Source organism: Neochlamydia sp. AcF95, from assembly GCF_018342455.1.
Taxonomy (GTDB): domain Bacteria; phylum Chlamydiota; class Chlamydiia; order Chlamydiales; family Parachlamydiaceae; genus Neochlamydia.
Map to the genome: position 1 here is coordinate 1 of NZ_JAEMUC010000018.1, position 57,671 is coordinate 57,671.

Sequence of the window (57,671 nt, forward strand, 5' to 3'; positions counted from 1 at the left end):
TCCTTTGGGGAATGGTAAGACATTTGAGCTTATCCAAACTCCTGAACAGATGGCTCAATATATTGGTAAAGATGATGGAGGTCGGTGGTGGCATATAAGAGAGCCTCATCTTCCTATGGAGTTGCTAAACTTTACTCATCTGTTAGGTAACAAAGAGCTAACTGAGCAATATAGACAAAATGTTCAGTACCAGCTTACTACTCCTTATCAACAAAATCTTAATATATGCCAATACCTAGCTCAACATCATTTAGTTCAGGAAGATATGGAAAATTTTGATCCAGGGATAGGTAACCTAAGCAAACAAGGAATGTTATTTAAAGTTAAAAATGATTTTTATCGATTTCCTCATTTAGCTTTGGACCGGCTAGCCCTTCTTAAAAAAGTAGAAGCTTCTGACACTTTTGCTAGGATTGATAAACTAAGAGAGTTAGAAATTATAACGAAAAGAGCCAGTGAAAAGTTAAAAGATTGGATGAGCGTAGCATTATTCATGCGTCTTAAGACTTACTCACATTATCAAGCGCAACAAGAGATGATGAATCCTCTGCTTAAGCCTTTTGGGTTTGAGGATCCAGGTCTTATTCAACAGCAGTTTGCGCTGGATCATACAGCCTTAAAAAAGATAAAAAAAATTTACCGCATCTTCCTTCCTTTCTATCAATCTATCCATGAATTTTTAGTAGGCAATGAAGATTATCTTAAATCTTCTGAGTTGGAGGATAACTCACCAGAGATGCAAGGGGATATACATCGGAGGCTTTTCCAACATAAAAAAGCAGAAAAATGGTTTCTTTTAGCGAAAGAAGTAAATCCACAAAATACGAGGGTTTTAAATGCTCTTGCCATTATTTATCAAGAGCAAGGCAACTTACTGCAAGCGACAGAGCATACTAGCAAAGCACTCGCCATTGACCTTAAGCTTTTTGGTGAATATCATCACGAGGTGGCAAGAGATTACAATAACCTGGGAAAAATCTACCAAGAGCAAGGCAGGTTAGGCATGGCGGAAGAGTATATTAAAAAAGCCCTTGCCATTGTTCTTAAGCTTTTTGGGGAAAATCATCCCACGGTGGCAATCCTTTACCACAACCTGGGAGGAATCTATAAAGAGCAAGGCAATTTAGACAAAGCGGTAGAGTATAGCCGCAAAGCACTGGTCATTCACCTTAAGCTTTATGGTGAAAATCATCCTACGGTGGCAATCAGTTATAGCAGCCTAGGATTAATCTACAAGCAAGGCAATTTAGGCCAGGCGGAAGAGTATATCCACAAAGCGCTTGCCATTGATCTTAAGCTTTTTGGTGAATATCATCCCGAGGTAGCAAAAGATTACAATAACCTGGGAAGAATCTACCAAGAGCAAGGCAAGTTAGGCCAGGCGGAAGAGTATATTAAAAAAGCACTTGCCATTGACCTTAAGCTTTTTGGTGAAAATCATCCTACGGTGGCAACTTGTTACAATAATCTAGGACACATCTACCAAGCGCAAGGTAGTGTAGGCCAGGCGGAAGAGTATATTAAAAAAGCACTTGCCATTGACCTTAAGCTTTTTGGTGAAAATCATCCTACGGTGGCAACTCGTTACACTAATCTAGGACAAATCTACCACGGACAAGGCAGTTTAGACCAGGCGGAAGAGTACACTAACAAATCTCTCGCCATTAACCTTGAGCTTTTTGGTGAAAATCATCCCACGGTGGCAATTTATTACAATAACCTGGGAAAAATCTACCAAGAGCAAGGCAAGTTAGACCAGGCGGAAGAGTATATTAAAAAAGCACTTGCCATTGACCTTAAGCTTTTTGGTGAAAATCATCCCACGGTGGCAAGTTATTACAATAACCTGGGAAAAATTTACCAAGAGCAAGGCAAGTTAGGCCAAGCGGAAGAGTATACTAGCAAAGCGCTTGCCATCGACATTAAGCTTTTTGGAGAAAATCATCCCATGGTGGCAAGAAGTTACTGTAACATAGGACAAATCTACCAAGAGCAAGACAAGTTAGGCCAGGCGGAAGAGTATATTAAAAAAGCCCTTGCCATTGCTCTTAAGCTTTTTGGGGAAAATCATCCCACGGTGGCAATTTATTACAATGACCTAGGAGGAATCTACAAAGAGCAAGGCAAGTTAGGCCAGGCGGAAGAGTATAGCAACAAAGCCCTTGCCATTGACCTTAAGCTTTTTGGGGGAAATCATCCCGATGTGGCAAGGGATTACCATAACCTAGGGCAAATCTACAAAGACCGAGGCAATTTGGACAAAGCGGAAGAGTATAGCCGCAAAGCGCTAGTCATTCACTTTAAGCTTTATGGTGAAAATCATCCAAAGGTGGCAATCAGTTATAGCAATCTAGGACTAATCTACAAGCAAGGCAAATTAGGCCAGGCAGAAGAGTATACTAGCAAAGCGCTTGCCATTAGCCTTAACCTTTTTGGAGAAAATCATCCTGATGTGGCAAGGGATTACAATAATCTGGGGGCAATCTACCATAAGCAAGGCAAATTAGGCCAGGCGGAAGAGTATACTAGCAAAGCGCTTGCCATTAGCCTTAACCTTTTTGGAGAAAATCATCTCAGAGTGGCAAGTTTTTGCAATAACCTGGGAGCAATCTACCAAGACCTAAGTAATTTAGACAAAGCAGCAGAATATATTAACAAAGCGCTTGCCATTAGCCTTAACCTTTTTGGGGGAAATCATCCCGCTGTGGCAATTTATTACAATAACCTGGGAGGAATCTACCGAGAGCAAGGCAATCTAGACAAAGCAGCAGAATATATTAACAAAGCGCTTGTCATTAACCTTAGCCTTTTTGGTGAAAATCATCCTAAAGTGGCAATCTGTTACACCAACTTAGGAGCAATCTACCGAGAGCAAGGCAATTTAGGCGAAGCACCAGAGTATATTAACAAAGCGCTTGCCATTAACCTTAGCCTTTTTGGGGAAAATCATCCCGCTGTGGCAACTTGTTACAATAACCTGGAGGGAATCTACCGAGAACAAGGCAATCTAGACAAAGCAGCAGAGCATATTAACAAAACGCTTGCCATTAACCTTAGCCGTTTTGGGGAAAATCATCCTGATGTGGCAAATTGTTGCAATAAATTGGGAGCAATCTACCACGGACAAGGCAATTTAGGCAAAGCAGCAGAGTATATTAACAGAGTGCTTGCCATTAACCTTAAGCTTTTTGGGGAAAATCATTCCGAGGTGGCAACTTGCTACAACAACCTAGGGGGAATCTACCAAAGCCAAGGCAATTTAGACAAAGCGACAGAGTCTATTAACCAAGCGCTTGCTATTGGCCTTAAGCTTTTCGGTGAATATTCTCCCGAGGTGGCAAAAGATTACAATAACCTAGGGCAAATCTATCATGTGCAAGGCAATTTAGGTCAGGCGGAAGAGTCTATTAAAAAAGCGCTTGCCATTGACCTTGAGCTTTTTGGTAAATATTCTCCCGAGGTAGCAAAAGATTACAATAACCTAGGGCAAATCTACCAAGAGCAAGGCAATTTAGACAAAGCGAAAGATTATAGTAACAAAGCACTTGCCATTGCTTTTAAGCTTTTTGGTGAAAATCATCCCGAGGTGGCAAATTTTTACAGTAATCTGGGATCAATCTACAAAGAACAAGGCAACTTATGCAAAGCAGCACAATATACTAAAAAAGCGCTTGCCATCGACCTTAACCTTTTTGGTAAATATTCTCCCGAGGTAGCAAAAGATTACAATAACCTAGGGCAAATCTACCAAGAGCAAGGCAATTTAGACAAAGCGAAAGATTATAGTAACAAAGCACTTGCCATTGCTTTTAAGCTTTTTGGTGAAAATCATCCCGAGGTGGCAAATTTTTACAGTAATCTGGGATCAATCTACAAAGAACAAGGCAACTTATGCAAAGCAGCACAATATACTAAAAAAGCGCTTGCCATCGACCTTAACCTTTTTGGTAAATATCATCCCGAGGTGGCAATTTATTACAATAACCTAGGAAGAATCTGCCAAGACCAAGGCGATTTAGTCCAGGCCGAAGAGTATATTAACAAAGCGCTTGCCATTGGCATTAGGCTTTTTGGTGAAAATCATCCTGATGTAGCCATTCGTTATGATAACTTAGGACTAATCTACAAAGAGCAAGGCAATTTAGGCAAAGCGTTAGACTATAGCAACAAAGCGCTTACCATTAACCTTAAGCTTTTGGATGAAAATCATTCCGAGGCGGCAATTCATTACAATAACCTAGGAAGAATTTATCAAGGCCAAGGCAAGTTAGACCAGGCAATAGAGTTTATTAACAAAGCACTCACCCTCGACCTTAAGCATTATGGAGGAAATCATCCCAGGGTGGCCACTCGTTACAACAACCTAGGGCTCATTTACCAGGAAAAAGGCAATTTAAGCCAGGCAGAAGAGTTTATTAATAAGGCACTCACCATTGATCTTAAGCATTATGGAGAAAAACATCCCAGGGTGGCAATTCGTTACAACAACCTAGGAAAAATCTACCAAAATCAACGCAATTTAAGCCAGGCCGTAGAGTTTATTCAAAGAGCGCTCGCTATTAACCTTGAACTTTTTGGTAAATATCATCCCGAGGTGGCAAATTGTTACAACAACCTAGGATTGATCTACCAGCAAGAGGGCAACTTAGTCCAAGCGGAAGAGCTTATTAACAAAGCACTCGCTATCGACCTTAAACTTTTTGATGAAAATCATCCCAGGGTGGCAAGAGACTACAATAACTTAGCGACAATCTACCAAGGCCAACATAATTTAGACAAAGCGGCTGAATATATCAAGAAAGCACTTGCCATCGATCTTAAGCTTTATGGTGAAAATCATCCCAGGATGGCAATTTATTACAATAACCTAGGAGGAATCTGCCAAGAACAAGGAAATTTAGGCCAGGCGGAAGAGCATATTAACAAAGCACTTGCCATCGATCTTAACCATTTCGGCGAAAATCATCCCAGGGTGGTAATCTATTACAATAACCTAGGACAAATCTACCAAGCTTTGGGAGGAATCTACCAACAGCAAGGCAATTTAGGCCAAGCGAAAAAGTATACCAAGAAAGCGCTTGCTATTGCTCTTAAGCTTTTTAATGGAAACCACCCTATAGTAGCAATGCTAGTCAATAAGCTAAAAACGCTTTCATAAAGAGGTACTAAAACGTTTAACGATTAAAAATTTGTTTAGCCTAGGATAATATGAAGTTTAATTGATTATTCAAACCCCCTGCTAGAAGAATTTTAAGCAGCAAATAAGCATATGTAAAAAACTTAATTTTTTTAAAATTGCAAGCTTGCATAGGCCTGTAGCCACTCCTATCATTAAGCCCTTTTAACATCTACTAAAGTAGTTTTTAAATGCTAGCACTAACGGTTATTAAAGAAAGATAAACCTACTCAATTTCTAATTCTAGATAAGGAAAAGTTTTCCTAATTAACTCAATTCCATTTTTGCTAATGGGTGAATGCTTCAAAAGTACTTTTTTTAAGCTTGGGCATCTTTTAATCCCCTCTAAAACTCCCTTTTCAGAAAGAGAGTCACATCTAGAAATGTCTAGAAAATATAGATTTTTACAATGCATCATAATATCAATTAAAGCAGCGTCTATAACCAAGGAACGTGAAAGATTTAAAGCGGATAAATTGGGTAACAACCTACCTAGGTGAAAAAAAGCCTCACCACTGACTTTTTGACAATTGGCAAGGCTTAATTCTATAAGGGAAGGGCAGGCTTGAATAATCATTTTTAAATCATTATCGTTAATTTGTATGCAACGCGAGATGTCAAAAGTCTTTAGTTGTTTGAAATGTTGTAGATGAGGCCATATTCCATAGTTTAAATGTTCATTACTGCTTAAATCTAGTTTTAAAAGATGTGGGCAGGTATTTGCTAAGATATTTAAAGCCTCAGCATTAACCCAGGAGCAACGCGATAAACACAACTCTTGCAATGTGGGTGGAAAATCGGCTAGATGATCTAAGAAAATAGCTGACTCACTCAAATCTAATCCTATTAGCTGGGGGGTATGATTGGTCATCATTTTAAAATAAGGATCAGCAGCCATTTTACCTGAAAAAGTAAGGTGGGTAATAGATGAAGAGAGGGTATTGAATACTTCTAAGGCGATCGACTTGTAATGTAGAAATTCTATTGAAAGACGGTTTAGCGAAGTCACCAGAAAACGCACGCCCCAATCTAGCTGATTGATAAACTCTATGCAGCCACTTTTTAAAAGTGGTAAGGAATGATGATGAGCTTTAATCAATATCTCTAATACGTTATTCCTATCTATGTATCGATGTAAAACCCTTTCGCAGGCTTCCCCGAGGGGTGCAAAGCCTAAAATTTTTAGATCTTTGAGAAGGGCCCAAAGCTCCTCTGGCGACTTTTTCCATACATCTTCCGCTATATTTGTCAGGGCAAACTTTTCAATCACCTCCATCGTTTGAGGAAAAATACCATCAATCTTAAGAATACGTCTTTCTACATAAGAGCACTCTTTCATGATACGTCGTCTAAAATAGTAACTATGATGGCTTAATAGTAAGCTATTAAAAAAATATTCTTGCTCCCCGCTTTTAATCGTTAAATCTAAAGGAATAAAAGCTTTTAGAAATTCCATATGCTGATAAGTAGAAGGTATGACCTGATAAAAGAAATGATAAGGAAGATTGGTATGAATATGGGCATCCGTAAACCATTTAAAAAGGGCTTTCATCGGGCTAGGATAGGATTCAATCCAGTGCTCATCATTGCAAGCAGCGAGGAAAAAAGAGACTAAATCCGCAGAATGCCTAGATAGCTGTTCAATAAACTCTTCTTCTTTTTCGATCTTGCTATATTTCATCAAATGAAGCGGTGTCCCTAACGGCATACGCATATTATCGTCAGCTTTATTTTAAGTTTTGTTTTTCACCCATAACATAAAAAAATTTCTATCTCTACATAAAAATCAGCGTGAAATTAATAAAGACCTTTTTCTTTTAGCAAGCGATAAAAAGGCAAGAGAAAGAATAGACCATAAATCTGCATATTTCCATACCTAGTAATTAGCCGAGCTTGTTAAAATAATCGTTACTTTTGGATAAGGTGCTTATATGTCTAAAACATGGTCTATAGAATGCTTAAAAAAACATATTACCCCTATAAACTTGGCTCAAAAAATTGAAGAGCTACGTGAGCAAGGTCAAAAGATTGCCACGATTAATGGGTCCTTCGATTTGCTACATGCTGGGCATTTGCAAATTTTATTCGAAGCTTCTCAGCAAGCAGATATTCTTATTGCAGCCCTTAATAGTGATCAATCGATCAAGCAATATAAAAGCCCTTGGCGTCCTATCATTCCTTTAGAATTTCGCTTGCAAATGATAAGTGCTCTTAGCTTTATCGATTATGTGACCTGGTTTGAAGAAACTAATCCTATTGAACTGCTTAAAATTATTAAACCGGATGTACATGTCAATGGAGCAGAATATGGAGAAAATTGCCTAGAAGCAGAGATAGTTCGCGCGAGTGGCGGGCGTCTGCACCTCGTGAATTTGATTCCTGGCCTATCTACCTCACAAATATTAAAGAAAATTTCCTCGTTACCATCTTAGGAGATCCGATCATGCGTTTGATAGGAACATTTAAAAATCAAAAGCAAGCACAAAACCTTTCTGCTTTCCTTGAAGGCTACGGCATTAATCATCAACTGGAAATAGAGAAGAATACCGATTGGGGTAGCCAAAATTATGGCGATATGATTTATAAACTGTGGGTCATTGAAGAAGAAGACTTAGAAAAAGCCTTGGAAAAAGTGCAAGCTTTTTTAGATAATCCTCAAGCTGCTATGGCGGCTGCTCCTGCCTCAAAAAGTTGGCTAAAAGAGCCTTTGAAAGAAAAAATCAAAGAAGCTCACTTAAAAATGATAGGCCAAAAAAAACTGCAATATGCTAAAACCAGTGGCTGGGGTAAAATTACTACCACCTTATTAATTCTTTGCTCTCTTCTACTTTTCCTTTCTACCTTCACAGCACCTTCACTTAATCGCATCTCTAATAAACTACCCAGCAGCGTGCTATTAAACTCCCCTGTCCATAAAGCTTTGATGTATGATTATCCTTACGCTTACACCATAATGGATAAAATTATTAGTGCTTATGGGATCGAAAGCCTTCAAGATCCTACGGAAATGTCGTTTCAGGAGCAGATCCTCCTTAACACCTTTAATCATACCCCCTACTGGAAAGGACTGTATGCTAAACTGAGTAATCGTTTTTTCACTGCGAATGCTTCCGAAGAGTCTAATCCTCCTTTATTTGAAAAAATTCGTGAAGGGCAAATTTGGCGTTTATTAACCCCTATTTTGCTCCATGATGATATTTTTCATCTATTCTTTAACATGATATGGCTCCTTGTTTTAGGTAAACAAATGGAAGAGCGCCTGCGTCCTAGCCGTTACATTTTATTTATCGTTCTCGCTGGCATATTAACAAATACTCTACAATATTTGATGGGAGGGCCTAATTTTCTGGGATTTTCAGGGGTGCTCTGTGCCATGCTCACCTTTGTCTGGATGCGCCAGAAGAAGGCTGCCTGGGAAGGATATCAATTGCAGGCCTCAACTTTTACATTTATTATGGTATTTATCATTGCGATGTTTGGCATTCAACTGGTATCATTTTTGATGGAAATTTACACAAAATCAGCCTTTTCCCCCGGTATAGCGAATACAGCGCACTTATCAGGAGCTATTGTTGGCCTTCTGTTAGGTAGCCTGGACTTTTTTGCTTATAAAAACCGTTAATTTTTTTAGTTTATGACCGTACGAGATATCATCATTTTAGGCTGCTCAAGTCAGCAACCCACCCGCATGCGCAACCATGGTGCCTATTTAGTACGCTGGAATGATGAAGGGCTATTGTTTGATCCAGGGGAAGGCACACAGAGACAATTTATTTTCGCTAATGTAGCTCCTACAGTGGTGACACGTATCTTTGTCTCCCATTTTCATGGAGATCATTGCTTAGGGCTAGGTTCTGTTCTGATGCGTCTTAATCTCGATAAGGTTACTCATCCTATTCACTGTTATTACCCGGCAAGTGGCAAACGCTTTTTTGATCGTCTGCGCTATGGAACCATTTATCATGAGCTCATCCATGTGGTCGAACATCCCGTCTCTAAAGGGGGGCTAGTTCACGATGATGGTAAATTTCGCATTGAAGCCGTGGAATTGGATCATGGTGTAGAAAACTTAGGGTGGAGAATTACCGAACCTGACACCCGCAAATATGAGCGCAATAATCTGCAAACTTTGGGCGTTAAAGGACCTTTAGTGCGTGAACTGGAGCAGAAAGGTTTTCTGGTCTTAGATGGAAAAACGGTGACTTTAGATCAGGTCAGCCATATTAGGAAAGGCGACAGCCTTGCAGTAGTTATCGATACCCGTTACTGTCAAAACGCCATCGATATCGCTCGCCATGCTAAGGTTTTAATCTGTGAAAGCACCTACTTAGAAGAGCATCAGGAACTAGCACGTAAGCATTTTCACCTAACCGCCAAGCAAGCTGCTACTATTGCCAAAGAAGCCGGTGTAAAGCAACTTATACTCACTCATTTTTCCGCACGCTACCAAAACTTAAGGCCTTTTGAAGAAGAAGCTCGAGCCGTCTTCCCCCAAACTTATATTGCTGATGATTTATTAACATTTCCTTTTCCTAAAAACCTTTAAGAAAAAAATGTATGTTTATCTCTACGGCCCAAAAGTTTTTAAAGCATCTTAAAACCATCAAAAATGCTTCGGAACATACTGTCCGTAATTATGCCATCGATCTAAATGCCTTTAAAATTTATATTGAAACTCACCATTTACCTCCTAGAGCTTCTCAAGAAATAGCACCTAAAATTCATCATAACATGATAGATAAATATTCTACTGCCTATGATGCCCTTATTCCTCTGTCCATGATCGACCGCAAGACCATTCGGGGATTTTTAGCCACACTTACTCAAGGCGGTATCAATAAAAAGACAATTGTTAGACGGCTTTCCTCAATTCGTGCCTTCTTTAAATATGCGTTTGCCCATAAATTTATAAGCATTAATCCTACGGAAGAGCTAGATACGCCGAAAATAGAAAAAAAGCTTCCCACCTCTCTTTCCTACGACCAAGTTTTAAAAATCTTTGCAGCACCGGACCTCTCTACTTTCTTAGGTTTTCGCGATCGCGTAATTATGGAGCTATTTTACAGCTCTGGATTACGCGTCAGTGAGCTAGCTTCTCTTAATCGTCGCGATTTTGATCATCAAAACTTGCTTGTACGCCTTAAAGGTAAAGGAAAAAAAGAAAGAGTGATTCCCATTACCAAAAATGCTGCTCAATGGATTCAAAAATATCTCGAGCATCCTGAACGCCATACTTGTACGGATGGACATAGAGAACAAGTGGACTCCCAGGCAATCTTTTTGAATAAGTTAGGTACTCGACTTACCACGCGCTCAATCGATCGAACATTTGATAATTATATAAGAAATAGTGGCTTAGCCGGCAAAATTACGCCTCACACGATTCGTCACACAATTGCTACGCATTGGTTAGAGAATGGCATGGATCTAAAAACCATTCAAGTTTTGCTAGGCCATACCTCGTTATCTACAACCACTATTTATACTCAAGTATCACCTAAGCTTAAGAAAAAAGTTTATCATCAATCTCATCCCCGTGCAAAAGCTTCATAAGCTAGGGCACAAAAGCTAATTCTTTTTGCCGCTTTGATGGATAATTTTTCCAAAAAAATTTTTATGGTTAAATTTATTTAACTCTGCATCATGCAAAAAAATTTAGGTCATTATTTTGTAATAAGGCTTCAACATACTTCTAAAGCAGCGTAAGGGGTTTAAAAGGGGGTAAAGTTAATCCTGAATTTTAGTTGCGAGTTATCTGTATTCTAGGTAATATAATAAGGAAAAAATCTAAAATTTATTATCTTATGCTGACTTTAAATAAAATATCTAAAAGCTTTGGTAGCCGCGTCCTATTTGAAGAAGTTATTATGACTTTTAATGCGGGGAATCGCTATGGCTTAACAGGGCCTAACGGAGCAGGAAAAACTACTTTACTTAAAATCATTATGGGCGTGGAAGAGGCCACAAGTGGAAGCATTACTCTGCCTGACCGAGTAGGGATTCTAAAACAAAATATCGAAGCCTATAGCGATATTAAAGTGGTCGATGTCGTAATCATGGGTAATAAACGCTTGTGGGATGCCTTTAAAGAACGTGACGCTCTTTATGAAGTAGAAATGACAGATGATGTAGGCATGCGTCTGGGGGAAATAGAAGGAATTATCGCCGAAGAAGATGGCTATTCTGCTGAATCTAATGCGGAAATTTTATTAGCAGGTATGGGAATTGCGGAAGAATTTTTTTATCTTAAAATGCATGAGATTCCCTTAGACCATCAATTTAGAGTGCTACTATGTCAAGCTTTATTTGGAGATCCTCAAGCCTTGCTGCTGGATGAACCTACTAACCACCTCGATTTAGAGTCTATTGGGTGGCTGGAGAACTTTTTGCACGGTTATAAAGGCGTGCTTATTGTGATCAGCCATGATCGCCATTTCTTGAATTCGGTGACTACCCATATAGCGGATATCGATTATGAGACTATCATCCTTTATCCTGGCAACTATGATGATATGATTGCAGCTAAAAGTGCAGTACGCGATCGGGCGGAAGCAGATGCTAAATCTAAAGAAAAAAAGATTGCTCAACTGCGCGAATTTGTGTCTAAATTTGGCGCCGGAACACGTGCAAGCCAAGTGCAGTCACGCCAACGGGAAATTTCTCGTTTACAGCCTCAAGAGCTAAAGAAAACAAATATTCAACGTCCTTACATCCGTTTTATACCCACAGAAAAGCAGCCAGGTAAAATTGTATTGAAAGTAGACAATATACAAAAAGCTTATGATGGACCGGCGGTTGTTACCAATTTTTCTTTAGAAATTGCTAGGGAAGATAAAATTGGTATTATCGGTAATAATGGCCGCGGAAAGACGACTCTGATTAGAATGCTAGCACAAGCTTTATCTCCTGATAAAGGAAATATAGAACATGGCCATCAAGTACAGATCTGTTATTTTCCACAAAATCATATGGAAGCTGTAGACAAAAACGTTAAGCAAACAGCGTTTGAATGGCTTAAAGAAAGACGCCCTGGTATCTATGATCAAGATATCCGTAGTGTAATGGGCAAAATGCTATTTGGTGGAGACGATGCTTTTAAGCCGGTAGCTAGTCTTTCTGGTGGCGAGACAGCACGCCTGATTATCGCGGGTATGATGTTAGCCGAGCATAACGTTCTTTTGCTGGATGAGCCTAATAATCATCTCGACCTAGAGGCTGTCTCTGCGTTAGCATGGGGATTAAATGAGTATAAAGGCACAGTAGTAGTCGTCAGTCATGATCGTGATCTGATCTCTCAAGTAGCTAACAAAATTATTGCTTTTGAAGAAAATGGTATCCAAGTATTTGACGGAAATTTAGATGAATATTTAGCTGTCAAAGCAGAGAAACAAAAAGCTTAAGATTCCTCAAGGCCAAATGTTTATTAAAAGAAAGTTCTTATCATTTTCTATGGAAAAACAACATAAAAAATGTGCAGAGCTTTTATTAGCCATTTACAAAAGCAAAATTGCCTTCCAACCTATAGAGGAGATGTTAACTCATTATCATGAGCTACAAGGATGGATGCAGGCGGAAGATAAACTCTCCTCGGATGCTAAAGAGATCGCCAATCGTTATCATTACCATCTTAAGTTATCTAATCGAAAAGTTCGAGAGCATCATTTATTGCCATCTATCCGGCGAGGAGATCGAGCGCAAGGAGAGAAAATATGGCCCATCTCTATCTATTTAGACTCTTTAAGATCAGCTCATAACGTAGGGAGTATTATTCGAACCACCGAAGCTTTTGCTTTAGGAGCTATCTATTTCTCTGAGCATACTCCCTATATAAACAATCAACAGGTGCAAAATGCTTCTATGGGAACCTTTCAATGGATAGAGTGCCACCCTAGCTGTAAAGCAACTGATTTGCCTCGTCCCTTGATTGTGATGGAGACAAGCCCACAAGCTATATCTTTATATGACTTTGTTTTTCCTGAAACCTTTACCTTAGCCTTAGGCAATGAAGAATATGGTTGCTCAGATGAAGTTTTAAAGATAGCTGACCACCTTATTGAAATCCCCCTGAGAGGCCGTAAGAATTCATTAAATGTGGCAAATGCCTTTGCCATAACTGCTAGCGAAATTTATAGGCAAAAGAAGGAAGATCATGGCCAAAAAAGCACCTAAAAAACAACTTCCCCTACAAGCAAACGCACCCTTACACATCCGCACCTGCTATCCATCTCCTATTTTAGAAAGCATAAATGATAAGACGGATGAGGAAAAAATTAAACTGATCGCTGAAAAGTACACCGAGATTCTACAAATACTAGGGCTCGATTTATCTGATGATTCCCTGCAAGATACTCCAAGCCGTATTGCTCGTATGTATGTTAAGGAGATCTTTTCTGGGCTTAAAGATGATAACTTTCCTGAGGTGAGTTTTTTTGAGAACAAATATGAACCTTCTAAAAGGGAAGATGCTAATATTATCCTAGTAAAAGTTAATTTTACTAGCTTTTGTGAACACCACTTTGTTCCTATGCGCGGCTATGCGTATGTCGCTTACATCCCTCATAAAAAATTGATCGGCTTATCAAAAATCCCCCGTATCGTGCGTTTTTTTGCTAAGCGACCTCAAGTGCAAGAAAGATTAGCTGCGCAAATCGTAGATTCGCTTGCTCATCTACTTGATACTGAGAATGTAGCTATTTCGATTATTGCAGAACACTACTGTGTCATTGCTCGCGGCATTGAAAATGAACATAGCCACACGGTCACTAATATTCTGCGAGGTAACTTTCAAAATAATGAGGTAGTGCGCCGGGAATTTTTTGAAAGCATTAGGATGTATAATAATACGCCTGTGTAAGGCAGGGATAATAGCATTAACTATCTTGCTATTTTATCCAAAGGATAAACTTAAAAACCCATCCTAGCTAGAGGTAAAAAACTTTTCGATGGGCTTTTTTGCTCGCCATGCAAAAATTCATCCCACGCATGCACTAAAAAGTATTCACCCTATGCTTTTGATAGGCCTTTAGGTAAGAAAAGCAGCTCAGGAAAATCTAATTTGCTTTTTAAGCAACTCTTTATGTAATCGTATACCTAATAAAAAGCTTGTTTTAAGAAGAGAGCCAGCTTGAAAAAAGCTAATTTCTTGAATAGATAAGAAGAAAAATAAAAGTCTGGGAAGATTTTAAGCCGGATTCTGTCTCACGGCCTTGTGACCGTTGGGCAATCATTCATCTAGGCACATTATCACTAACATGCTCAAGCGACCCTTATAAAGCATAGCGGAGAACTATAAAGCTTTAATTCGGTCTTGCTTCGGATAGGGTTTGTCATCTCTTGAGTCTCCTCAAGTAGAGCTTCCTCTTAAAGTTAGCATTTCACCCTGTCTATTTAACTAGAAGTTAAACAGCGGCATATTTTCTGTTACACTTTCCGTAGCCTTACGGCCCCCAGCTTTTCGCTGGTATCCTCTCCTATGAAGTCCAGACTTTCCTCCCTTACTTAAAAAGTAAGAGCGATTGCCTCTCTTCCCAGACATGCTTTTATTCACTTGAAGTGATTATGGGTAGATATTTCCTAAAGGACAAATAAACTTAAAGGCTTAACTGTAGGGTTTACTGCTTTAATAGTAAGTAAACGCTTAGATTAAACTTAACTTTTTATTTTTGTAGAACGGCGACGACGCGTCTTTGTAGCCACACTTGTACCTTCAAGTGCTTCGCTTTCTTGCCAATAATGAATACGTGCGCAATGCTCACAGAAGACTAAACGCTCACCTTTTCGTACTAGGTTTTCATCTTGAGCTGTTAACATAATGTGGCATCCACTACAGCAACGGTTTTCAATAGGAACAACCACGCGGTCTTTTTTATTGCGCAGTAATCTCTCGTAGATGCGAAATGTTTCGGGATCAGCCTTAAGGACAAGCTCATCACGTTTTTGCTTGAGTTGTCTTCCCTCAGCATTAATTTCACGAATACTTTCCATAATTTCAGCTTCAAGAGCTTTACTACTTTCGCTAGTTGCTTCAAGGCTTTGAGTAAGATTTTTCAGATGGTCTTCTTCTATAGCTAGCTTGTCATAAAGGTCACTTAATCGCAATTCTTTAGCTATACGTTCTCGATCTACTGCCGACATCTCTTGGCTTAAAGCATTAAACTCTTCTACCTTTTTTACATGATTTTGTTGCGCTTCCAGCTTCTTTAGCTTAGCGACAATGTCATGATGCTCACCTTCCACAAGACGTATATGCTTTTTTAATTCTGCAATTTCCGATTCTTTTACAAGAGATTGGTGTTGCAAGTCCGATTTAACAGAATTAATATTATGCAATTCATCTTGGCGCTCTTTTTTGAGCCTCATTAATTGAATAAGCTGCATATCAAATTCTTGTATTTCTAAAATTATGTTAAGAGCTTCTTGCATGCTTTTTCCTACGCGTTGTAAAGGTGGCCTTAATCAGGTCTTTGCTATTTTGCTATAAAGCATAGTTCCTTCCAGGATAATTCTCAAGAAAAAAGTCTGAAAAAGTTTATTTCTGAATGAACCCATCTTGTAAAGAAAGCCAGCTAGAAGAAATGCAAAAGTTAAAAGAATTTTTATAGAAAAACAAAAAAAGCTTTACTTAATCGATATAAATTATTTTTTACACCCTCTCCTTCTCTCAATCAGCTTAAAATGACTCAAATGGCTTAATTTTTTAAAATTTTCTCAATTGTTTTTCTTTTCTTATTCCCTCTTAACTTTCAGCTTCCTTGATAAAAAAACCTCAATTCAAACTCAAAGGTTTTATATTTAGATATTTATCTATTATTAAATTTTGCTTTTTTTTTAATTTAGTCCATAAACTTGGTTATCTTCTTCAATCGATAAAAATCCTTCTTTTATATTTCTTAACCTTAAAAGTAATCTCATTTACAAATTTGCATATTTAAGATAAATTGGTTCCTCTTATGATCCTTAATGAGGAGCTTGCGTATGACATTATTAGACAATTATTTTGCAAAAAGTGCCCCCAGCGAACGTAATAAAGCTACTATCGCCTACTTAGCAGCTTTAGATTATATTGAAACAACAGCCCCTCAAATCAGTGCGAGCATCTTGCAAGAACTTAAAGATCAACGCTCATATCTTAAGCTTATTGCTTCAGAAAATTTTTCTTCCCTAGCTGTTCAACTAGCTATGGGAAATCTTCTGACAGATAAGTATGCCGAAGGATTTGCCCATCATCGTTTTTATGCAGGCTGCGAAAACGTCGATACAGTTGAAGAAATAGCCATCAAAGAGCTTAAGTCTATTTTTGGCTGCGAAGAAGCTTATGTCCAGCCTCACTCTGGAGCGGATGCTAATTTAGTTGCTTTTTGGTCTATTCTTGTGCAACGTGTGCAAAATCCTACCATTGAAAAGCTAGGTAAAAAAAATCTCGATGAATTAGCTCCCCACGAATATGAAAATATTCGTCAACTGATGCTTAATCAAAAAGTCATGGGAATGTCTTTAAACTCTGGAGGGCATTTAACACATGGCTACCGGCATAACATATCCAGTAAAATGATGAAAGCTGTTCTTTATGATGTGGATCCCTCTACTGAGCTTTTAGATTACTCACAGCTTGCAAACATGGCTAAACAAGAGAAACCTACTATTCTTTTAGCAGGTTATTCAGCTTATCCTCGCAGAATTAACTTTGCTAAAATGCGTGAAATAGCAGATAGCGTGGGGGCCGTGTTAATGGTCGATATGGCTCATTTTGCCGGATTAGTGGCGGGGAAAGTATTCACTGGTGAGTTTAATCCTATTCCTTATGCCCATATTGTCACTTCTACCACCCACAAGACCCTGCGCGGACCACGTGGTGGCATTATCCTATGCACTAAAGAATATATCGACATTGTCAATAAAGGATGCCCCCTTGTCCTGGGAGGTCCTTTGCCCCATGTGATAGCTGCAAAAGCTATTGCTTTCAAAGAGGCTAATAGCAAGGCATTCTGCGATTATGCACAAAAAATCGTGGATAACATGCAAGCCCTTGCTGCTCAATTTCGCAAAAGAGGGATTCGATTAGTGACAGGAGGAACAGAAAATCATTTGCTAATTTTAGACTTAACTCAATATGGGTTGACGGGCAGACATGCTGAGACGGCACTACGCCAAGCCATGTTGACTGTCAATCGTAATGCCATACCTTTTGACAAAAATGGACCCTGGTACACTTCTGGCGTCCGCATGGGAGCAGCAGCAGTCACAACGTTAGGATTAGGTGTTGAGGAAATGGCTGAAATCGCAGATATCTCTGCTGATATCCTTACTCATACTACCCCCATTATAAATAACAAAACCGGGCAACCCAGTAAAGCACAAGCAATCGTAGAGCCTGTAATTTTAGAAAGATCCCGAAGCCGTGTAGCAGAACTTTTGCAGCACTATCCTCTTTATCCTGAAATCATTGTAAATGATGCTTGATTTTGCAAGCTAAAATAAGGATAATAAGGCTTAATTTAATCTTCGGAGAAGACATCCATGGCTAAAGCAGATAAAGAAAAAGATAACTATAGCAGCATACCTTTTATTAGGCTCGAAGATCGTATAGATAGCGTAATCCTTGAATCCCGCCGCATTTTTTTAAGTGATGCGGTTGACAGCAATTCAGCCGAAAGCATTATTCGTAAGCTTTGGTATTTGGAACTTACGGCTCCAGGAAAACCTATTTTATTTGTAATCAATAGCCCCGGTGGTTCTGTCGACTCAGGATTTGCTATTTGGGATCAAATTCAACTTATGAAATCTCCTGTTACAACTTTAGTGTGCGGCTTAGCAGCCTCTATGGGCTCTGTATTAAGCCTTTCAGCCGCTCCGAAACGACGCTTTGCTACCCCTCAGTCAAGGATTATGATTCACCAACCTCTGATTGGAGGGGTGATTAAAGGCCAAGCGACTGATTTAGAGATTCAGGCAAAAGAAATGCTTAAGACGCATGAAGCTCTGATAAGACTTTACATGCATCAGACAGGTAAAGACTATGAAACCATTCAAAAAGCGATGGATCGCGATAACTGGTTAAGCCCCCAAGAAGCCCTAGAATTTGGCTTGCTAGATGGCATTGTTCATTCTATAGACGATTTAGAGATGTAAAAATAAAAGAAACTTCCTGATAAGCATTAAGAACGATTACTTTTTTAATTTCTTTTTTTTCTTATCGGTGATCTTCTTTTAATTTTTATTAAATTTATTCATGCTATTTAATTTTTCAAAATATTCAGGATGTGGAAATGATTTCATCCTTTTTGATAATCGAACTTCTAAGCTTCCTGCTTTAACCCCTACCCTTATCCAAAAATTGTGCGCTCGTCAAAAAGGGATTGGAGCAGATGGGGTTATTCTTTTAGAAGCATCGCAAAAGGCTCATTACAAAATGCGCATTTTCAATGCCGATGGTAGTGAAGCCGAAATGTGCGGAAATGGTATCCGCTGCCTATTCAAGTTTATTCAAGAATGTGGCATTCAGGAAGAGTGGCTAAACATTGAAACTTTATTTAGTACTTTGAAGGTTAGCTCTGAGGATGAGGATGTAGCAGTACAAATGGGCAACCCTTCTGAAATACGATGGTCGCTTGATCTTTTTCCTTGGACAATTCATTATTTGGATACGGGCGTGCCTCACGCGGTAATCTTTACGGACAAACTCGAGCTCTTAAATCTTAATGAATGTGGGCGCACCATACGCTTTCATCCTCTCTTTGCTCCGCGCGGAGTTAATGTAAACTTTGTACAAATAGGTGACCAGGGCATCCTTCATGTTAGAACCTATGAACGCGGGGTGGAGCAAGAAACACTTGCCTGTGGAACAGGAGCTACTGCAGCGGCGTTAGCAGCTGCCAAGCTTCATCAATTAGAAGGCCCCTTAACTGTGAAAGTCCGCTCGGAAGATTTTCTGAAAATTGATTTTGAATATAATAAGGGCTGCTTTACCAAGGTGCGTATGATAGGGCCTGCAAAGCTAGTTTTTAAGGGGACAGTAATTCTTGAACATGCGCTGGAATGACTTCTTTTAAAACTTCTAAGTTATAGCCACCTTCCAATGCCGATACTAAGCGACCTTTACAATACTTTTCTGCTAAATCTTTAACAATTTGTGTCAAATCTACAAAATCTGGTGTAGTCAAATTAAAGCCTCCTAAAGGATCCTGTGCATGTGCATCAAAACCTGCCGAAATAAAAATAAACTCGGGTTGAAAGCTTTTTGTACTTTCCATAAGCTGGTAACTAAAAATTTCTTTAATTTTCTGTCGAGGATTCTCGTGGGGCTCGATAGGAAAGTTAAGATTAAACCCTTTGCCAGCCCCTCTTCCCCCTTCCTGGCTTAAACCTGTACCCGGATAGATTCTTTTATTATGGGTGCTAAAGTAAAAAACTGTAGGATCTTCATAAAAAATATCTTGTATACCGTTGCCATGATGAACGTCCCAATCTATAATTAAAACTTTTCGCAATCCGTATCTTTGGCAAGCATAGCGCGCACCGATGGCTACATTGTTATATAGGCAAAAGCCCATGCCCTTATCCATACAGGCATGATGCCCTGGTGGACGCACTAGACAAAAAGCATTGCGTGCTTGGGCAAGCATAACGCTATCTACAGCATTTAATACAGCACCAACAGCATGGCGTGCAATTTTTTCAGATGCAGGACATATCTGTACATCTCCGGTAGAAAGTTGAAAAGAGCCATCTTTAGAGCCACTATAAATACATTGCTGAATATTATCTTGCACTTCCTGTAGATAGCCAGGAGTATGACACAACAAAAGCTCATTTTCTTCTGCTAGGCGAGGCCGAAGAACACCTCCTCTTTTTAATAGCCCTTGAGTTTGTAAAGCTTGCCTACTTACTTTAAACCTATAAGGAGATTCAGGGTGGCTAGACCCTGTGAGGTGATGAGTAAAGAGAAAGTCTTCTACAATGAGGGTAGATAGCATATAGGCCTGCAAGTTATTAAAAAAGTAAAAGATAAAAAGTAGAACAGTGATGGTACTTTTTTTAGGATACCATCACCATGCTAGACCTTCTTTCCGATAAGCAAACCAAGCTTAGCCATATGATATACAAATGGCTAAGATGCTTGATGGACGAGGGCAGCTTGAAGCCCATTCCTCCCTTTACCTTTGTAAAGCTCATTAAACAGTTTGTTTTAAATAGAGGGGTCCATCGTTTTTAGCCAATTAAAGCAGCATCGTTTCTAAAAGCTCCTTTAATATCGGCTATCAAAGTGTCTCTTATCATTTCTGCTTCCCTAAGGGCAGGGATTGGAAGCTTGGTTAGCCCTTTACCTCCTACTTGATTATACAAGTCAATAGAGCCTGTATTAGCTTTAAAAGCTTTATCCAAACGGCCTTTTTCCCAATAAAGCTTAGTAAGATAGTAGCTAGATTTAGCACAAATTCTTAAGTCCGTTTCAGATACCTCTACGGCTTTTTTAAAACAGTTTTTTGCTTTTTCTAAATCTTTAAAAGGGCAATTTTTATCTAAGTAAAGCTCCCCTAATACTAGGTAAGCTTCCCCAGCCTTTCTGTGCCCTGATTCCCTCATTTGAATGGCTCCTTGAAAAGAGGCGCCCTGTTCAAGCCCACCTTTTTCAAGCCTTCCTAAAGCTTTTTGATAATACATTACGGCTTCATCTTCTTTAGAAGCCGCCTGGGCTAGCTTAAGATAAACTCTACCTAATTGAAGATTGCAATACCTTTGGTTAGTTACATCTTGCTCTTTTCCTGGCGGTGCAAACCTTTTTTCTTGAAATAAATCTAAATAAAGCTTTTCTGCTTTTAACAAATCATCTTTATCCCCTTCTATAAGAAGCCAGCCTGGCCCTTGCCTTTGGAAAATTAGAAGGTCTACAGGATTTGGATTTTTATAGACATCAGCATTTTTTGCTATCTCTTTTTGAATGTCAACGGCTTTATTAAAATATCTTTCAGCTTGCTCCCATTCTCGTGCATGAAAATGGATAATACCTAGATAATGGAGCGTTTGAGAGTAAAGCGCGGGAAGCTCTTGATGATCTTTTAAAATCCTGCAGATTTCTTCAGCTTCTTTATCTTCAAGCTTTAACCCTGCAAGCTCTAAACTTCTCTCAAAGGCCTGACGGGCTTCAAAAAAATTATTAGATTGCAGATAATAATTGCCTAGCACATTATAAACATGCACAAAGCAATGCTTTAATTCATGAGCTAGTTGATGTTCTGTGGCATATTTTGAAAGAAATCTCCATTGGTTTTCAATAGCTTTTGCTTGGTGGTGGCTATCTTTGGAGACCATATTCAAGCTGTAATTATCCTTAAGCATGCCTAGAAAGTTTTTTAAGACCTGTTCGGTCTTCTTTCCTTCTTTACTCATTTTCTCAAGAAGCAACTCTTGCAAGGAAGAATGAATTTCCCATGCTTCAGCTCCCTTTCTAGCAATCAACCCATAACCCTCTAGCTCATCCAATAAAGAGGTTAGCGACTTAGGACTCTTTAGATGGCTTTTACCCCAAAGCTTTAAAAGAGACTCCTCAATAAAATAAGGATTTAAGAAAGGTATAATAGTAAAGAGCTCTTTCGCTTCACTTCTTTGTTTTTCACATGCTTCTATGCTTAAAAGTAGCACAGCTTTTAATATCTGGCTAGTCTCAGCTAAATGCATAGAAGTTTCTTTGGATACTCCCATCAAGCTCCTTAGTTTATCAGTATAAGTACTTACTATAGAATCAAACGAAGCAGATGGCTTAGCGGCTTTTAAGTAAAGCGCCGCTTGCTTTAAAGCGAGAGGCAAATAAGAAAGCTGCAAGGCAAGATCACGTTTTGAGTTGCTGGCTTGATTAAGAGCCCAATGATCACTACCGAGATTGAGGTGGAAAATCTCTAGCGCTTCATCTTCACTGATATGATTTACTTGCATATCAAAAGTTTTCACTTTATTTAGCTTTTCGCGGCTCACCATTAAAATCCTACCCTTAGAATCCTGAGGAAGGAAAGCTTGCAGCTCCTCGTAATTCTTCGGATCTACGTTATCAATCACAAAAAGCCAATCAGGCCTTTGGGCAAGCTTCTTATTGACTTCACTAATAATCACCTCTTTTTGAGCTTTCAATGGCACATGAACGCCTAGCTCTACGGCAAATTTCCTATAAGATTCAAAAAAGCTTTCCATGTCTTGCATATCTCCAAAGAATGGAGTACTTATCTTATCCTGCTGGCCTTTCATTTTTTGTTCATAATGCTCTATATATTGCTTAGCTAAAACAGTTTTTCCTGAGCCACCAATTCCTGTAATCGCCAGCTTTTGAGGAATAGCTTGTTGAGAGCTAAAACTTCCATCTAACTTATCAATATTTTTTGTCTGCACCCATACCTCTTTGTGAGATAAAGTTTCCTCTGGCACGCTAATATGATTAATTTCTACTTTTAATGATTTTTTTACCTGATCAGTGAAATGTGAGCGAAGCAAATGATAAGCTAGGCCACTAACAGGTATCCACAACCACTTCCTAGACATCTCAAAAGGAGTCATATTCTTAACATCTTGACATTTTTTGCTTACAAACGTTTGAAAAGTTTCTCCTGGCCCATTTTTATCACTTTTACCTTTTATTTCCCTATGCAACTTCTTTAATTCTCTAAAAACTTTAGAAGAACTTGGCTGAGGCTTAACATTTAGCTTTCTACTATAAAAGCGTTTGCCTCTAGGCCAAGGAAAACAGCTCTTCTGGTTAGAATGACTTCGTGAAATGGCATATTTGGACATTCTACCATTGCTAACTGCTGGTACCAATGGATGACTTACCTGAAGACTTTTTAAAGCCACAGGAATCGAGGTAGAGTGAAAAAGAGCAGAGGAAATAGGTTTATTGGCTGCCCGTGCAGTTATCCCTATTTTAGGATAAAGGCTCTTACTTAGCGAAGAAGCTGATTTAGAAGAAGAAATTGACATATTATTAAACCCCTTTAGATTAAATGTTCATTATTCGCAAAGCAATGCTTAAAAAATTAACTTCACAAATAAGCATTTATTTTAACTTTTATTAATTTAAACATCAATTAAATTAAAGTTTAAAACTCTTAATTATTTAAACTCTAATTAAGATATACCTAATTAAAGATAGTTCTTTAAATAATAGAGAGTTTAGGTTGCGTAGCACAAACTGTAGGTATATAGTAAGCGGCCATGGAGTTTATCAATTATTTTCTGATGAGTAGAACTAATTCTAGAGTTTATATTTACTTAATCATATATTGAGTAGCATGCAATCTTCATACGAACAGCTATTTAAAGAGAATGCAGAACTAAGGGTTGAAAATGTTCAGCTTCGAGCGGAAAATGGGGAGTTAAAAGCCGTGATAAATAGATTGGAAAAGATAATCACTAAGCTTGAAGCGCGCATTGCCCAGCTTGAGGCTTAAGCTTAATCAAAATTCCAAGAATAGCTCCAAGCAGCCATCCATTGATCATAAAGCTAATCGTCCAATTACTCCAAAAGTAGAAAATCGACCTTATCATCCTGGTGCTAATCGTCAACTGCTACCTGCTAGTGCGGTTACCTTGCATGAGGTGCGTTGCCTAAAAGTTTGCCCACATTGCCACTCTGCTATGCATGCCACTGATAAGATTTTTTCCATGGCAGCAGATCGAGCTTCCTGAAATTAAACCTTTAATGCATCAAATCGATTTAGTAACGAGCAGATGCCCTTGCTGCCATCTAGAAACACGGCCTGAACTTAAAGAAAATGAGTAATTCTTGCTTGGTTTTAAGACTGGAAGGCTTTATTAATCTGCTGATGGGGCCAACACGCCCAAGGCCTCCAGGCCGTGCGCCCCATGATTAGGGCCTTACTGCCTAGCGTGGCTTTAAGCCAAGGTTTTATTTTTAAAGTTAAAGCTCGCACGCTGCCTTACTTTTTTCGTCTTATGAAACACTCGTTAAAGCAGCTACTACCACTCAGTAGCCTTTGCATATAGATCCAACGAGCTGGCGTCATGCTGCCACTAACGAACATTTGCTAGTACTACGTGTAGGAAATGTGATTGCTTATGGATGAAGAGCTTATCAAAATGGCGTTACTCTAAAAGTGCTAGTCGATCAGAAGATTTATTGCTTAGTAAATGATCGAGGCTAAAGCTATTTATCAAATTGAGGTAAAGATCAAACAGTATTGCTTAAGCTCATTGGCTCCTTAATAGACAAGGGTGAGCAAAACAGCCCCACACCCCTTTGAGGGGTGCACAGCGCCTAGGAACCCTATATGCTAACTTGCAAGTTGCTTATTAAAGATAAACATCCTCTAGAAAAAGGCCAGATCAGCCAGTCTACTTGGCAGCAGTATGGGTATCTTAACTGGCGTTATATACAAGAAGAATTGCAAGGACTGGGGGCTGGAGTAGCACCAAGAAATTGCGGAAGTTTTGCCAAAAGCTTTTAAAACAGATCAAATATTTCCAGGCTTACTTGAAAGATCCTGCTATCCCTATGATCAATAATGCTGCCGAAGAATCTTTAAGAAATCTAGCCATTGTACGTAAGTTATGCCTAGATAACCAGTCTACCTATAGCAAAAGGTGGAAGGGAGCGCTGCATAGCTGTATCGGAACTCTTTATCGACAAGGAAAATCTATTCTAGATTTTCTAGCAGACGCTATCTATGCAGCTTGTATCAAGCAACCTATCCCTATTGCTCAAAAGTCCTATCCTCCTCAGAAAAGGCTTTATATTTTTTTGAAAAAATTTATTTTAATTTTTCAAATAAGTGAATTCTTGCGTGTATAATTCTAGGCTTGGAATAAGAATGTGGAGGCTATGGTATAAAGCTTTTAAGCTGGGATGATATCTCCCATAAATAGTGACAAATATTCTTAGTGATTGGTTAGCAAATTCTGCCGCCTTGAACGAATTTCCTTGTACTTGATAGAGCATAGCCAGATTACTGTAAATAACGGCCACATTAAGATGATTTTTCCCAAGCAATTTAATGTCAATGTCAAGCGCTTGATGGATACACTCAGTAGCTTTCTCCCAATTCCCTTGATCTTGGTAGATTGTTCCAAAGGTAGTGTAAATATCTGCAATGCTAGGAAGATTTTTATCATATAGCTTAAGATTAATAGCAAGCGCTTGATGGACACACTCAGCAGCTTTCTCTAAATTCCCTTGATCTTGGTAGAGTATTCCCAGATTCTTGTAGGTCTTTGCTACATTAGGATGATTTTCCCCCAAAAGCTTAACGCTGATATCGAGCGCTTTCTCAATATATTCTGCCGCCTTTTTTAAATCCCCTTTCTCGTAATAGATTGTTCCTAGATTGTTATAGCGGATTACCACACTAGGATGATTCTCTCCAAAAAGCTTAAGATCAATAGCAAACGCTTGATGGGCATACTTAGCGGCTTTTTCTAACTTTCCTCGAGTTTGGTATATCGCTCCTAGGTTACCATAACATAATGCCAGATCATGGTGGTTTTCCCCAAATAGATTAAAGTTAATAGAGACGGCTTGCTTGGCATGCTCAGTGGCTGCCGCTACCTTTCGGAGTTCTAAGTAGACTGCTGCAAGGTTATTATGATAAATTGCCAGCATAGGATGATTTTCTCCAAAAAGCTTAAGATTAATAGAGATGGCTTGATGGAAATATTTAGAGGCTTTTTCCAGTTTCCCTTGTGCTTGGCAGAGCCTCCCTCGATTGTTATAGCACCTTGCCACTTGAAAATGATTTTCCCCATAAAGTTCAAGATTAATATCGAGCGCTCTCTTGAAATACTTAGCGGCCTTTTCTAGCCTTCCTTGTTCTTGGTAGATTAGTCCCAAATTAGTATAAGTACTTGCTATCCTAGTATGATTTTCTCCATACATTTCACGAAAAGGGGCCAGTGCTTGTCTAATAAGCTCAGCTGCTTTTTTCAATTTCCCTTGTTCTTGGTAGATCCACCCGAGGGTATTATAGCCAATTGCCACCCAAGGATGATTTGCTTTCAAAAGTTTACGGTTAATATCAAGCGCTTTTTTGGCACACTTAGCGGCCTCATCTAATTTCCCCTGCTCCTGATAGATCGTCGCTAAATTGTTAAGGTCTCTTCCTATAATGAGAGGAGTTTCCTCACAGAACAAAAGATCAATTTTAAATGCTTGCATGGCAAGTTCTGCCGCCATGTTTAAGTTGCCTTGAGCTTTGTAAATTAGCGCCAAAGCATTTAAGGCTTCTGAATTTGCTGGATTTAGTCGTATGGCCTCGTGATACCAGCTTTTTGCTTCTTCGTGTTGAAAAAGCCGTAAGGCTATATCTCCTTGTGTCTGCGGTGAGTTATCCTCTAAATTTGAATGTTTAAGAGTGTCTTCATTTCCTGATAAAAAATTTTGAACAGCCTGATAAAAAGGAACAAAGATACGATAAATTGTCTTTATTTTTTCTAATGTCTGAGGATTTAAAGCAAACTGCTTTTGAATAAAGCTAGGATCCTCAAATCCAAATATTTTAAGGATTGGATTCATGATTTCTTGTTGCGCTTGATAATGAGAATATGTCTTAAGCCGCATAAATAGCACTATACTCATCCACCCTCTTAGCTTTGCAGCCGCGCTGTCGTTTATAATCTTTTGCTCGTTTAGTTGATCAATCCTAGTAAACGTATCGGAGGCTTTTACTTTTGCGAGAAGTGCTAGCCGATCCAAAGCCAGATGAGGGAATCGATACAAGTCATTTTTGACTTTAAAAAGCATTCCTTGCCTTTCACCCTCATCAATTTTCGGATTAAAAGCTACCATATCCGTTTCAACCAAATGATGCTTAGCTAAATATTGGCGTAGATTAAGATTGCGTGGATAAGGAGCATTAAGCCCTTCTTGAACTTTTTGCCTATATTGCTCAGTTAGTTCCTCGTTACCTAGCAAATGAGTAAAGTTTAGTAATTCCATGGGAAGGTGAGGCTCTTTTTCATGCCACCACTGGCCTTTTTCATCTTTACCAATATACTGAGCCATTTTTCCAGGAGTTTGTATAAGATCAAATGTCTTACCATTACCTACAGGAATTTTGCAGCCTTTCCCTTCTACCCCTGCCCCATCAAAAGCAAAGCCCCGTGGTGTGATGCCATCAAAAAATTTGATGACTTTTAAGCAAGGAATGTTTAAAGCAGGAAGAATGGTTTCTCCTAAGTTGATAACCTTTAAGTGAAGTAAATTGGTTAGATTTCTAAAATATTTCTTATTTATAGGAGTGTCCTCTTGAATAAGAATCCCAAACTCTAAATCAGAATAAGGCGTCATCTCTTCTCTTGCTAGGGAACCGAAGCCTATCAAGGCATACTCACAAGGAATAGGCCCTAAGTTATCAATTGCTTGCATTGCAAGATGCTCGAAGAAAATTTTCATACGTTTAGAAATATGCCGATAAAGCTTTTTAACATTCTGGGGAGGCGGTGTTTCTGCCAGCGCACAAATCTTCTCTTCTATTTCTTTTCGGAAATTTTTTAATTTTTGGCGATTATATACAAATTGCTTCTCGACTGTCCATGGATCTATAAGTTTGCAGTGATACAATTTGCTAAATGCCTCTTGAATTTTAGTAAGCTTTTCTTTAAGAAGCTCCTGCTTTGCGGCTTGAGAAAGATGCATAGCATAATTATAGAGACCCGCAGCTTGAAGAAAGGTTCTTGCCTTTTCTTTTCTTAGATAAATGTCGCCTAGTTTTTCTATGTAAGCATTTTCTTGAGCAGAATTTTTTTCTTTAATAGCAAACTTTAAAGCTTGCGTATAGCTTTCTTCCGCTTTTCTTATATCTTCATTCGATAAAAGCTCATTACTTTTCAAGCTTTCTAAAGGAATCCCTTTCCATTCATCACTTCGTTCAATTAAGTGCTTCCATTCTTTACATACAAGGATTGCTCGGCATAAGTCTTGGCAACCCAGTTTTTTGAAAATCCCTAAGCTAATCTCTGCATACGGACCTAATTTCAGATAAGGCTGTTTTCTCCCTTCTATTTCCTCAAACTCATTGAATATAAAAGGGTTAATAATAGCTGAATTTTCTAAACTCATTGACTCACCACCTTTTTTCTTAAGTTCAGTTTTATTTCCTTTTAAGCCTATATGCAATCTTATCTCTTTTTCCTTATCTTTTTATCTAGCTTTTCATTAGGTATAGAAGAAAAGAGCCATACTATTTCTTCTGTAGCCAAGTCTACTTAAAAATGAGTTACTTTAAAGATCGGGTTAAGGGATTCTCTCAAGAAAAGACCTCATTCCTCCTCTACCCTTCTTGAAAAGTTTTATAGCTTTACAAAACAAAGAGGATTTACTGGGACAGGGTACGCACGCTAAATAAGCTCCTGATAAAACAGCAAAGCTTCCTACCATTTTCTATATCATTAACTTCTAAAGGTTTCCTTTCTATTATCTTTAACTTTGAGATTGCTAAAAACTCTAATAATACATCTAATTATTGTAAGAGCATGTAAAGGAAAAATAACTTTGCTAAGAGTGTGCTCACATAAAGAGATGAAGGTAGCTTCTTTATTAAGCTGTAGGAAAAACATTAAAGAATGTGTAGGGCGGATTGTTTATAGCTTACTACCCTTAAAAACTGTTTAAAGTTAGGAGGACAATATGGGTCCAATTAAAAAAACATATATAGCCTATCCGCTAGCTAACCTTTATCAGCTAAAAATTTAGCAAATCAATTGTAAAAAAAAGCAGAAGACTCATGAGCATTAAGTTTCCAAGGATTAAATTTTCACTCCCCCCATGCAATCTTATAAAGACTAAATATTCGAAACTATCAATTATTTTTTATAAATTAAGAATTATTTAGAAAATTTAAACGAAAGGGAGGCAAAAAAATTTAGATTAAAAACACACCCTACATACATCCTTAAAAGCTTCTTGTCTATCTATTAAGCTAGACTTTTGGAAGAAAATAAAAAAATTGCTATGTATAATCGTAAAACTTTGATAAATATATTTTTATTAGTAAGAAAAAAATGAAGGAGGCCTTTTATGCCCTTAAAAAAAGGTACAAGCCGTAAAACAATCAGTGAAAACATCCGCACAGAAGTACATCATGGCAAGCCACAAAAACAAGCGGTGGCAATTGCTTTAAATGAGGCCAGAAGATCTGGCGCAAAAATTCCTAAAAAAGGAAAAAATACCAAATAACTGTCAAATATAAGGAGAACAATAGATGGCAGCAATAAAAAAACCAGCCGCTAATAAAACGACGGCTAAAAAAGCAGCAGAGAAAAAGCCTGCTGCAAAAAAGCCAGTGGCTAAACAAGCGGTGGCTAAGAAAACGTTAACTGTAAAGAAAACGGCACCTAAAATTGTTGCTAAGGCATCAGTTAAAAAACCTGCTGCAAAAAAGCCTATAGTAAAAAAAGCTATAGTGAAGAAAACGACGACTGCGGCTAGAAAAAAAGCTGTAAGCCGATAAATTTGCATGACTAACTTTGGTAAGGGTGGTTTTATTGCTTCTTTACCAAAGTTTCTTCTCCCTTATTGCATGTTGTTTTAGTATCATAAAGCTTACCTAGCCCCTTAGCTTTAAAAGAATGCTCTTTCCGCGCCTTCTAAAGTCATGCCTAGAAAAACAGCTGGGATAAAAGCTAACTAAAGAGATGTGGGAAGTTAACACAGACTTAGTGGCTACAGAGTAGGCGAGATGATGAAAAGAAGCTAAAGGAGGAAAACTGGAAATTGATTTGAATATAAAAAAATGCTCGGAGTCGGACTCGAACCGACACAGGATTGCTCCCGAGGGATTTTAAGTCCCTTGTGTCTACCATTTCACCATCCGAGCAAAAGGTAAGCGCTAAGATAACGACATTTGACTTTAATAGCAAGCCAAATGTCGCAATTATTTATTCTTTTTCTTTCTCGGGGTTAGAAAGCCCCTCTTCTAGAGGCTCTTTTATTTCATTTGTTTCGTCCAAAGGTAGAGGAGAAGAAGCAGATTCAGCAAGGTCGTCCCAAAAAGAATGAAAAGAACTATTTTGTTCCTCAGAAGACAAAGGTTTAAATTCTGGAGCAGGCTCTACAATAGGAGGCAACTCACTTTGCTCCTCTTTAAAAAACTCTTCAACTTCTTCGCTGTCTCCTTCAAAATCTTCGGTGAGGCTATGAAGAATTTGAACTTCATCATCTTCTTTAGCTTCTTCTCGGGTATAGAAAGCATTTTTAAAAAGTATGTTTTCTTTGTACCTTCCAATGGTCTCTGAGATTAATGTCGGAGGGGGAGGCAATAATCCACTCATAAAAGGAGCAGGAGGCTGTGCTAGCGGCTGACCTTCTCCTGTTACTTTTCCCTCTGATGAAGAAGCTACATCTAGTTGCCCTACATCTTCAAATGATGATATAGCCTCAGTACCACCTATATCTTCTTTAATTTGCTCTTCTCGGCCCCGGCGACGCCTTTGCTGCCGTCTACGATCACGCTTTTTTTCTGCTCGATTGTCAGTAGCAGTAGTTTGCTCTTCTGCAATCACGTTAGATTCCTCCATGGCCGCTGGGTCCATTTTATCTATAGGCATTTCCTTCACAGCCTTAGTCTCACGTCCTCCTCCTATCTTGATCGAACGCTCCAAGCCCACATTTTTAAGGACCATGCGAGCTTCCCGGACTTCTAGAATCTCATAGTCGTTTACGGGAACAAGAAAAGATTTAGGTTTTTCTAAAGAGCGAAAAAAAATAGCAGTTCCAAAAGAAACGACTTCTAAAGCATCTACAAAATATTCTTCTTGCCCTACATTTTTGCTATTGCGAACAACAATTTTGCACCCTTCCTTAGGCGTAATAACGGTTTCAATAATAGGTTCTCGAGTAAAATCCACAATTAATTCAATCCTGTTTAAATTTGCATATATATTAGACTTTTAAAAAAGTCTATTTAAGAAGCAACCACTTACCTATATGTTAGTATTACTCTTTTGAAGCCATATAGGCTAAAAGCTCAACACATCTACAAGCATACCCCATCTCATTATCATACCAAGCCACAATTTTATAGAAGGTATCGTTAAGAGCTATGCCTGCATCTTTGTCAAATATCGAAGAGTATCTGCTTCCAATAAAATCACTTGACACAACCGGTTCATCACAATAGCCTAGGATACCTTTCATGCGCCCTTCTGAGGCTTTTTGCATCTCTTGGCATATTGATTCATAGCTGGTTGGTTTGCTCAGTCTCACGGTTAAATCGACAATAGAGACATCCACAACCGGGACTCTCAATGCCATACCCGTAAGTTTTCCTTTCACTTGAGGAAGGCATAAAGCTACAGCTTTTGCAGCACCAGTCGAAGAAGGTATAATATTCTGACTAGCAGCCCTGCCTCCTCTTAAATTTTTAGGAGAAGGCCCATCAACGGTAGGCTGGGTAGCTGTCATAGCATGCACAGTCGTCATTAGACCTTCTTCAATTCCAAAACTCTCTAGCAACACTTTAGTAATAGGTGCTAAACAATTAGTCGTACAAGAAGCATTTGACACAATTTTGTCATTTGCTGGATTATATTTTTCCTCATTAACACCTAAAACGATAGTAGCAATTCCTTCCTCTTTCGCAGGTGCTGATATTAGAACTCTCTTAGCTCCCGATTTTAAATGCTTGCCTGCCTCATCGAAAGAGGTAAATAGGCCGGTTGATTCTAAAACATAATCTACTTGAAGATCTTTCCAAGGAAGCTTTTGAGGATCTTTTTCAGCGATAACTTGTATCTTTTTTCCCTCAAAGAGAAGGTATTCTCCTTCGGCTTTAATTTCCCCTTCAAATTTGCCATGTACTGTATCATATTTTAGTAAATAAGCCAAATTGCTGGGAGAAACCACATCGTTAATAGCTACCACTTGTATATCATTTCTTTCGTTAATTAAGCGAAAAACCAAGCGACCAATGCGGCCAAACCCATTAATGGCAATTTTTAGGGGCATAGCTAGATTCCTTAAAAAGTCATAATTATCCTTTTTATCATAGATGAGACTTAAGGAGAAAGTAAAGGAAATAATCTTAGCAAAAATTCACGCGCGTTTATATAAATTAATTTTTTTTATTACCGATTTTATTATACTTATAATAAGTTTACTTCAAAAATAATATATATTTATATATTATTTATTTATAAGTTAATAATAAAAACTAAAAAACACATAATTTGCTAACAAATGGATAAGATTATGCATCAGCTTTCATTAGAGCCTCTTGGCATTCACCCTTTAATTTTTCCTGCCTTTGAGAAACAAGAAGAACAATCTATAGATTCTAGAAGGGATACTACAGTTTATGCAGAAATCGCTTTAAAAATATTCAAAGAACTAGGACTGCAGGATCTATGCCAAACACAATTGGTTTGTAAAGAGTGGAAACAACTAATTGGAAGCAGTTTTTTAGCTAAAGAAGAGACCTATACCTTAGCTTTAAAACATGCTATTCGGAAGAAAGACCTTATTCAAGAAGCCTTTTATATAGAAAAACTCGGGGATATTTATGGGGATAAAGGAACCTCCGAAACTCTTCTGCAAGCGGCAGGACTTTATAATTATGCTTTGCACAGGCATTTTCTATCTCATTCCTTAGAAGGCAAACGAAAGGTTCTTGAAGAAAAGTTATCAAAAGTTCAAGATTTACTTGTTAGAAAATGTAAAGGCAGAAGTGTAGCTTTAGCCACAATAGAGGATCAGTTTGAAAGCAACCGTAAGATATTAAAAGAATTTAGGAAGGAAATAGAGGCAAAAATTCAAGCCTTGTCCGAAACTCCTTCTTTTCAAGAAGTAAGGGAGCTCTATCGTAAAATAGCTCAAGGAATAAAAATCTTTTTTGAACATATAGTGGCACAAAGCCTAGATACCCTAGGGCCTCCCCCTTGTGAATATTCTATGATAGGCTTTGGTTCACTTGCTAGAGAAGAGATGACGCCTTACTCCGATCTAGAGTTTGGCATTCTTATCCAAGAAGATAATGCTATTAATAGAGATTATTTCAGACGTCTAACCACTCTTCTTCACTTAAAAGTGATCAACTTAGGCGAAACGATCCTACCTGCTTTAAATATTCCTTGCTTAAAAGCCATCAGTTTTTTCGATGACATTACGCCACGGGGCTTTGCCTTTGATGGAGCAGGAGTTGAAGGAAAAGGCTGTAAAACTCCTTCGGGCAATGGTAAGACGTTTGAGCTTATCCAAACGCCTGAAAAAATGGCTCAATATATTGGTAAAGATAATGAAAATCAGTGGTGGCATGAAAGAGAGCCACATCTTCCCATGGAACTTTTAAATTTTGCTCACCTTCAAGGTAGCCGCGAATTAACTGAGCAATATAAGGAGAATGTTCAAAAAAAACTTAATGCTCCTTGCCGAAAAGGTCTTACTCTGCGTAAGTACTTAGCTAAATTTCATTTGTTTTTAGCAGATATGAATATTTTCGATCCAGGAATGGGCGATTTAAGCAAGGAGGGTATGCTTTTTAAAGTCAAAGATGATTTTTATCGCTTTCCCCAGTTGGCTTTGGACCGGTTAGCCCTTCTCAAAAAAGTAATGGCTTCCGATACTTTCACTAGGATTGATCAGCTAAACCAGCTAGGAATTATAACGGCTGACGCCGTTAATAAATTAAAAGAGTGGATGAGTATAGCGCTATTTATGCGCCTTAAAACCTATTCTCATTATCAAGCCCAGCGAGAGATGATGAACCCATTGATCAGGCCCTTTAAGTTTGAGGAGCCTACCCTTATCCAAAAGCAGTTTGCTTTAGATCATAAGGCATTAGAAAAAATTAAAAAGATTTATCATATTTTCATTCCATTCCGCCAGGCTATTCAAAAGTTTTTCTTAGGCCATGAAGAGAGACTTACCTCTTCCTCTTTAGATGATGACTCGCCCCAGATCCAGGGAGACATAGCCAGCAGAATATTTCAACATGAAGAGGCAAAAAAGTATTACCTTAAAGCCATACAAGAAAATCAAGAAAACATTTCTGCCCTGATAGCTCTTGGGCTTATCTACGAGAACCAAGGAAATTTAAAAAAGGCCACTGAATACACCCAAAAAGCACTTGCTATTGCTATTAGGCGCGGCGGTGAAATCTGCCCCAGCGTGGCAACAGTTTATAATAACTTGCTAATGATCTACTATGCCCAAGGAAATTTAGAGGAAGCAGCTAAGTATGGTAATCAAGCACTCCAAATTAATATTAATCTGTATGGAAAAAATCATTCCCATGTAGCAAATAGTTATAATAGTCTTGGTTTAGTCTACAAAAAACAAGGGAATTTAGTAAAAGCAAGTGAATCTCTTAATCAAGCCCTTGCAATAGACCAAGCGCTTTGGGGTGAAAATCATTCAATGGTGGCAACAGATTACAATAATTTAGGAATGCTGTACAAAGATAAAGGCAATTTAAAAAAAGCAATTGAATTTATCCGTCATGCTCTTGCCATCAATTTTAAGCTTTATGGTAAAAATCATCCGCATGTAGCTACCTGTTATAACAATTTGAGCCTCATTTATGAGGACCAAGGAAACTTAAAAAAAGCCCGTAAGTATGCTGATAAAACACTTACAATTCAACTTAAGCTCTATGATAAAAATCATCCCCGGGTGGCCATAATTTATAATAATCTAGGGCTTATTTGCGCGAGCCAAGGAAATTTAAAAGAGGCTTTTAATTATATCAATGAAGCTCTCCAGATTAGCCGTAGGCTTCTAGGTAAAAATAATCCGACTGTTGCAGGGCTTTATAACCACATAGGGCAAATCTATCAAAAACAAGGAGATTTAGAAAAAGCCATTCAGTTTATTAACAAAGCCCTCGCAATTAACCTCAAGCTAGGAGGTGAAAATCAACCTTCTGTAGCAATAGATTACCAAAACTTGGGAAGCGTCTACTTAGACCAAGGCTATTTAGAGAAAGCCTTTGAGTATATTAATAAAGCACTCGATATTAATCTTAAGCTTTTCGGGGAAAATCATCCGACAGTAGCAATAAATTACAATACTCTAGGAAGAATCTATCAGGAGCAAGGTAATTTAGAAAAAGCTTTTAAGTATGCCAATAAGGCACTCGATATTAATCTTAAGCTACTCGGGAAAACTCATCCGACAGTAGCAATAGATTACAATAATCTAGGAGGAATCTATCAGGAGCAAGGTAATTTAGAAAAAGCTTTTGAATATATCAATAAAGCACTCGATATTGATCTTAAGCTTTTTGGGGAAAATCATCCTACAGTGGCAATAGATTACAACAATCTAGGAAGAATCTATCAGGAGCAAGGTAATTTAGAAAAAGCCATTGAGTGTGCCAATCAAGCACTCGTCATCAACCTTAAGTTTTTTGGCAAAGACCATCCTACTTTGGCAGGCAATTATAATAATTTAGGAGTCCTCTCCTCTATGAAAAACAAGGACTTTCAGTAAAAGCTATTGAGTGTATTAATCAAGCACTCGACATTCATCTTAAGTTTTTTGGTGAAAATCATCCTACACTAGCATTATGTTATGCTAATCTGGGGAGGATCTATCAAGCCCAAGGAAATTTAGATCTAGCATTTAAGTATGCCCATACGGCATTTAATATTAACCTTAAGCTTTATGGAGAAAATCATCCCGAGACATTGGAAAGCTACAACAGTCTAGAGAGTATCTACCAAGAGCAAAAAAATTTAGCTGTACAGAGCAAAAAATAATTTTTCATAGATAAACCTTCTTAGAAGCACTTGAGAGCAAAAGAGGAATAGAATTAGTTGACATTCATGGCTAGGCAGCAGGCAAATAACAAGTACCTAAGAAGGTGTCCTTGAACCTTTGCTTTTGATCAATGAAAACCAATTCAATAGAAGGAGGAGTATAATGCTTAGGAAGCTATCCTGCTGAGCTGAGCAATAAAGAAAAAGAACAGGAAAAAATAAACTCTTTATTCTGTTTCCTATAAAAAAAGAGGGCGGCCCTATATAAACATTTTAAAAGAGACCCACTAGATGCTATCTTTATCTAAACTTTGCAGGAGGCCAATGAAGACATCTTCTTATGATTTTTCTCCTTAGAAGACAGTCTTTAATTATTTCTCTAGCAGCACTATACTACCCTCTGGCAGCAGAGCGAAGGCTATCTAAATCTTATGGCACGCTGCTAACTGGTATGCAAGAAGAGGTGAAGAATGTAGAGAAGAAAAATATAAATGTATAAAAAACGGATAGGCAATCATAGGAAAATGTTGCCTAAACTAACTCTAAACCTAGTAAAATCGGATCCCTGAAACATTCGCTCCTTTGCTAAAGGCTATTCATACCGTGCAAGCGCTAGCTATGAGCAAGGTTATTTCGGAGGCTTATTGGCTTTAATTTTTTGTTTAGGTTTACCTTTAGCTGTTTTAGAATCCATTAATTTAATCTTACTACTCTTAGCTAAGGGTTTAGGTTTATTCTCCTTAGGAGAAACTTTTACAGCTTTAGATTTGCGTGAGGAAGAATTATCTTTAGACTTCTGAGTAGGCTTTTTAGCTGGCTTAGAAGATGTCGAGGATGCCCCGTTTACATAGATAGCTTTGCTAATTGCTGGATTGTTATCAGCTGTGAAGGCAAAATCTTCTTTTTCTTCTTCATCTTCTCCATCAAAATGATTGATAGTCGTCTTATCAGCTATGTCTAAAAACCTTCTAGACTCTGGCTTGCTTTTATCCTGATCTAACCATTTGGAAGATAAATTGCGTAAAGCTGCCAGCTTTTGATTAATACTCTGAAGATTTTGATCCATGCCATCATGGAGTTGACGCCTACTTGCTAAAAGCTGTCCCTCATTTTCAAATTTAGAAGAGAAGGTTACTGCGGAAGCAGTTAAATCAGGTGTAAACAAAAACAAACGCATAGAAGCTGGCACAGTTGTATAGACATCGGTGGCAATCTGCGGCTCAAACTCTTGCTTAACAGCTTGCTTAGGAGGCCTTCCACGTTTAGGACGAGGATTTAGAGCTTCATTAGAGTAGTAGGTCTTAGCTTTCGCTAGCAAGGCTTTTCTAGCTTGTAAGATATCTTTACCTACTTTTGTATCGAATAGGTGGCGTTTGACCTTTTCTAAAAGCGATTTGGGTAAATCTAAATCCTCTTCGAACACAAAATGAAACTGGTTATTTCTTAACCACTCAATAATACGAATGCGAGACCTTTCTTGGTAAAATTGCTGCCATTTTTCTAATTCAGAAAGATGGTCGTAGATAAACTCAAGAAAGTTTTCCCTAGCTTCTTTGGATTGAATGATTTCTAGTAATTTTTCCTTCGTATCAATATCATACACTTTTTCATTAACGAAACCTTCCATAATCTTTTTAGTTTCATAAAAAGTTAATTTAGGAATAAGAAAGTAACGCTCACTATGCTGGCGCAATTCCTGTTCTAATGCCTCTATCTCTTCCTGAGGTTTATCCAGGTCGACATAAACTATAAAGCCCTCTTGGCGGTCAAGATAAAAATCGCGTTCGTCATCAGACTTTGTAAAAGCTTCGATCAGTCGATGACAACGCAAGATAAGAGGGTTTTGAGCTTCTTTTAGTGTCTTACTCCTCATGGGCAACGATCCTTTAAAAATGTGTATAGATACAAAAAGATCGCATAATTATGCGATCTTTTATACTAGAACTCTATAATAACTAGATTAGGCTCTTAGTTGTCAAGATATTCGATAATACACATTTGAGTATTATCGCCCACACGACGTTGAGCTTTTACAATTCGTGTATATCCACCCGCTCTGCTTGCAAAGCGTGGCCCTAATACACCAAATAGTTTATCAATCACCTGCCTATCTGTATTATAGGCACTTGTGTCCCCTTTACGAGCAGCACGTGCTTCTTTGTCAGTCAACGCATTGAAACGAACCATCATTTCACTAATTGCACGACGCCTGGTAGCTAAAGTGTTTTTCTTTGCTAAAGTGATCATTTTATCGGCATAACGACGTAGCGCTTTTGCTTTCGGCACCGTTGTTTCGATGCGCTCATTTTCGATCAATGATTTTAACATATTGGCAAACATACACCGTCTATGTGAACTGGTACGGCTTAGTTTACATGTATCTTTTCTGTGTCTCATATCTTATTACCTAGCTGCTAATCTTCAACTTTTGCTAATTCTTTTCTACCTTTTTTGTCTTCATTGTAATGCTTGATCTTATCTTTCACATTATCATGTGTAATACCATAGCGAGAAAGATCCATGCCAAGAGATAAGTTCATTTCATGAAGTTTAGCTTTAATTTCATTTAAAGATTTCTTGCCAAAATTTCTAAACTCAAGCATTTTTCTCTCAGGAATGGATACAAGTTCAGCAATTGTATCAATGTTTGCTCCACTCAAGCAATTGGTTGACCTAACGGATAACTCAATCTCATCGATACGAAGGCAAAGTTTTTCCATCATTTCATCTGCATCGCTATCTCCATCACCTAATCCTTCGTCAAATACCAGTGAGTGGGATTTGGCTTTTGTAAATACGTCGAAATGCTTAACACCGATTTGAGAAGCAAATGAAACTGCCTCTACAGGAGTCACACGCCCATCTGTCACGACTTCAAAAATTAAGCGATCAAAATCTGTATCCTGACCTACGCGCGTATTTTCTACAAAATAGTTAACTATACGTACAGGTGAAAAGGAGGCATCTAAAAGGATTTCATCAGCGGTTTTATCATAAATAATATGCCGTTCTGAAGGTACATAGCCACGTCCTATGGCCACACGTAGATCTAATTGGCGTTTCATAGGTTTAGTAACCGTGAATAGATGAAGACCCGAATTAACAACCTCATATGAACCGTCTTTTACAATATCACCTAGAGTAACTTTATACTGGCCATTATTCTTGTCAAGCTCCTCTTGAGTAATATCTAAAACACATGTCAAAATGCGCGTATCACGGCTATAAGAACTTTCATCCGTAGGCAACTTTCTTAAAAGAGCACCTTTAAAATTGAGCACGATATTGGTCATATCTTCGATAACACCTTCAATGGCCATATATTCATGGGGCACACCTTCAATACGCAAGGCAATAATAGCAGGAGCTTCTAAAGAAGAGAGCATCATACGTCGCATGGAGTTTCCAATTGTATGACCAAATCCGCGCTCAAAAGGTTCTGCAATGATTCGAGCCACATTGGAATTGTCTTTATCCTCTTCTACTAAAATTTTTTGGGGCATTTCGAACTTGCCGTATTTAACAGACATTAAGCGACTCCTAAATAATTTAAAATTTCTGAGTGTTTATTACACCCGTCTACGTTTACGAGGACGGCACCCGTTATGTGGTACTGGTGTGGTATCACGAATAGCAGTTATTAACAAACCAGTGCTTTGCAAACCGCGTACAGCAGATTCACGACCTGCTCCTGGCCCTTTTAGGTTAACTTCAATTTCTTTCATTCCTAATGACATAGCAGCTTTGCCTGCATCTTGTGCAGCTACAGTCGCTGCGAACGCTGAAGACTTACGAGAACCAGAAAAGTTTACTTTTCCGGCTGAAGACCAGGAAATAACGCGACCCGAAGGGTCAGTAATAGCAATAATTGTATTATTAAAAGTCGCCTTCACAAAGGCAATTCCAGATGGAACGTTCTGATGGCTTCTTTTTTTTGCTTTAACAGGCTTTTTTGTTGTTGTTGTGGCTGACTGCTTAGACAAAGTAGAGCACTCCTCTTAAAATTATTTCTTCTTATTAGCAACAGTTTTACGTTTACCTTTACGTGTACGAGAATTAGTTCTTGTACGTTGTCCTCGAACAGGTAAACCAGAACGATGTCTAGTTCCACGGTAAGAGTGAATAGATATTAATCGTTTGATGTTATTTTGAACTTGCCGGCGTAGATCACCTTCTACCATATATTCAGATTGCAGCAAGTTGTTAATACGTGCTATATCATCTTGTGTTAGCTTGTGAGCACGCATATTGTGATCAAACCCAAGCTTCTCAATAATCTCGTTTGACAAGCTACGACCTATTCCGTAGATATAGGTTAGTGCTATTTCTAATCTCTTATTATCCGGTATATCTATACCGATAACTCTAGGCATTGAATCTCTCCTAAAATTTCAAAAATGGAATTCGAAAATTTATCATACTTTCACTTTATTAGCAAAAGCTTTATTTATGAAAACGCTTGACTTGCTATGAATGTAACTATTTGAACTGTTCAGATGATTACATGTAAAGCTCACTTGCAAATATTATTTTTATCCTCTTCCTCTTATCCTACCTTTCTTCATAAAGCCTTCATATCTCTTCATCAATAAATGGGATTCAATTTGCTTCATTGTATCTAAAACAACTCCTACAAGAATCAACAAAGCTGTACCTCCAAAGAAGTAGCTAATCGTTGCTGGCACTCCTAATAGGCGGCCTATAATGGTAGGTAATACAGCAATCATAGCAAGAGAAATAGCCCCTATGAGAGTAATTTTATTCATAGTAGATTCTAAATAATCTTGGGTGGGCTTACCTTGTCTTATGCCAGGTATAAATGCTCCATTTTTCTTCATATCCGATGCTATCTGATCAGGTCTAAACTGAGTAGCAGTCCAAAAGTAGGTAAAAAATATAATTAAAACTACAAACAATAAGATATAGAGCGTACTTCCTGGAGATAGCCACTGAGCGATCTCACTTAATCGGTTACCTGCTCCTGCAAAGGTCGCAATTATAGCAGGAAACATAAGCAAAGAGGAAGCAAAAATTACTGGTATTACTCCTGCATAATTAACTTTTAAAGGAATATAGGAATTTCCCCCTTGTACTTCTTTTCTACCTACTACACGCCTAGCATATTGTAAGGGTATGCGTCTATGTCCTTGTATGACCAATATAGTTCCTAATGCGACTACAACAAATATCGCTATAAGCACTAGGACCGTCGTAAAATTCATCGCCCCAGGTTCTTGAGAGTTTAAGTTCAGCTGTTGAATAATCAACCCAATCGCTGTAGGCAATTGCGAAACAATACCTACGGTGATAATTAAACTCATTCCATTGCCAATCCCTCTTTCTGTAATCTGCTCTCCTATCCACATCAAGAGAACTGTTCCTGCAGTCATAGTGAAAATGAAAAGCAAATAAAATAGGATAGGCATGCCCCAGATCTGAGCATCTAACAATTCGCCTGTAATTATACCTGGACGGCTATAATTCATTTGAATGGCATATTTAGCAAACATCGCCGATTGGAGGATAGACAAAATGATTGTCAGGCCACGTGTATACTTGTTAATTTTTCTACGGCCCTGCTCGGCATTTTCTTTAATTTCACGCTGCAAAGAAGGCCACAAAGCCACCACAAGCTGCATAATAATAGAGGCAGAAATATAGGGCATAACACCTAAGGCAATCACTGTCATCTGGGAGAATGCGCCTCCTGAAAATATATCAACGAGTTGAAAAAGGTTCTGTCCCCCGCCTGTTGCGTGCCTAAAAAAACTTACTGCCACTTCTCCATTGATTCCAGGGACGGGTATAAATCCTCCCACACGGTAGACTGCTAGCATTAAAATTGTAAATAGAATCTTTGCTCTTAGCTCTGGGATCTGAAAAACTTTCTGTAGCTCTTTGAACATCTTCTACCTCGATTTAGTAAGCGCTCTTAATCTCTAAACAATTTCAATAGCAATTTTTGCTTTTTGTAGCTTTTCTTGCGCTGCTGAAGAGACGGCTTTTACTTCAATTTTAACTTTTTTATTCAATTCCCCATCCCCTAAAATTTTTATTCCACGGCTTTTGCCACGAAAGAAACCCTTTTCAGCGAGTGTTTGAGCATTTACAGTTTCACCGTCACTATACATTTCATTAAGTTGACCTAGATTGACAGTTTCATATTTATTGCTGAATCGTGCGTTACTAAAGCCTCGAATAGGTAGCTTCATAAACAGACGAAACTGGCCACCTTCGTAGCCTAGGCGCCTTTTATACCCAGAACGAGAGCCTGCTCCTTTTTCACCCCGGCCGCAAGTTTTGCCTAGTCCAGAGCCAATTCCTCTACCCACACGTCTACGTTTTTTTCTTTCTCGCGATACATCTTGTAATTTATTGAGTGATGTCATCCTTGGCCTCTCATCTGTTTAATTTGCTCACGTTTTTTCAAGTGGGACAAAGCTTTGAAGGTTGCACGTACCTGATTGATTGGGTTATTAGAACCAACACTTTTTGCCATCACATCTTTAAGACCTGCTAATTCAAGTACAGCTCGTACTTTAGATCCAGCAATAACTCCTGAACCAGCCGGCGCAGGCTTAAGTAAAATAGCAGCGCCATCCCAGTTGACCAAAACCTCGTGAGGCACTGAAGTCCCTTCACTAGCAAAGGTTATCATGTTCTTGCGAGCAGACTCTCCACCTTTACGAATAGCATCAGTTAACTCATTGGCTTTAGCAAAGCCATAACCAATGCGGCCTTTTCCATCGCCCACTAGAATTAAAGCTGAGAAGCTAAACTTGCGTCCACCTTTTACTACTTTGGAGCAGCGGTTAATATAAAGAACTTTCTCGTTAAATTCAGAATTAGTTCTTTCTTTTTTGGGATTGTCATTACTTTTTGCCATTAGGTCTATCCTAAATTTTTTCCAAATAGTTTTTAGAATTGAAGCCCAGCTGATCTTGCTGCTTCAGCAAGGGCGGCTAAAATTCCGTGATACTTGAATGGTCCTCTATCGAAGACGATTTCTTTTATATTATTTTTTTGTGCAATTTGCGCAATTTTCTCACCAAGTTTAGCAGCTGAAAGTTTATTTTTCCTAGCGAATTCAGTATTCTTAAATTCATTTGAAAAAGTTGCAGCACTACCGATGGTAACATGATTATCATCATCAATAAGTTGCACTTGAATATGCTTATTTGTTTTCACTACACATAAGCGTGGCTTCTCACTTGTGCCATGAATCTTTTTACGTACTCTTAAAGCGCGCTTAATGCGTAATTTATGTCTTTTTTTGGTTATATTAATCATACGATCCTCATTGAGCCTTTCTACCTAGCAATTATTTTTTCGCAGAAGCCGACTTACCAGCTTTTTTACGGACATACTCGCCTGCATAACGAATACCTTTACCTTGATAGGGTTCCGGAGGCCTGATCGCACGAACCTGTGCAGCAAACTGTCCAATTTGTTGAGGGTCAGAACCTGAAATTACAATCGTCGTATTTTTCTCTACTGCTACTTGCAAACCCTCAGGTATTGTCAACTTAGTAGGATGTGAATAACCAACTTGTAAATCTAATAATTGACCTTGCACTACCGCTCGGTAACCTACGCCGATCATTTCTAACTTTTTAGTAAAACCTTGCGATAAGCCTACCACCATGTTATTGATAAGGGATCGATAGAGCCCATGGTAATTACTCATTTTTTCATACCCCGAGGCCAAATTAACTTGAAGATGATCGTTTTCAATGACCAGCTCAATGCCAGAGATGATTTCGCGGGTCAGAGTTCCTTTAGGGCCTTTAACAGTTAGGGTAGAATCTTCAAGCTTAACTTCTATACCTTTTATCAAGGGAATGGGTGCTTTTCCTTTACGAGACATTTATAAACTCCTTCTAATGGGCAAACTATACCTAAATATTACCATACCAGGCAGAGCAATTCGCCACCGATATGTCTTTTACGAGCTTCGTTACCTGCCATTAATCCTTGCGAAGTAGACACAATAGAAAGACCTAACCCACCATAAAAGTGTGGAATATCTTCATGTCCAACATATTTTCGTAGACCTGGCTTTGATACTCTTTTTAGTCCTTGGATAACAGGCTGTCGACCTTCAACATATTTGAGGAAGAGTCTGATAGTTCCACGGTGATTTTGGTCTTTATTTACTAAATAATTTTCGATAAAGCCATATAATTTTAGAATCTCCGCAAGGTTTTCTTTAAGCTTGCTCCAGCTAACATCAACATAACGATGTTCTGCTTTGGCAGCATTTCGAATCCTTGTGAGGAAATCGGCTACGGGATCACTAGGTATTGCCATGATTTCATCTCCTATCTTAAGCTATTACCGAGACCGGCAGGTTATTAAAAGGGAGTCCAAGCAGACGGAGGAGCTCTACACACTCAGCATCTGTTTCGGCGCTTGTAACAAAGGTGATGTGCATCCCTTGTGTACGTTTAACTTCGTCAAGATTAATTTCAGGAAAAACCTGCTGATCATCAAGTCCTAATGTATAGTTGCCTTGCCCATCACATTTGGTAGGAAAGCCCCTAAAGTCACGTATACGTGGGCTGACGATGTTGGATAAACGATCAAGAAAATCATACATTCTTTCTCCACGTAATGTGACCTTAATACCTATTGGTTGGCCTTCACGCAGTTTAAAGTTTGAAATAGCTTTTTTCGCTTTAGTAATTACCGGCTTTTGTCCAGACAACAGGGTCAACTCATTAACACAAGCTTGAATAGCATTTTTATCTTTTGAAGGTTCAGCGATACCCATATTGACCACGATTTTTTTCAAACCAGGGATGTTCATCGGGTTTGTATACCCGAACTTCTCTTGTAGCGCAGGCTTAACCTTTTCTAGATAATTTTTCTTTAACCTAGACATTATAACTTTCAACTCTTTTTAGATTTTGTTTTTTTAACAACACGATGAACAACATGCTTGTCATCTTGCTTGTAAACCCATTCCTTATGGCCTTCATCACTTTTTTGAGCCTTAAGTTTAACAGGGTTATCTTCAGTATTTAACACTTTTAAATTAGAGATATGAATACCTTTCTCTAGTTCAATGATACCACCATGGGGATGAGCTTCACTTTTTTTAACGTGCTTTTTGCGCAGATTAAGCCCTTGCACCACGAGTTTATCACCCAAACGTGCAATCACTTCACCCTTTTGTCCTTTAAAGTTGCCCGCGATAGCGATCACTTTATCGCCTTTACGGATTGCTTTATGTGTTTTAACTTTAGTCATGTACTAGCCCTTTTATTAAATCACTTCTGGTGCCAGTGAGGCAATTTTGAGAAAATCTCTATCGCGTACTTCACGAGCTACGGGTCCAAAAATACGTGTACCACGTGGATTGTTTTTGTCATCGATCAATACACAAGCATTCGTGTCGAATTTCAAAACTGTTCCATCATCTCTTTTAATAGGTGCAGCTGTTCTGACAATCACTGCTTTGACCACATCGCCTTTTTTGGCTCCGCCTTCTGGTTCAGCTTCTTGTACTGAGCAAACGATAATGTCACCTACATGCGCATAACGGCGTTTAGAACCACCCAATACTTTAAAGCATTTGACGCGCTTTGCACCTGAATTGTCGGCTACTTTGAGCTGCGTTTCTTGTTGAATCATACGTTGCTAACTCCAAATATATTATGCAATTTGCTAGGCGACAACACGCCATCTTTTTAATTTTGATAGTGGCCTTGTCTCCACAATAGTAACCTGTTCGCCTATTTCATAAGGCCGTCCTTCATTATGGGCAAAGACTTTCTTATTTCTTTTAGTCACTTTGCCATATACAGGATCTCGCAGCCTTCTTTCAATCTTGACTACTAAAGTCTTAGCCATTTTATTAGAGACTACAATACCTTTTTTTTCTTTACGATTTCCTCTTTCGTCCATCTTCTAACCTCAAAGTTGGTATATTATTTATGCTAACCGCTTTTTTTCGTTGATGACAGTCAGCAAGAGGGCAATTTCCCTTTTCTTATGGCGTACTAAATGAGGCTTTTCTACTTTGTTAGATTGCTTCATTTCATTTATAAGGTTAAAAAGATCTCTACGTGCATCCTTACAATTGGCTTCTAAATCTTCTAACGATTGGTCTCTAAAATCTTTAGCTTTTTTCATTCTACTACCTTATACTTGTTCAACACGTTCGACAAATCGTGTCTTTAGTCCAATTTTAGCTGCAGCACGTCTCAATGCATGTTGAGCTTCTTCTTTTGAAACGTTACCCACTTCAAACAGTATTCTACCTGGTTTGATAACCGCTACCCAATGGTCAAGTCCCCCTTTACCTTTACCCATACGCACTTCTTGGGGCTTTTTAGTAACAGGCTTATCCGGAAAAATTCTTATCCAAACTTTTCCTTTACGCTGGAAATAGCGGTTAATAGCCACACGGCATGCTTCAATTTGCTGATTAGTGAGCCAACCGCGCTCAAGAGCTTGTATACCAAACTCACCAAAGTGAACGAAAGTCGCTCCTTTACTCAAACCTGAGCAGGAACCTTTCATTGTTTTGCGGTGTTTTGTTTTCTTAGGCATTAAAGGCATTACTGTTGGCCCTCCTTCACTTGATTATCTTCACCACGGTAAATCCAGACTTTCACTCCAATACTACCATAAGTTGTTTCTGCACGTCCCATGGCATAATCAATATCAGCCCGGAGTGTATGTAAAGGAGTACTCCCCTCTTTATACCATTCTGTCCGTGCAATTTCTGCTCCCCCTATACGGCCAGAACATTGCACTTTAATTCCTAGAGCACCAGCTTCAATGCTAGATTGCATCGCTTTTTTCATTGCACGCCTAAAGGGAATTCGTCTTTCTAATTGCTTTGCAATAGCATCGGCTACAATTTTTGCATCAAGATCAGGTCTTTTAATTTCTTCTACTTCAATCCAGACTTCTTTACCTGTAAGTTTAAAGAGTTCTCCGCGTAATCCTTCAATTTCAGAACCTTTTTTACCAATAACCATCCCTGGACGGGCTGTGCAAATAGTCACTTCGATTTTTTCGCTCATGCGTCGAATTTTTATTTGCGAAGTACCTTGACACTGAGGTTTTTTCATTAAATACTCTCGAATTTTCTTATCTTCGACGAGTAAAGTACCAAATTCTTGCTTATTCGCATACCACTTTGAACGCCATTTTTTATTCCGAATAAGGCGGAATCCTATTGGATTAGTTTTTTGTCCCATTCCTTACTCCTTTCCTGAACTGACTATAATAGTAAAGTGACTTGTTCTTTTTAAAATCGGATGGCGGCCACCCTTATTTTTGGGCTTTGCACGTTTAAGTCTTGGCCCTTCATCAATACGTACTTCTAATACTTTAAGATCTTCGCGGCGTAGATCTAGCTGCGTTTCAGCATTAGCAACAGCGCTATCTAAGGTTTTTTTTAAGAGACGCCCTGCTTTTAAATTGCTATACAATAATTGGAGGTTAGCTTGTGGAACAGGCAGCCCTCGTATTAACCCTGCGGCAAGCCGTGCTTTACGGGGGCTAATTCTAATATACTTGCTTATTGCTTTTGCCCTATTCATTTTGATTGTGCCTCTGCTTTCTTAATTGGATGGCCTTTGAAATTACGGGTAGGAGAAAATTCACCCAGACGATGTCCAACCATATTTTCCGAGACAAAGACAGAAATGAATTTTTTGCCGTTATGCACTTCAAAAGTGTGTCCGATCATTTCAGGAATGATCATCGATCGTCTTGACCATGTTTTAATTGGCGTTTTGCCCCCTTTACCATTCATATCTTCAACTTTCTTATGAAGATGGTGATCAATAAAAGGTCCTTTCTTGAGTGATCTTGCCATACTTATTTTTTCCTTCGATCTTTAACAATAAACTTGTTCGATTTCTTTTGAGATCTAGTTCGAAGCCCTCGTGTATACAGCGCCCATGGTGTTTGTGGGATGTTACCCTTATGCTTTCCTTCACCACCACCGTGCGGGTGGTCGACAGGGTTCATCGCAGTTCCGCGAACGGTTGGGCGAATCCCCTTCCATCGCATACGGCCAGCTTTACCTTCTACACGCAAATTATGCTCCGAATTGGAGACCATTCCAAAAGCTGCACGGCAATTTTCACTCACCATACGCACTTCACCTGAAGGCATTCTAATTGTTGCATATCCGCCACTTCTGGCCATCAACTGAGCAGAAAGACCAGCAGAACGAACCATTTTAGCTCCTCTACCGGGAATCATTTCTATAGCATGGATAGTAGAACCCAAAGGCATAAATTTTAACTTCATGCAGCATCCTACACTAAAAGGAGGCTCATCGCTTGTCTGCACTACATCTCCATCTTTCAAACCATGAGGAGCCAAAATATAGCGTTTTTCACCGTCAGAGTAATTAAGCAGTGCTATATAAGCCGATCTGTTAGGATCATATTCTATAGAAGCTACGCGAGCTGGTATATTTTCCTTATCTCTTTTGAAATCAATTATTCTGTAATGACGCTTATGCCCACCACCTTTATGACGACAGGTAATATGCCCATTGTTATTACGTCCATTCGTTCTTTTTTTAGGCAGCATCAGCGACTTCGTAGGCTTTACCTTAGCACGGCTACCTTCTTTGGCACGAGTGAGCGTTTCATTGATTGGAAGGATTAATTGACGTGTACCCGCCGTTATGGGACGATATTTTTTTAACATAACTCTCTTCGCCTCTTATTTATACGTTATCAAGGCTATCGCCTTTTTCCAGGGTAACCATAGCTTTTTTAAAACCAGGCTTCATGCCTGAACGACCACGAACACGTCTTGCTTTAGGCTTAACGTTAATTGTATTGACAGCTACTACTTTAACATTTCTGTCGCTGTAAATCTCTTCAATGGCATTAGCAATGTCAGTTTTATTTGCTTTGCGATCGACTACGAATACATACTTCGGGGATTCGCAACGCTTCAGTGAGGGATTACTACTGGCATTTTTAAGCTCTTTCAATACCAAGGCTTTCTCGGTAACATATTGATGTTTCACAACTTGGTAAGGATTTTTTTTTGACATTACTCTATTCCTTTCATCTATAACTTGGTGTTATTCCTTATCTATCAAGGACAAAGCCACTCAACCAATTCAATTAGGGCAGGTTCCGTCACTACTATATCTTTAGCAACTAGAACATCATAACCACTAATGTTAGTGGCTAGTGAAAACGAAACTTTTGGTAGATTGCGCACGCTTTTAATAAAATTATCATGTTGATCATGATGTATGGATACGCGCTTTGTTTCCTCTTCAGTCTTAACTTCTGCATAATGAGCTTCACCTAAAAACATTACCCTATTATTTGCTAAGCCTGTGACCTCTAAAAAGTCAGCCATAACTTTAGTTTTAGGTTCATTAAGAACAGATTCTGTAAGAACATGTAAACGATTTGCAGCAATTTTTTCAGCAAGCAAACAGCGAATTGCAGCTTTTCGTTCTTTTTTATTAATACGAACATGCTGATCAAATTTAGGCCTTGGCCCAAAAACACGACCGCCCCCTTTATACTGAGGAGCTGAAAGCATCCCCTGACGAGCACGCCCTCCACCTTTCTGCGGATGAGGCTTTTTTGTTGAGTGATTGACCTCAGAACGGGTCTTAGTATTTGCCGACCATTGGCGAGCATTGGCTCTGATAGCGACGATATAATCTTTAATCATCTGCCCATGCGCTTCAGCATTAGCTAATCTTTCATCAACTATCACTTGGCCAATTTCCTGACCTTTTAAATTATATTTTTTCAGTGTTGCCACAAGATAACTCCAGAAATTTTTTACTAGCTAGCTTTTTTTAAGCTTGTTTTTTTCACCGATGGGGCAATATAGACCAATCCATGCGTAGGACCTGGCACAGCACCCTTTACGATAATCACCTGTTCTGCAGGCTTTACCATGACCACTTCTAAATTTTGAATGGTGACAGTTTCACAACCCATATGACTAGGACGTGGGCTATTAGGAAGCGAACGACCTGGTGTTGAGCGCATACCTGTAGATCCAGCATGACGATGAAATCCCGAACCGTGTGAAGCAGGCCCCCCAGAGTAATTATACTTTTTCATTGTACCTTGATAACCTTTACCCTTTGAAACTGCTGTGGCATCAACGAATTTTACATCAGCAAAAAGGTCTATCGCTAACTCTTGACCTACTTGATATTGTTCAATGTTATCAACCTTTGCTTCCGAAAGGTTTTTACGTGGAGATACAGATGCTTTACTGTAATGTCCGCGCAAAGGTTTGGATAGACGATTCGCCATCGTTCGCTGGTCTTTAACATGAATTTTATCAAAACCAATCTGAATAGCATTATAACCATCAATCTCTTTCTTCTTGATCTGGACAATAGCATTTGGTTGCACTTCAATAACCGTACCCACAATACTATTTCCATTCTCATCAAAAAGCTGGATCATTCCACGCTTTTTGCCCATCAGTTTAGGCGCCATATGAAAATCCTTAACCCACTATCTTGAGTATTTGAGCAATCATTTTTTTATATTACAATCTAAGAAATGAATACCTGTATAACTAGTGATAAGCTGCGTGCGAAGCACGTTCTTAACAGCGCTAAACAAGTGAAAACATTTTTGGCAGCTTATTAAATTTTCATCTAATAAAATTGCTTAAATGAAAAGACTATCAAAGTGGAGTATTTTTCTCAACAGATATTTAAAAAAAATTACTCTATAGATTTACATTCCCCTTTACAGTTACCCTTTAAGAGCTTTTCTTTGATCAATACTTTGATAATTTCTCCATCTTTTAGCTTTCTTTTTCTTTTTAGCCGCCCTACATCTGCTTTTTCTAGTGGTTCAATTAGCTTAATCAGCTCCTCCATTAAAGTTCCTTTAAGAATAGTTAACGGGCCTGTTTTCCTAGCAGCCCCTTCTACTTTCACTGTAATATATTCTTTGTAAGGCACTTTGATTAATTGGCTGTTTTTGACTTTTTTATTTAAAGAAATCTTACCTAAATCCGCCTCAAGAAGAACTTTAGCTTGCTCTAACACATTTGCTAAAGTAGCTGTTTTTTCAACATTATATAAGCCCGGGAGCTCAACAGCTCCTTCTACACGTACAGTCTGAAGCCTATTATATAAATGATGGGGTTCAGAATATTTTCTAGAAGATAAAAACCAATGCTTATGAGTAAGGCAGGTCAATACAATCATAAATAAAATCAAGCAGACAATAACGACCCATTCACGCTTAGGAAGATTTTCTTTTGGAGCCATACTGTGGATATCTACCTTTTAATTTCCTAAATAGTTTTATATCTGCAGTTTTGGTAACTGAAAGCCTTGTATGTGGCTATCCTCTGAAGGCCGCTATAGGCGCTGCCACTATTAAAGCATGTGTCACATTTAGCTCCTTTATCTATATTCCTATAAACTTCTCTAACATTTTCTTCCATTTTTGTTTTTAAATAAGCCAGCTTAAAGTTTCTTGCGATGTCATCTGTAGTGGATAGGCCTTCTCTCATAAGCTATGGAGAATGATTATGTATATGTAAATGTGCTGGAAAAAAATTTAAGAAGGTATTAACTCCTCGCAATTTGTCGTATAAATTGCTAAAAAGTGAATGAGTGTTTTTGCTTAATAGAATATAACTTTTTACTGCAAGCTGTAGGATATGAGCTAACTAAATTGAAGAATGAGGGATTTAAATTTTCTGTAACTAGGTTAACAGGTTATAAGCAGCGAGACTAGAAGGAAAAATGTGCGTTCGTTTAGTACCAAGCAACATTAGAGACCCTATGCGGTCTGAGTTAAACCAGGCTATCTTGTAGCGTATCGACTTTGATTTAGGGCCATATTCCTTGCATATATGCAAGCTGAATGAGGGTGATAGCAGTGATAAAAGGGCCTTTACGTACAGGGTTGATAAACATCTTAAGAGCTTGGCAGCGAGCTGTAAAAGAATCGTTATATAGCAGAAAATATTTATACACCAGACACCTTTGTAAGCTTTAAAGATAGAGCAAAGTTTACCTGTTACACGTAGGCCTACCCAGACCCAAAAGGCTAGAGTGCTGATATCTAAAGCATTTTATGATAAGCTAGTAGAGATAATGGAAAGCTAGCGAGCTTCTGAGAGTATATTCTGCTATGCAAGTGTTGAACAAAGATGGTTAGCCATTTTCAGCCAAGCAGCCTAGCAAAGAGAATGCCGTGCATAAACCAAGCATGGCCTGAAGGGCAGCGAAAAAAGGTTAAAGCTTTTCTTAATCCTCTAGCCCACCAAAAGCCGGGCAAGTACCTTCTAATGCTTAGCTATCGCCTAGAAGAGAGCGTAGCTTGTTCTTTGCTTAACAAGGTAGATTTAGAGAGGAGTAAGGGGCTTTCCATCTTAGCAACTAGTAAGATGGATCCTACTGCTTTTCCTACTCATGAACTGTCCAAGACATATAAAGGTTGAGCACTGAGCAGAAAAAGGATTTGGGTTCTTGAAAAGTCCTGCTTTCTTTGTCTTTTCTTTCTTTTTAAAAATGCCAGAAAGAAGAGAGGTCCTTTTAATGGTCATGGCTCTAGGCCTTTTAGGCTATTCTGCGCTTAAATAAAAATCCGAAAAAAATTTATGCGAAAATGGGGAGAACTTCTTCAATCAACTTAAGAAACCTACGCAAAAGCCTGCAACACGCTGGTTTTTTCTGTTTCCTAGGTCTGCATATGCTTTTTATAGGCCATAAAATATTGCAAATTACCAATTTGAAAGCATACCCTAGAATTATCCTTAAGATGCTTAAGGCTCCTTACCAAAAATCCTGCTATTGTGAAACATGGTAAGAAATCACGAATAAAAAAAAGAGCCTTCAGCTTAATGCTGAGGGCTCTTTAAAGATGAAAATTCTATTATATATTAGACTTTAAGCCGCAGGAGCAAATAATCCCAGCTTCGCTTCTTGCTCTTCTTTATATGTCTCGTGCCTAAATGAATAGTAGAGACGAGCCATGCCTACAGCAGAAGTAGCAAGCCAAGCAGCTCCCAAAGCAATGAAAAACGTAGGTGTATTGAGAGTAAGTGCAAAACCTACCAACCCCATGGCAATCGCTGCAATTTTAACTACATTGAAAGCAATAGAGAGCCAATCTTTTGTCTTACTTGCCTGATAATCTCTTACCAGCTGATCTTTTTCAATAATTCTTACTTCGCAATCTTCCAGCTTCTTGCCAGCAATACTATCAAACAGAGTTGCATGCCTTGAATGGGCAAGCGCATTATATTTGCTAGCCAATTTTTCACGAAGGCTTAAGAATTTCTTGTCAAGATTGCCTAAATACTCCTGCTCTAAAGCATCTGCCGATGTTTCTCCAAATTTCTCTTTTCCAAATTTTGCTTTTAACTTAGCAGCTTTTTCTGGCTCATTTGAACTCAAGAATTTAATCGCACGTTTTTTAATCTCCCACTTATTCAATCTAAGCTTCTCTATTTCGCTGGTTACATCGCTATTTTTTTTCTGTAGCGCTAAAGATGTGTCTACCAAGCTTAAAGAAGAGCTAATAATTCCTAGTGTGTCTTTAATTACACGGAGGGGTGAGAGTAAGCTAAGCACCCTAAAGAACGGAAGTCTATTTAGCTGAACTGATATTTTAGCCAAATTCAACAGCCCCATGTTTACCAAAAACTGCCCTGTTCCAATTCCTCTAGAAACACTTCCAAATGCCTTGCTAGCAACTTTCCAAGAGGAATCTTTTTGCCAGCCTTTAGTGACCCAGTATTTAGTATCGCCAAAAATTCCTCCCACATCTAAAACAGTATCTACTACATCAAAATGATTGTAGAGATTGTTAAAACCAGGTGTTTGTGCTTTAAAAGCATACTTAGCAAAATAAATGGAAGATTTTGCTAACTTGCAAACTGATTGAATACTCTCAGAAGTGGAAAAAGAATAAGCATAAAAAGCTACAATATGTCTTACAGTATTACTAAAATTTTCAAACACTTTCTTAGCGCAATTAGTAATTTTATTGCGAGAAGAAGCTGCTAAATTATTGGCAGGCTTATGCTGAGGAGCAGGAACTTGCTCAACTGTAACAGTATGTCCATCTAGCTGACCTGAGATAAAATCTTCCTCTTCTCCGTAGTATGGCTCTGATTGCTGGACGCCTTGTGTGGATGACAATGTATTCATAATTATTTTCCTTGTTTAGAGTTTATTATTAACATTTTATTTATGCTACCTCCAGCTTATGGAGTTATCCAGCTGCCTGCATCTGGCCTTTTGCTCTGGAGATTTACAAGGCGATAGTTATAAATCGCTTCCAAGAGAAAAGCTGCCAATCCACAGCCTGCTGCTGCACAACCCATTGCTGCTATGCCAGGCACTGTTATATGTCCTGTGATAGCTAAAATCTTCAGAGTAATCTCAGCTATATAAGAAGCCAAATTTATTATACTTAAAGCTATTTTGTAGGTTGGCTTGCTGCCCACAACATTAGCTAAATGTTTAAATTCATTAACAGATAGACATAAAATTGCCAATGCCTCAACTCCTTGTAAACCTATTACTAAGGAGATTTTTGCAACCATTGGACTCATTTTTCTTAAGCAATTCGTAAGGTAAGTAAGAAGCTTTTTGTTAGAATTTGCTAACTTAGAAAAATTTCTACCTACCGTTGCTTTTATTTTTAAAAGGTTAATGAGTGCTAATTCATCCAGCCAAAGAAATAGGCCTCCTATATCAGCTACAAAAGAACCTATGCTTGCAAATAGAGAGCATTTGTTAAAAACCTTTTTACTTTTACTGTTCTCCTCTATCTCAAGGTATCGCTTATTAACTAAATCATTAGCATCTACAGCCAGATCACCTAAGGTTAGTAGGCTATCAGCGGCACTAAGAGCTCCCAATAAGCGTGTCCCTTGAAAAGTATTACCTCTTATACAAGCTAATCCTGTCAGCAAATGAATGCTCAATTTGAAAACTTTTCCAAAAAATAAGCGCTCAGCAAAAACTTGAGCAATTACTTGAAAAAGATCGCTAAAAAAAAGCTTTAATTCAACCCAAGTAGATTTTATCTCGTACCCTAGCAAAGTATCTTTTGCTAGCGAAGAGTCACGAGAAGGTAAAAATGTTAAGTTTAAGGTTGCGCTATTTATTGCTTGCATCCTTTTCTCTCATGAAAAATCTATTAAGAATCCTCACTATACCAAGGTTGTTTATTTACCTAAAGAGAAAATAAATTTTAATGCGAAAAACTACAATAATTAAAGCATAAACAAATGAAATAGACATTAAAAACTAGCAGGTATTTTAAAACCAAAAACTATAAAACATGGCTAATAAATTATAAAAATGACGATCGTTACCTAAATAAAGTTTAAAGGTATATTTATCCTTATTATTCATCGTTTAATCCTGTCTTAAGACAAGCTAAAAACTCCTTCTCATTACCTATCGAATTTGTTTTCATGGAGAAATAAAGCTATAGATTGAGGAAGAGCACTTATCATTAAATTTCTAGAAGGGGGAAAAACCTATGAGTGAAAAATATAAAATTAGCGTTTATTGGAAGAAAATCTTTTCTTGCAAAGCGCCAGGAAGAAGAAATAGGGTTTATAAAGGCATAAGGATCATGCATAGAGGGACCTCACCGTAAGAACAACTTTTTATTAGAAAAAATTATCCGAAAGATCAAGGGTCAGAGAATAAAAAGCCCGCAAAAGAAGCGGGTCCCGCTTTTAGCAATAATAGAAAGGATGAGCTTAAATTACTTATAGTAAGTAAAGCACTTTTCACAAATAGCTACTAGAGGATAGCTGCTAGCCGAGGGATAGAGGAATAAAAGAGTATAGCGCGCCTAAAAAAATTATTTATTTTTTAGTAATAGGTGTGAGCAAAAATGCAATTGGAACTTTAAAAAGCTTAGCCACAGCAAGCGAAGAAGATAGCATAGCGTACGCTGTAACAAGGAAATTTACAGCTATGAGATTTTAGTTTAATTAGGCAAAAGTTTTGAAGGATGTACGTGCGGGCATACTTAGCGAAGAAAAAATTCTAAACTAGCTTAGCGAGCCTTTAAATATGAATTCAACATTATCAGAAGGAACAAAAATCACGATAAATTTCTTAGCCTTAGGGAAGAGATCTTCTTCTTACTCGCTCTGTAAATCCAAGTTGGCAAATTTATATAAGCAGCTTTTAGACTCTCCTTCTCTATGAGCTTAACTTTTATCGATTAAAAAAGTAGCCAACTTAAAAAATCTAGCAGGATTTCCTAATAGTTATTTGTGGGCCACCCAATGATCAGCCTTTTCTTCTTAAATGCCTTTTTCACTCTGAAAGCTTCATGCCATAATGTGGGCTAAATGATTAAATTTAGCTAATAAAATTATTCCTAATTTTTTAAATCCTAAAATCCATCTTTTTATCCTTAGGAAGGCCGCGAATTAACTCTTCAGCAAGCATAGCTTTCTTACCTTCAAGCTGGAGTTCAAGAATGCGAAGGGCTCCTTGTCCACAAGCAACTATTAACTCTTCTGTATCAGTAGGCAATAAGGTCCCAGCGGGCCCTCCTTGATCGTCTAGATAGAGGGTGGAATTAATTTTCAGACGTTTTTTTTGCCTCCCTATATTTACATAGCACCAAGCACCTGGGTGAGGATATACGCCTCTAACAAGGTTATGAATGGCTTTAGCTGGAGCACCCCAGTTAATCTCACAATCCTCTAACTCTATTTTTGGGGCGAATGTTGCCTGAGAATGATCTTGCTCCATATGCTCCACACTACCTTGCTCAAGTTGATAAAGCACTTCTACCAAAGTTTTGCTTCCAGCCTCGCATAGTAAACGTTCTAGCTCCCCATAGGTAGTATTAGGACCAATAGGGACTTTAACCATTTTAATAATATCCCCAGCATCCATTTTTCTTACCATATACATAATGGTAACACCTGTTTCTTTTTCTCCTTTGATGATACTATGTTGGATGGGAGCGGCTCCGCGATATTTTGGTAGCAAGCTTGCGTGAACGTTGATGCAGCCTTTAGAGGGTATGTCCAGAACATGTTGCTTAATAATCTCGCCATAAGCAACGACTACGAATAAATCAGCATGATAGGCTTGTAAAATCTCAGCAAATTCAGGGGCAGAAACTAAGGCAGGTTGATGAACGGGTAGAGGAGGATTCTGCGATTGAGCAATACGTTTGACAGGTGTAGGTACTAAATCGCTTGAACGCCCTTTAGGCTTATCGGGTTTAGTCACTACTGCACAAATATGAATCTTATGATTGAGAAGATATTCTAGGATATCTGCTGCAAACTGAGGAGTCCCAAAATATACAATTCTCATCCCTACCTCTTAAAAAAAAGCTGTAAACGCTTGTGGCTATTTTTAAAACAGCCCATCCTCAAAGGGTTTATCTTTCAATCTTAGCTATAAGCTCAGTTTCAGCCTCTTTTTCAGCTTGAGCTACCTCATCATCAAAATTTGTGATTCCTTCCAATCCTAGTAAACCACGCTTAGAGGAACGGCAAAACTCTACAAAATGAAGAATTTCTGGAAGAGGTTCAAGTTCTCTTTCAATTTGGAGCAGCGCTTCTTCAAGACATGCTTTAGAACGGTAAACTATTTTAAAAGCTTTTCCGAGCTCTTGGCGAATCTTTAAAGAAAAACCATGCCTTTTTAACCCCACAATATTGATTCCACCAAATTTGTAAGGAATGCCTGCTCCTATAGTGTAAGGAGGAACATCACGGGTAATACGGCTCATTCCTCCGACCATTGCATACTTACCAATCCTGGAAAATTGATGAACAGGTACAAAACCGCTTATAATAGCACAAT

The 57,671-nt window shown here is 38.4% G+C and carries 57 protein-coding genes, 1 tRNA gene and 1 other RNA gene (1 of these 59 running past the window's edge); 20 read left to right on the forward strand and 39 right to left on the reverse strand.

The window, feature by feature from the left end; translation table 11 throughout:
• On the forward strand, positions 1-5,158 hold a 5,158-nt coding region (locus NEOC95_RS01055), incomplete at its 5' end, for a tetratricopeptide repeat protein (RefSeq protein WP_213151070.1).
• Between the two features lie 244 nt (positions 5,159-5,402).
• Here NEOC95_RS01055 and NEOC95_RS01060 read toward each other — a convergent pair.
• Positions 5,403-6,884: a leucine-rich repeat domain-containing protein gene (locus NEOC95_RS01060; RefSeq protein WP_213151072.1), complete on the reverse strand. Its 1,482-nt coding sequence runs from the start codon at positions 6,882-6,884 to the stop codon at positions 5,403-5,405.
• 223 nt (positions 6,885-7,107) lie between these two features.
• Here NEOC95_RS01060 and NEOC95_RS01065 point away from each other — a divergent pair, with 223 nt between their 5' ends.
• The 7 genes from NEOC95_RS01065 to folE all read left to right on the forward strand — a co-directional run bounded on the left by NEOC95_RS01065 (position 7,108) and on the right by folE (position 14,030).
• The gene (locus NEOC95_RS01065; protein ID WP_213151074.1) at positions 7,108-7,608 is read left to right on the forward strand and encodes an adenylyltransferase/cytidyltransferase family protein; all 501 of its coding nucleotides are present in this window, start codon (positions 7,108-7,110) and stop codon (positions 7,606-7,608) included.
• An 11-nt stretch (positions 7,609-7,619) separates the two neighbouring features.
• Complete coding sequence (locus tag NEOC95_RS01070) at positions 7,620-8,798, forward strand: rhomboid family intramembrane serine protease (RefSeq protein ID WP_213151076.1); 1,179 nt, start codon at positions 7,620-7,622, stop codon at positions 8,796-8,798.
• A 12-nt stretch (positions 8,799-8,810) separates the two neighbouring features.
• Entirely contained in the window at positions 8,811-9,722 is a 912-nt protein-coding gene (locus NEOC95_RS01075; RefSeq protein WP_213151078.1) for a ribonuclease Z, read from the forward strand.
• A gap of 11 nt (positions 9,723-9,733) precedes the next feature.
• The gene (locus tag NEOC95_RS01080; RefSeq protein WP_166154634.1) at positions 9,734-10,729 is read left to right on the forward strand and encodes a tyrosine recombinase XerC; all 996 of its coding nucleotides are present in this window, start codon (positions 9,734-9,736) and stop codon (positions 10,727-10,729) included.
• 251 nt (positions 10,730-10,980) lie between these two features.
• A complete protein-coding gene (locus NEOC95_RS01085; RefSeq protein ID WP_166154632.1) occupies positions 10,981-12,576 on the forward strand; it encodes an ATP-binding cassette domain-containing protein in 1,596 nt (531 codons plus the stop codon).
• A gap of 49 nt (positions 12,577-12,625) precedes the next feature.
• A complete protein-coding gene (locus tag NEOC95_RS01090; protein WP_166154630.1) occupies positions 12,626-13,345 on the forward strand; it encodes a TrmH family RNA methyltransferase in 720 nt (239 codons plus the stop codon).
• A complete protein-coding gene (folE, locus tag NEOC95_RS01095) occupies positions 13,326-14,030 on the forward strand; it encodes a GTP cyclohydrolase I FolE (protein WP_213151079.1) in 705 nt (234 codons plus the stop codon). Before NEOC95_RS01090 ends, folE begins: the two co-directional genes overlap by 20 nt.
• Before the next feature lie 312 nt (positions 14,031-14,342).
• Here the strand turns inward: folE and rnpB are convergent.
• Both rnpB and cdsZ read right to left on the reverse strand, forming a co-directional pair.
• Positions 14,343-14,707, reverse strand: an RNA gene (gene rnpB, locus NEOC95_RS01100) — RNase P RNA component class A.
• Between the two features lie 117 nt (positions 14,708-14,824).
• Entirely contained in the window at positions 14,825-15,598 is a 774-nt protein-coding gene (gene cdsZ, locus NEOC95_RS01105) for a zinc ribbon domain regulatory protein CdsZ (protein WP_166154626.1), read from the reverse strand.
• 552 nt (positions 15,599-16,150) lie between these two features.
• On the opposite strand from cdsZ, the gene NEOC95_RS01110 reads away from it, so the two are divergent.
• The 3 genes from NEOC95_RS01110 (at position 16,151) to dapF (ending at position 19,214) form a co-directional block, all read left to right on the forward strand.
• A complete protein-coding gene (locus tag NEOC95_RS01110; protein ID WP_213151080.1) occupies positions 16,151-17,635 on the forward strand; it encodes a glycine hydroxymethyltransferase in 1,485 nt (494 codons plus the stop codon).
• Between the two features lie 57 nt (positions 17,636-17,692).
• Positions 17,693-18,304, forward strand: coding sequence for an ATP-dependent Clp protease proteolytic subunit (locus NEOC95_RS01115; protein ID WP_042241773.1), 612 nt, complete (start codon positions 17,693-17,695; stop codon positions 18,302-18,304).
• A gap of 100 nt (positions 18,305-18,404) precedes the next feature.
• A complete protein-coding gene (dapF, locus tag NEOC95_RS01120; RefSeq protein WP_213151081.1) occupies positions 18,405-19,214 on the forward strand; it encodes a diaminopimelate epimerase in 810 nt (269 codons plus the stop codon).
• Here the strand turns inward: dapF and NEOC95_RS01125 are convergent.
• Both NEOC95_RS01125 and NEOC95_RS01130 read right to left on the reverse strand, forming a co-directional pair.
• Complete coding sequence (locus NEOC95_RS01125; RefSeq protein ID WP_166154620.1) at positions 19,177-20,148, reverse strand: histone deacetylase family protein; 972 nt, start codon at positions 20,146-20,148, stop codon at positions 19,177-19,179. The genes dapF and NEOC95_RS01125 overlap by 38 nt on opposite strands.
• 235 nt (positions 20,149-20,383) lie before the next feature.
• On the reverse strand, positions 20,384-23,137 hold the full coding sequence (locus NEOC95_RS01130; RefSeq protein WP_213151082.1) for an NB-ARC domain-containing protein: 2,754 nt from the start codon (positions 23,135-23,137) through the stop codon (positions 20,384-20,386).
• Between the two features lie 311 nt (positions 23,138-23,448).
• Between NEOC95_RS01130 and NEOC95_RS01135 the strand changes: the two genes are divergently transcribed.
• The 4 genes from NEOC95_RS01135 to NEOC95_RS01150 all read left to right on the forward strand — a co-directional run bounded on the left by NEOC95_RS01135 (position 23,449) and on the right by NEOC95_RS01150 (position 24,968).
• Positions 23,449-23,607, forward strand: coding sequence for a hypothetical protein (locus tag NEOC95_RS01135; RefSeq protein WP_213151085.1), 159 nt, complete (start codon positions 23,449-23,451; stop codon positions 23,605-23,607).
• On the forward strand, positions 23,588-23,845 hold the full coding sequence (locus NEOC95_RS01140) for a hypothetical protein (RefSeq protein ID WP_166154614.1): 258 nt from the start codon (positions 23,588-23,590) through the stop codon (positions 23,843-23,845). Before NEOC95_RS01135 ends, NEOC95_RS01140 begins: the two co-directional genes overlap by 20 nt.
• A 602-nt stretch (positions 23,846-24,447) precedes the next feature.
• Positions 24,448-24,624: a hypothetical protein gene (locus NEOC95_RS01145; protein WP_213151087.1), complete on the forward strand. Its 177-nt coding sequence runs from the start codon at positions 24,448-24,450 to the stop codon at positions 24,622-24,624.
• Positions 24,597-24,968 carry an IS66 family transposase gene (locus NEOC95_RS01150; RefSeq protein WP_213151089.1) on the forward strand — a complete coding sequence of 124 codons (372 nt, stop codon included), beginning with the start codon at positions 24,597-24,599 and terminating at the stop codon, positions 24,966-24,968. The genes NEOC95_RS01145 and NEOC95_RS01150 overlap by 28 nt, the downstream gene beginning before the upstream one ends.
• Here the strand turns inward: NEOC95_RS01150 and NEOC95_RS01155 are convergent.
• The gene (locus NEOC95_RS01155; RefSeq protein WP_213151090.1) at positions 24,933-28,229 is read right to left on the reverse strand and encodes a tetratricopeptide repeat protein; all 3,297 of its coding nucleotides are present in this window, start codon (positions 28,227-28,229) and stop codon (positions 24,933-24,935) included. The genes NEOC95_RS01150 and NEOC95_RS01155 overlap by 36 nt on opposite strands.
• Positions 28,230-29,186: 957 nt before the next feature.
• Here NEOC95_RS01155 and NEOC95_RS01160 point away from each other — a divergent pair.
• Positions 29,187-29,345 carry a DUF6496 domain-containing protein gene (locus NEOC95_RS01160; protein ID WP_166154606.1) on the forward strand — a complete coding sequence of 53 codons (159 nt, stop codon included), beginning with the start codon at positions 29,187-29,189 and terminating at the stop codon, positions 29,343-29,345.
• 25 nt (positions 29,346-29,370) lie between these two features.
• Positions 29,371-29,619 (forward strand): histone-like protein 2, encoded by a 249-nt coding sequence (locus tag NEOC95_RS01165; protein ID WP_166154603.1) that lies wholly within the window; start codon positions 29,371-29,373, stop codon positions 29,617-29,619.
• 283 nt (positions 29,620-29,902) lie between these two features.
• Here NEOC95_RS01165 and NEOC95_RS01170 read toward each other — a convergent pair.
• The 3 genes from NEOC95_RS01170 to gap all read right to left on the reverse strand — a co-directional run bounded on the left by NEOC95_RS01170 (position 29,903) and on the right by gap (position 32,114).
• Positions 29,903-29,985: transfer RNA gene (locus NEOC95_RS01170), tRNA-Leu, on the reverse strand.
• Between the two features lie 61 nt (positions 29,986-30,046).
• Positions 30,047-31,015, reverse strand: a complete 969-nt coding sequence (locus tag NEOC95_RS01175) for a hypothetical protein (protein ID WP_166154601.1) — start codon at positions 31,013-31,015, stop codon at positions 30,047-30,049.
• Between the two features lie 88 nt (positions 31,016-31,103).
• Positions 31,104-32,114, reverse strand: coding sequence for a type I glyceraldehyde-3-phosphate dehydrogenase (gene gap / locus NEOC95_RS01180; RefSeq protein WP_166154599.1), 1,011 nt, complete (start codon positions 32,112-32,114; stop codon positions 31,104-31,106).
• A gap of 243 nt (positions 32,115-32,357) precedes the next feature.
• On the opposite strand from gap, the gene NEOC95_RS01185 reads away from it, so the two are divergent.
• Both NEOC95_RS01185 and NEOC95_RS09685 read left to right on the forward strand, forming a co-directional pair.
• Positions 32,358-35,594 (forward strand): tetratricopeptide repeat protein, encoded by a 3,237-nt coding sequence (locus NEOC95_RS01185; RefSeq protein WP_166154597.1) that lies wholly within the window; start codon positions 32,358-32,360, stop codon positions 35,592-35,594.
• Between the two features lie 32 nt (positions 35,595-35,626).
• Positions 35,627-35,863 (forward strand): tetratricopeptide repeat protein, encoded by a 237-nt coding sequence (locus NEOC95_RS09685; RefSeq protein ID WP_502710258.1) that lies wholly within the window; start codon positions 35,627-35,629, stop codon positions 35,861-35,863.
• 628 nt (positions 35,864-36,491) lie between these two features.
• Here NEOC95_RS09685 and NEOC95_RS01195 read toward each other — a convergent pair.
• The 26 genes from NEOC95_RS01195 to NEOC95_RS01320 form a co-directional block, all read right to left on the reverse strand.
• Complete coding sequence (locus tag NEOC95_RS01195) at positions 36,492-37,736, reverse strand: UPF0158 family protein (RefSeq protein WP_166154595.1); 1,245 nt, start codon at positions 37,734-37,736, stop codon at positions 36,492-36,494.
• Between the two features lie 95 nt (positions 37,737-37,831).
• Positions 37,832-38,260, reverse strand: a complete 429-nt coding sequence (gene rplQ / locus NEOC95_RS01200) for a 50S ribosomal protein L17 (protein WP_166154593.1) — start codon at positions 38,258-38,260, stop codon at positions 37,832-37,834.
• 17 nt (positions 38,261-38,277) lie between these two features.
• Positions 38,278-39,393: a DNA-directed RNA polymerase subunit alpha gene (locus NEOC95_RS01205; protein ID WP_166154591.1), complete on the reverse strand. Its 1,116-nt coding sequence runs from the start codon at positions 39,391-39,393 to the stop codon at positions 38,278-38,280.
• A 39-nt stretch (positions 39,394-39,432) separates the two neighbouring features.
• Positions 39,433-39,765, reverse strand: coding sequence for a 30S ribosomal protein S11 (gene rpsK, locus NEOC95_RS01210; protein ID WP_502710259.1), 333 nt, complete (start codon positions 39,763-39,765; stop codon positions 39,433-39,435).
• 102 nt (positions 39,766-39,867) lie between these two features.
• Positions 39,868-40,236 (reverse strand): 30S ribosomal protein S13, encoded by a 369-nt coding sequence (rpsM, locus tag NEOC95_RS01215; RefSeq protein ID WP_039383824.1) that lies wholly within the window; start codon positions 40,234-40,236, stop codon positions 39,868-39,870.
• Between the two features lie 159 nt (positions 40,237-40,395).
• Complete coding sequence (secY, locus tag NEOC95_RS01220; RefSeq protein ID WP_166154589.1) at positions 40,396-41,769, reverse strand: preprotein translocase subunit SecY; 1,374 nt, start codon at positions 41,767-41,769, stop codon at positions 40,396-40,398.
• Between the two features lie 33 nt (positions 41,770-41,802).
• The gene (gene rplO / locus NEOC95_RS01225) at positions 41,803-42,252 is read right to left on the reverse strand and encodes a 50S ribosomal protein L15 (RefSeq protein WP_166154587.1); all 450 of its coding nucleotides are present in this window, start codon (positions 42,250-42,252) and stop codon (positions 41,803-41,805) included.
• Positions 42,249-42,749 (reverse strand): 30S ribosomal protein S5, encoded by a 501-nt coding sequence (rpsE, locus tag NEOC95_RS01230; protein WP_166154585.1) that lies wholly within the window; start codon positions 42,747-42,749, stop codon positions 42,249-42,251. Before rpsE ends, rplO begins: the two co-directional genes overlap by 4 nt.
• A gap of 32 nt (positions 42,750-42,781) precedes the next feature.
• Positions 42,782-43,153: a 50S ribosomal protein L18 gene (rplR, locus tag NEOC95_RS01235; protein ID WP_039383819.1), complete on the reverse strand. Its 372-nt coding sequence runs from the start codon at positions 43,151-43,153 to the stop codon at positions 42,782-42,784.
• 31 nt (positions 43,154-43,184) lie between these two features.
• Positions 43,185-43,730 carry a 50S ribosomal protein L6 gene (gene rplF, locus NEOC95_RS01240; protein ID WP_166154583.1) on the reverse strand — a complete coding sequence of 182 codons (546 nt, stop codon included), beginning with the start codon at positions 43,728-43,730 and terminating at the stop codon, positions 43,185-43,187.
• Between the two features lie 38 nt (positions 43,731-43,768).
• Complete coding sequence (rpsH, locus tag NEOC95_RS01245) at positions 43,769-44,173, reverse strand: 30S ribosomal protein S8 (protein WP_039383816.1); 405 nt, start codon at positions 44,171-44,173, stop codon at positions 43,769-43,771.
• 16 nt (positions 44,174-44,189) lie between these two features.
• Positions 44,190-44,747, reverse strand: a complete 558-nt coding sequence (gene rplE / locus NEOC95_RS01250; RefSeq protein WP_166154581.1) for a 50S ribosomal protein L5 — start codon at positions 44,745-44,747, stop codon at positions 44,190-44,192.
• An 8-nt stretch (positions 44,748-44,755) separates the two neighbouring features.
• Positions 44,756-45,115, reverse strand: coding sequence for a 50S ribosomal protein L24 (gene rplX / locus NEOC95_RS01255; protein WP_166154580.1), 360 nt, complete (start codon positions 45,113-45,115; stop codon positions 44,756-44,758).
• A 15-nt stretch (positions 45,116-45,130) separates the two neighbouring features.
• Complete coding sequence (rplN, locus tag NEOC95_RS01260; protein WP_039383811.1) at positions 45,131-45,499, reverse strand: 50S ribosomal protein L14; 369 nt, start codon at positions 45,497-45,499, stop codon at positions 45,131-45,133.
• A gap of 33 nt (positions 45,500-45,532) precedes the next feature.
• Positions 45,533-45,772, reverse strand: coding sequence for a 30S ribosomal protein S17 (gene rpsQ / locus NEOC95_RS01265; RefSeq protein ID WP_166154579.1), 240 nt, complete (start codon positions 45,770-45,772; stop codon positions 45,533-45,535).
• A 27-nt stretch (positions 45,773-45,799) separates the two neighbouring features.
• Positions 45,800-46,000 carry a 50S ribosomal protein L29 gene (gene rpmC / locus NEOC95_RS01270; RefSeq protein ID WP_039383808.1) on the reverse strand — a complete coding sequence of 67 codons (201 nt, stop codon included), beginning with the start codon at positions 45,998-46,000 and terminating at the stop codon, positions 45,800-45,802.
• Positions 46,001-46,009: 9 nt separating this feature from the next.
• Positions 46,010-46,429 (reverse strand): 50S ribosomal protein L16, encoded by a 420-nt coding sequence (gene rplP / locus NEOC95_RS01275; protein WP_039383806.1) that lies wholly within the window; start codon positions 46,427-46,429, stop codon positions 46,010-46,012.
• Positions 46,429-47,076 carry a 30S ribosomal protein S3 gene (rpsC, locus tag NEOC95_RS01280; protein ID WP_166154577.1) on the reverse strand — a complete coding sequence of 216 codons (648 nt, stop codon included), beginning with the start codon at positions 47,074-47,076 and terminating at the stop codon, positions 46,429-46,431. The genes rplP and rpsC overlap by 1 nt, the downstream gene beginning before the upstream one ends.
• Positions 47,077-47,079: 3 nt before the next feature.
• Positions 47,080-47,421: a 50S ribosomal protein L22 gene (gene rplV, locus NEOC95_RS01285; protein WP_166154575.1), complete on the reverse strand. Its 342-nt coding sequence runs from the start codon at positions 47,419-47,421 to the stop codon at positions 47,080-47,082.
• Complete coding sequence (gene rpsS / locus NEOC95_RS01290) at positions 47,418-47,699, reverse strand: 30S ribosomal protein S19 (protein WP_039383797.1); 282 nt, start codon at positions 47,697-47,699, stop codon at positions 47,418-47,420. The genes rplV and rpsS overlap by 4 nt, the downstream gene beginning before the upstream one ends.
• Positions 47,700-47,701: 2 nt before the next feature.
• Positions 47,702-48,547: a 50S ribosomal protein L2 gene (gene rplB, locus NEOC95_RS01295; protein ID WP_039383795.1), complete on the reverse strand. Its 846-nt coding sequence runs from the start codon at positions 48,545-48,547 to the stop codon at positions 47,702-47,704.
• Positions 48,548-48,566: 19 nt separating this feature from the next.
• Positions 48,567-48,902 (reverse strand): 50S ribosomal protein L23, encoded by a 336-nt coding sequence (gene rplW, locus NEOC95_RS01300; protein WP_213151091.1) that lies wholly within the window; start codon positions 48,900-48,902, stop codon positions 48,567-48,569.
• Between the two features lie 44 nt (positions 48,903-48,946).
• Positions 48,947-49,636, reverse strand: coding sequence for a 50S ribosomal protein L4 (gene rplD, locus NEOC95_RS01305; protein WP_166154571.1), 690 nt, complete (start codon positions 49,634-49,636; stop codon positions 48,947-48,949).
• Positions 49,637-49,659: 23 nt separating this feature from the next.
• Positions 49,660-50,331, reverse strand: coding sequence for a 50S ribosomal protein L3 (gene rplC, locus NEOC95_RS01310; protein WP_166154569.1), 672 nt, complete (start codon positions 50,329-50,331; stop codon positions 49,660-49,662).
• Between the two features lie 233 nt (positions 50,332-50,564).
• Complete coding sequence (locus NEOC95_RS01315) at positions 50,565-51,119, reverse strand: hypothetical protein (RefSeq protein ID WP_213151092.1); 555 nt, start codon at positions 51,117-51,119, stop codon at positions 50,565-50,567.
• Positions 51,120-51,689: 570 nt separating this feature from the next.
• Entirely contained in the window at positions 51,690-51,836 is a 147-nt protein-coding gene (locus tag NEOC95_RS01320) for a hypothetical protein (RefSeq protein ID WP_213151093.1), read from the reverse strand.
• Between the two features lie 215 nt (positions 51,837-52,051).
• On the opposite strand from NEOC95_RS01320, the gene NEOC95_RS01325 reads away from it, so the two are divergent.
• Positions 52,052-52,303 carry a hypothetical protein gene (locus NEOC95_RS01325; RefSeq protein WP_166156900.1) on the forward strand — a complete coding sequence of 84 codons (252 nt, stop codon included), beginning with the start codon at positions 52,052-52,054 and terminating at the stop codon, positions 52,301-52,303.
• Positions 52,304-52,751: 448 nt separating this feature from the next.
• Here the strand turns inward: NEOC95_RS01325 and NEOC95_RS01330 are convergent, their stop codons facing one another.
• The 4 genes from NEOC95_RS01330 to lpxA form a co-directional block, all read right to left on the reverse strand.
• Entirely contained in the window at positions 52,752-54,017 is a 1,266-nt protein-coding gene (locus NEOC95_RS01330; protein ID WP_166156903.1) for a hypothetical protein, read from the reverse strand.
• Positions 54,018-54,073: 56 nt separating this feature from the next.
• The gene (locus NEOC95_RS01335; protein WP_166156906.1) at positions 54,074-54,991 is read right to left on the reverse strand and encodes a hypothetical protein; all 918 of its coding nucleotides are present in this window, start codon (positions 54,989-54,991) and stop codon (positions 54,074-54,076) included.
• A 1,237-nt stretch (positions 54,992-56,228) separates the two neighbouring features.
• Complete coding sequence (fmt, locus tag NEOC95_RS01340) at positions 56,229-57,176, reverse strand: methionyl-tRNA formyltransferase (RefSeq protein WP_166156909.1); 948 nt, start codon at positions 57,174-57,176, stop codon at positions 56,229-56,231.
• A gap of 67 nt (positions 57,177-57,243) precedes the next feature.
• Positions 57,244-57,671, reverse strand: partial view of an acyl-ACP--UDP-N-acetylglucosamine O-acyltransferase gene (lpxA, locus tag NEOC95_RS01345; RefSeq protein WP_166156912.1) — the final stretch only. It continues 436 nt past the right edge of the window; the window shows 428 of its 864 coding nt (coding positions 437-864); its start codon lies off the right edge, out of view; it ends in the stop codon at positions 57,244-57,246.

Bases quoted from the DNA above. Each gene is read 5' to 3' on its own strand.
- NEOC95_RS01060 (WP_213151072.1), bottom strand. From the start codon at position 6,884: ATGCCGTTAGGGACACCGCTTCATTTGATGAAATATAGCAAGATCGAA.
- NEOC95_RS01065 (WP_213151074.1), top strand. From the start codon at position 7,108: ATGTCTAAAACATGGTCTATAGAATGCTTAAAAAAACATATTACCCCT.
- NEOC95_RS01070 (WP_213151076.1), top strand. From the start codon at position 7,620: ATGCGTTTGATAGGAACATTTAAAAATCAAAAGCAAGCACAAAACCTT.
- NEOC95_RS01075 (WP_213151078.1), top strand. From the start codon at position 8,811: ATGACCGTACGAGATATCATCATTTTAGGCTGCTCAAGTCAGCAACCC.
- NEOC95_RS01080 (WP_166154634.1), top strand. From the start codon at position 9,734: ATGTTTATCTCTACGGCCCAAAAGTTTTTAAAGCATCTTAAAACCATC.
- NEOC95_RS01085 (WP_166154632.1), top strand. From the start codon at position 10,981: ATGCTGACTTTAAATAAAATATCTAAAAGCTTTGGTAGCCGCGTCCTA.
- NEOC95_RS01090 (WP_166154630.1), top strand. From the start codon at position 12,626: ATGGAAAAACAACATAAAAAATGTGCAGAGCTTTTATTAGCCATTTAC.
- folE (WP_213151079.1), top strand. From the start codon at position 13,326: ATGGCCAAAAAAGCACCTAAAAAACAACTTCCCCTACAAGCAAACGCA.
- cdsZ (WP_166154626.1), bottom strand. From the start codon at position 15,598: ATGCAAGAAGCTCTTAACATAATTTTAGAAATACAAGAATTTGATATG.
- NEOC95_RS01110 (WP_213151080.1), top strand. From the start codon at position 16,151: ATGACATTATTAGACAATTATTTTGCAAAAAGTGCCCCCAGCGAACGT.
- NEOC95_RS01115 (WP_042241773.1), top strand. From the start codon at position 17,693: ATGGCTAAAGCAGATAAAGAAAAAGATAACTATAGCAGCATACCTTTT.
- dapF (WP_213151081.1), top strand. From the start codon at position 18,405: ATGCTATTTAATTTTTCAAAATATTCAGGATGTGGAAATGATTTCATC.
- NEOC95_RS01125 (WP_166154620.1), bottom strand. From the start codon at position 20,148: ATGCTATCTACCCTCATTGTAGAAGACTTTCTCTTTACTCATCACCTC.
- NEOC95_RS01130 (WP_213151082.1), bottom strand. From the start codon at position 23,137: ATGTCAATTTCTTCTTCTAAATCAGCTTCTTCGCTAAGTAAGAGCCTT.
- NEOC95_RS01135 (WP_213151085.1), top strand. From the start codon at position 23,449: ATGCAATCTTCATACGAACAGCTATTTAAAGAGAATGCAGAACTAAGG.
- NEOC95_RS01145 (WP_213151087.1), top strand. From the start codon at position 24,448: ATGCTAACTTGCAAGTTGCTTATTAAAGATAAACATCCTCTAGAAAAA.
- NEOC95_RS01155 (WP_213151090.1), bottom strand. From the start codon at position 28,229: ATGAGTTTAGAAAATTCAGCTATTATTAACCCTTTTATATTCAATGAG.
- NEOC95_RS01160 (WP_166154606.1), top strand. From the start codon at position 29,187: ATGCCCTTAAAAAAAGGTACAAGCCGTAAAACAATCAGTGAAAACATC.
- NEOC95_RS01165 (WP_166154603.1), top strand. From the start codon at position 29,371: ATGGCAGCAATAAAAAAACCAGCCGCTAATAAAACGACGGCTAAAAAA.
- gap (WP_166154599.1), bottom strand. From the start codon at position 32,114: ATGCCCCTAAAAATTGCCATTAATGGGTTTGGCCGCATTGGTCGCTTG.
- NEOC95_RS01185 (WP_166154597.1), top strand. From the start codon at position 32,358: ATGCATCAGCTTTCATTAGAGCCTCTTGGCATTCACCCTTTAATTTTT.
- NEOC95_RS01195 (WP_166154595.1), bottom strand. From the start codon at position 37,736: ATGAGGAGTAAGACACTAAAAGAAGCTCAAAACCCTCTTATCTTGCGT.
- rplQ (WP_166154593.1), bottom strand. From the start codon at position 38,260: ATGAGACACAGAAAAGATACATGTAAACTAAGCCGTACCAGTTCACAT.
- NEOC95_RS01205 (WP_166154591.1), bottom strand. From the start codon at position 39,393: ATGTCTGTTAAATACGGCAAGTTCGAAATGCCCCAAAAAATTTTAGTA.
- rpsM (WP_039383824.1), bottom strand. From the start codon at position 40,236: ATGCCTAGAGTTATCGGTATAGATATACCGGATAATAAGAGATTAGAA.
- secY (WP_166154589.1), bottom strand. From the start codon at position 41,769: ATGTTCAAAGAGCTACAGAAAGTTTTTCAGATCCCAGAGCTAAGAGCA.
- rplO (WP_166154587.1), bottom strand. From the start codon at position 42,252: ATGACATCACTCAATAAATTACAAGATGTATCGCGAGAAAGAAAAAAA.
- rpsE (WP_166154585.1), bottom strand. From the start codon at position 42,749: ATGGCAAAAAGTAATGACAATCCCAAAAAAGAAAGAACTAATTCTGAA.
- rplR (WP_039383819.1), bottom strand. From the start codon at position 43,153: ATGATTAATATAACCAAAAAAAGACATAAATTACGCATTAAGCGCGCT.
- rplF (WP_166154583.1), bottom strand. From the start codon at position 43,730: ATGTCTCGTAAAGGAAAAGCACCCATTCCCTTGATAAAAGGTATAGAA.
- rpsH (WP_039383816.1), bottom strand. From the start codon at position 44,173: ATGGCAATACCTAGTGATCCCGTAGCCGATTTCCTCACAAGGATTCGA.
- rplE (WP_166154581.1), bottom strand. From the start codon at position 44,747: ATGTCTAGGTTAAAGAAAAATTATCTAGAAAAGGTTAAGCCTGCGCTA.
- rplX (WP_166154580.1), bottom strand. From the start codon at position 45,115: ATGACTAAAGTTAAAACACATAAAGCAATCCGTAAAGGCGATAAAGTG.
- rplN (WP_039383811.1), bottom strand. From the start codon at position 45,499: ATGATTCAACAAGAAACGCAGCTCAAAGTAGCCGACAATTCAGGTGCA.
- rpsQ (WP_166154579.1), bottom strand. From the start codon at position 45,772: ATGGACGAAAGAGGAAATCGTAAAGAAAAAAAAGGTATTGTAGTCTCT.
- rpmC (WP_039383808.1), bottom strand. From the start codon at position 46,000: ATGAAAAAAGCTAAAGATTTTAGAGACCAATCGTTAGAAGATTTAGAA.
- rplP (WP_039383806.1), bottom strand. From the start codon at position 46,429: ATGCCTTTAATGCCTAAGAAAACAAAACACCGCAAAACAATGAAAGGT.
- rpsC (WP_166154577.1), bottom strand. From the start codon at position 47,076: ATGGGACAAAAAACTAATCCAATAGGATTCCGCCTTATTCGGAATAAA.
- rplV (WP_166154575.1), bottom strand. From the start codon at position 47,421: ATGAATAGGGCAAAAGCAATAAGCAAGTATATTAGAATTAGCCCCCGT.
- rpsS (WP_039383797.1), bottom strand. From the start codon at position 47,699: ATGGCAAGATCACTCAAGAAAGGACCTTTTATTGATCACCATCTTCAT.
- rplB (WP_039383795.1), bottom strand. From the start codon at position 48,547: ATGTTAAAAAAATATCGTCCCATAACGGCGGGTACACGTCAATTAATC.
- rplW (WP_213151091.1), bottom strand. From the start codon at position 48,902: ATGTCAAAAAAAAATCCTTACCAAGTTGTGAAACATCAATATGTTACC.
- rplC (WP_166154569.1), bottom strand. From the start codon at position 50,331: ATGGCGCCTAAACTGATGGGCAAAAAGCGTGGAATGATCCAGCTTTTT.
- NEOC95_RS01315 (WP_213151092.1), bottom strand. From the start codon at position 51,119: ATGGCTCCAAAAGAAAATCTTCCTAAGCGTGAATGGGTCGTTATTGTC.
- NEOC95_RS01325 (WP_166156900.1), top strand. From the start codon at position 52,052: ATGCCGTGCATAAACCAAGCATGGCCTGAAGGGCAGCGAAAAAAGGTT.
- NEOC95_RS01330 (WP_166156903.1), bottom strand. From the start codon at position 54,017: ATGAATACATTGTCATCCACACAAGGCGTCCAGCAATCAGAGCCATAC.
- NEOC95_RS01335 (WP_166156906.1), bottom strand. From the start codon at position 54,991: ATGCAAGCAATAAATAGCGCAACCTTAAACTTAACATTTTTACCTTCT.
- fmt (WP_166156909.1), bottom strand. From the start codon at position 57,176: ATGAGAATTGTATATTTTGGGACTCCTCAGTTTGCAGCAGATATCCTA.